We start from the raw sequence: 56696 nt of genomic DNA, 5'->3' as shown, positions 1-56696 counted from the left end.
AGCGGGTCACCGGCCCGGACACCTATCTGGTCGACGGCAAGGAGGCCAAGTTCAAGTCCCGCAAGGAGACCATCAAGGTCGCCGGCGGCGAGGACCGCACGATCACCGTCCGCACCACCCAGGACGGCCTGCCGCTGATCTCCGACCAGAGCACCGAGCAGCAGCACGTCGGCCAGAACGCCCCGGTCGGCAACGCCGCCCCGGACCGCGCGGCCGGCTACGGCGTCGCCCTGCAGTGGACTGCCCTGACCCCCGCCAACACCATGGACGCGGTCTTCAAGCTCGACCGGGCCACCGGCTGGACGGACTTCCGCAGCGCCGCCGAGGACTTCGCCGTCCCCGCGCAGAACCTGATCTACGCCGACACCAAGGGCAACATCGGCTACCAGGCGCCCGGCATGGTCCCGCAGCGCACCAAGGGCGACGGCACCTACCCCGTCCCCGGCTGGGACTCCTCCTACGGCTGGAAGAAGGAGTACGTCCCCTTCAAGTCGCTGCCCTACAGCTTCAACCCCACCGCCGGCTACATCGTCACCGCCAACCAGGCCGTGGTCGACCCCGGCTACCGGTACCTGCTCACCAAGGACTGGGAGTACGGCACCCGGGCCAAGGAGATCACCGACCAGATCGACTCCCGCCTGAAGAACGGCGGCAAGATCTCCCCGGACGACATGCAGTCCATCCAGCTGGACAACACCAGCGTGATGGCGCAGACGCTGGTCCCGCTGCTGCTCAAGGTGCAGATCGACGACCCGTACGTCCGCGAGGCCCAGGACCTGCTCAAGGACTGGAACTTCCACCAGGACGCCGACTCGGCCGCCGCCGCCTACTACAACGGCGTCTGGCGCCAGCTGCTCACCCTCGCCTTCGGCCAGAAGTTCCCGGCCGGCCTGCGGGCCGAGGGCGACTGCCTGCTGGTCCGGCAGAAGCGCGACGCCACGCTGCCCGAGGGCGCCGTCGGCAACACCACCCAGGCCGTCACCGAGTGCGGCACCCGCGAGGCCCACAACGCCCAGCCGGACGGCGGCGACCGGTGGACCGAGGTGGTCCGCCAGCTGCTCACCCAGCCCGACAACGGCTGGTGGGACTACATCGACTCCAACCACCGTTCCCAGCACGGCCTGGAGAGCCTGCTCGCCGAGGCCATGAAGGACGCCCGCCAGGACCTCACCGCCCAGCTGGGCAAGGACATCAAGACCTGGAGCTGGGGCCGGCTGCACACGCTGACCCTCAAGGAGCAGACGCTCGGCAGCGACGACTCCTCGATCGCCTCGGGCGTGGTCCACCGGCTGCTCAACCGCGGTCCGTACCGGATCTCCGGCGGCACCGCCGCGGTCGACGCGGCCGGCTGGAACGCGGCCGCCGGGTACCAGGTGGACTGGATCCCGTCGATGCGGATGGTGGTCGACCTGAGCGACTTCGACGCCTCGCGCTGGATCACCGTCGGCGGCGCCTCCGGCCACGCCTTCCACGACAACTACAACGACCAGACCCAGCTCTGGGTGGACGGCAAGCTGCTGCCCTGGGCCTTCTCCGCGGACGCGGTCGGCAAGTCCACCAAGCACACCATGACGCTGATCGCGGGCTGAGCCGCCGGCCGCCCCCCGCTGAGCCGCCCCTCTGCCGGGGCCGGCTCAGCGGTCGAAGCGGGTCACCCCGGACGGGGTGACCGCCGCGTCCACCGGCAGGTCGTGCGGCTCGGCCGGGACCTCGTCCAGCAGCTCCGGGTCGTACAGCAGGGTGGCCAGGTACGGGCGCGCCCCGGCGGCCGCCAGCCGGGCCAGCACCCGGTCGTACGACCCGCCGCCGCGCCCGAGCCGGATGCCCCGGCGGTCGACGGCCAGCCCCGGCAGCAGCACCAGCCCGGCCGTGCACACCGCGGCCGGGCCGAGCCGTTCCCCGGTCGGTTCCAGCAGGCCGCGCGAGGCCGGGGCCAGGCCCCCGACGCCCCGGTACTCGGCCCAGTCCAGGTCGTTGTCCGGCAGCAGGACCGGCAGCAGCACCCGCACCCGGCGCGCCCGCAGCGCCTCCAGCAGCGGCCCGGTGCCCGGCTCCGCGCCCACCGACACGTACGCCGCCACCGTCGAGTCCGGGGCCGCCAACCCGCCGGCGCGCTCCCCCAGCGCCGCGGCCGCGGCGGCCCGTTCGGCGGGGGTCAGCGCCCGCCTGCGCTCCAGCAGCCGTGACCTCAGTGGGGCCTTGTCGTTGGACAAAGGATTGGCAGTCATGGGATCTCCACAGCTCGGCACCGGCTCGGTGTGCAGAGCCTGACACGCGGAAGGCCGCCGATGTCCACCCCGCTCCTGGTGCAGGCCCTGGCTCCGATCGGCGCGGCCGCGCTGGCCACCGCCGGCTGGTGCGCGGTGAAGCTGCGCCGGACCACCACCGAGACCGCCGCCCGGGAGGACGGGCTGCGGCAGCGGGTCGCCGAACTGGAACAGGAGTGCGCCGAGCTCCAGCGCACCGCGGCCTGCGACCCCCTCACCGGGGTGTGGAACTACCGCCACCTCCAGCTCACCCTGGACAAGGAGATCGAGCGCTCCCGCCGGGCCGAGCAGACCGAGGGCCACCGCCGCCCGCTGGCGCTGCTGATGCTGGAGATCGCCGGATTCGAGACGGTCGTGGCCGAGCACGGCCGGGGCCGGGGCAACGCCATCCTGCGGGACCTCGTCCAGCGGCTCAGCATCGAGATCCGCCGCTCCGACACCCTGGGCCGGTACGGCGGCGAGGAGTTCCTGATCCTCCTCCCCGACACCGGGGCCGGGGGCGCCGTCCAGGTGGCCGAGCGGCTCTGCTGGGCCGTCCGCCGCCACCAGCTGCTCGACTGGTCGCCCGCGGGCCCGGCCCCCCGCCGCCCGGCCGGCGGCAACGGCCTCAGCGCCGCGATCGGCATCGCCGTCCTGCCCCGGGACGGCGGCCACGCCGCCCTGCTGCTGCGTGCCGCGGACCGGGCCCTGGGCGAGGCCCGCCATGCCGGCGGCGACTGCTGGCGCGACGGCGTGCCGCGCCCGGCCGTCGAGTGCGCGCGGCCCGCCGAGCCGGCCCCGACCGCCGGCGGCCGCCCCGACCGGACCGACAGCCCCGCCCGGACCGGCAGCCCCGACAGAACCGGCAGAAGCGACGGCTCCGACGGCCCGGACGGGGAGGTCGCGCACGAAGCTCCCGGTGCCGAACAGGCCGCGGGCGGGCCCCCGGCGCCCGCCGACGACGGGGGGACACCGGCCGTCGACACCGCGGTCGCACAACCGCCGCGCAGCCATCACCTGACCGTTCCGGAGGCGGCCGTCGCGCCCGGTAGTGTGTCCACCTGCGCAGGCAGGGCCCCGCGCACCTCTGCCGGCACATCCCTCGCCACCGCCGAGGGGCCGGCCCGGGATACGGTTTCATAGTCGGTTCACGTCACTCTCAGTTGGGCGCACGCACGCCTTAGTAAGGTCAACGCATGACGAAGACGAACGCCCGCACCCCCGTCACCAAGGCCGTCGTGCCCGCGGCCGGGCTGGGAACCCGGTTCCTGCCGGCGACCAAGGCGACTCCCAAGGAGATGCTGCCGGTCGTTGACAAGCCCGCGATCCAGTACGTCGTCGAGGAGGCCTCCGCCGCGGGCCTGTCCGACATACTGATGGTCACCGGCCGCAACAAGCGTGCGCTGGAGGACCACTTCGACCGCGCGTACGAGCTGGAGGAGCTCCTCACCCGCAAGGGCGACCACGACCGGCTGCGCCGCGTCCAGGAGTCCGTGCAGCTCGCCAACATGCACTACGTCCGCCAGGGCGACCCCAAGGGCCTCGGCCACGCCGTCCTGGTCGCCGAACAGCACGTGGCGGGCCAGCCGTTCGCCGTCCTGCTGGGCGACGACCTGATCGACCCGCGCGACCCGCTGCTCTCCCGCATGATCGAGGTCCAGCAGGAACTCGGCGGATCCGTGGTCGCGTTGATGGAGGTCGACCCCTCCCAGATCCACCTCTACGGCTGCGCCGCCGTCAAGCCGAACGGCTTCGGCGAGGACGTCTTCCGGATCACCGACCTGGTCGAGAAGCCCGACACCGACGACGCGCCGTCCAACTACGCCGTGATCGGCCGCTACGTCCTGGACCCGGCCGTGTTCGACGTGCTGCGCAACACGCCGCCCGGCCGCGGCGGCGAGATCCAGCTCACCGACGCGCTGCGCGAGCTCGCCGCCCGCGACGACTCCACCGGCGGCCCCGTCCACGGCGTGCTCTTCAAGGGCCGCCGCTACGACACCGGCGACCGCGCCGACTACCTGCGCGCTATCGTCCGACTGGCGTCCGAGCGGGAGGACCTCGGCCCGGAGTTCCGCTCCTGGCTCAAGGAGTTCGTCGCCACCGAGATGCAGGGCTGAACCGTACGAGAGAGAGCGTGAGGCGATGACCGGGACCGAGCACGACCCCTGTTGCGGGGAGCCCCCGGCCCCGGCGGCGCCCCGCACCTGGAGCGTCGACGAGCACCTGGCCGACGTGCTCTCCGGCATCGCCCCGCTGCCCGCCATCGAGCTCCAGCTGCTCGACGCCCAGGGCTGCCGGCTGGCCGAGGACGTCGTCTCCGGCGTCGACCTGCCGCCCTTCGACAACAGCTCGATGGACGGGTACGCCGTCCGCACCGCCGACACCGTCCGTGCCACCGGCGAGTACCCCTCGGTGCTCGCCGTGGTCGGCGACATCGCCGCCGGTGCGGGCGAGCTGCCCGCGGTCGGCCCCGGCCAGGCCGCCCGGATCATGACCGGCGCCCCGCTGCCGCCCGGCGCGGAGGCCGTCGCGCCCGTCGAATGGACCGACGGCGGCACCGGCACCGGGCGGGCCGCCGACGCGATGACCGCCGCCGTCACGGACGAGGCGGTCCGGGTGCTGCGCCCGGTCGGCGAGGGGGCCCACGTCCGCCGCCGCGGCAGCGACCTGGCCACCGGCGACCGGGTCCTCGACGCCGGCACCGTGCTCGGCCCGACCCAGCTCGGCCTGCTCGCCGCGATCGGCCGCGGCACCGTCCGGGTCCGCCCCCGGCCGCGCGTGGTGGTGCTCTCCACCGGCAGCGAGCTCGTCCAGCCCGGCGAACCGGTCGGCCCCGGCCGGATCTCCGACTCCAACAGTTTCACCCTCACCGCGGCCGCCCGGGACGCCGGCGCCATCGCGTACCGGGTCGGCGGGGTCCCCGACGACGCGGCCGTGCTGCGCTCCGTCCTGGAGGACCAGCTCGGCCGGGCCGACCTGATCGTCACCAGCGGCGGCGTCAGCGTCGGCGCGTACGACGTGGTCAAGGAGGTCTTCGAGAGCTACGGCGGGATGGACTTCCGCCGGCTGCGGATGCAGCCCGGCAAGCCGCAGGGCTTCGGCCGGATCGGCCCCGGCGGCGGCGTCCCCCTGCTCGCCCTACCCGGCAACCCGGTCAGCGCGTACATCTCGTTCGAGCTCTTCGTCCGCCCGGTGATCCGCACCATGCTCGGCGCCCCCGACGTCCACCGCCCGGTCGTGCCCGCGCCCTGCAGCGCCGACCTGCGCTCCCCGGCCGGCCGCCGGCAGTTCCTGCGCGGGTGGTACGCCGACGGCCGGGTGAGCCCGGTCGGCGGCGAGGGATCGCACCTGGTCGGCGCCCTGGCCCGGGCGAACTGCCTGATCACCGTCCCGGAGGACACCACCGCCGTCCCGGCCGGCACCACCCTCGACGTCGTCCTCCTGACCGACTGACACCCGCCGCCCCCGCCGCCCCGCGCCCCCGGGGCGGACGGCGGACCGGGCCGACGCGCCCGGAGGCGGGCCGAGCCCGGATGTGGTTGTACGGTAGCGCGGTATTCGACCCGCGCTCCTGGAGTGACCCGTGACCGACAACCCAAGCGGCGACCGCCTCACCCACGTCGACGACACCGGCGCAGCCCGGATGGTCGACGTCTCGGAGAAGGCCACCACCGTCCGCACCGCGGTGGCCGCCGGACGGGTCCGGGTCTCCGCCCGGGTGATCGAACTGCTGCGAGGCGAGGGCGTCCCCAAGGGCGACGCCCTGGCCGTGGCGCGGATCGCCGGGATCATGGGCGCCAAGCGGACCCCCGACCTGATCCCGCTCTGCCACCCGATCGCCATCTCCGGTGTCACCGTCGACCTGACCGTCACCGACGAGGCCGTCGAGATCACCGCCACCGTGCGCACCGCCGACCGCACCGGCGTCGAGATGGAGGCCCTCACCGCCGTCGCGGTCGCCGGCCTGACCGTGATCGACATGGTCAAGGCCGTCGACAAGGCCGCCGCCGTCGAGGACGTCCGCGTCCTCACCAAGACCGGCGGCAAGAGCGGCGACTGGGCCCGTCAGGACGCCCGGTGAGGGCCCTCGCCGTCACCGTCTCCAACCGCGCCTCGGCCGGCGTCTACGAGGACCGCGGCGGCCCGCTGCTGGTGGCCGGCCTGGAACGGATGGGCTTCGCCACCGACGGTCCGCAGGTCGTGCCGGACGGCGAACCGGTCGAGGCCGCACTGCGCGCCGCCGTCGCCGCAGGCTACGACGTGGTGCTCACCACCGGCGGCACCGGCATCTCGCCGATGGACCTCACCCCCGAGATGACCGCCCGGGTGATCGACCGCCCGATTCCCGGCATCCCCGAGGCCGTCCGGGCGTACGGGCGCGAGAAGGTGCCGACCTCCGCCCTGTCCCGCGGGCTGGCCGGCCTGGCCGGACGTACCCTGATCGTCAACCTGCCGGGCTCCACCGGCGGGGTCAAGGACGGCCTGGCCGTGCTCGCACCGCTGCTCCCGCACGCCGTGGACCAGCTGGCCGGCGGGGACCACCCCCGACCCGACACCGCCCCCGCCGCGGGGCCCACCGGGACCGCCCCCACCGCCGGGCCCCGGCCGTCCGAGGGGAGTACGAGCTGAACGCGGGCTGGCCGGTCGAACTGCGGGAGGGCGACATCACGCTGCGCCCCATCCGGGTCCGGGACCAGCGCGCCTGGCAGGAGGTCAGCCGCCGCAACCGGGACTGGCTGCGGCGCTGGGAGGCCACCGTCCCGCCCGCGCCGGCGGGCACCCCGGCCGGGACGCGGCCGACCTACCGGCAGATGGTCCGCTACCTGCGCAACGAGGCGGCCGCCGGCCGGATGCTCCCGTTCGTGGTGCTGTACCGGGACCAGCTGGTGGGGCAGCTCACGGTCGGCGGGATCACCTGGGGCTCGATGTGCTCGGCCAACGTCGGCTACTGGATCGACGAGACGGCCGCCGGGCGGGGCATCATGCCGACCGCCGTGGCGCTCGCCGTCGACCACTGCTTCCGGACCCTCGGTCTGCACCGCATCGAGGTCTGCATCCGGCCCGAGAACCGGCCGAGCCGGCGCGTGGTCGAGAAGCTCGGTTTCCGGGAGGAGGGCACCCGGCCGCGCTACCTCCACATCGACGGCGACTGGCGTGACCACCTCGTGTACGCACTGACGGTGGAGGAGGTCCCGGAAGGGATGCTGACCCGCTGGCGGTCACTCAGAAGTGGCCACCGTCCCGGTAATTGAATGTATGTTCGAAATAGATATCGATATGGCATCGCGCCCGGCCCGAGCCGGCACAAATACCAGCAAAATAGTCGGAGAATCAGCTTGGCGGCACGACACGCCGCGCCAAATTGCTGCCAGGCCTTCCCCAACGCCCGTACCGTGTGAAACGTGAGCAGTAGCGGCCTTATCTACGCGGTCATCGTAGGGGCCTGGGCTGCCTATCTGGTGCCGATGTGGCTCCGCAGGCAGGACGAGCTCAACGAGTCGCGTCCGACGGAACGCTTCAGCACCGCGATCCGCCTGCTGGCCGGACGATCGGCCCTGGAGCGGCGAGCGGCCAGGACCCTGGGTGACCAGACCGGGACCGGGGACGACGGGGCGAGCGAGCCCCCGTCCGCCGAGTCCGAGACCGACCCCGAAACCGGGCGGGTGCGCGAGTCGGATCCCGAGCCCGCGCCCGGCCCGGCGCGCGGCGAATCCGCGTCCGACGAATCGGTGCGCGGCGATTCGGCGCGCACCGAATCGGGGCGTGGCGAGTCCGGGCACGGCGAGTCCGCGCCCCCGGAGTCCGGGCCCCCGGAGTCCGGCGAGGCGCGCCGCGAGGTGCCGCCGGGGCACGGGCAGGGACACGGACCCGGCTCCCACGGGACGGCCTCTACCGAACGCCGGGCACGGCTGCTCGCACGGCGGCGCCGCATGGTCACCGCGCTCTTCCTCGCCTTCGCGCTGGGCGCCGTCGTGGCGGCCGTGGCGGGCGTGGCGTTCATCTGGGTGCCGATGGTGCCCGCCCTCCTGCTCACCCTGTACATCGGCCATCTCCGCCGGCTGGAGCGCCAGCGCTTCGAGGTGAAGCTGGACCGGGCGCGGGCCGCCCAGGCCGCCGAACGCCTGCGGGCCCGCGAGCGCGAGCGCACGGCGCAGGAGCCGGAGCGGGCCGACCGGCACGACGCCGCGCACGCCGCCGACCCCGGACGCCCGCACCTGCGGCTGGCCACCGAGCCCGGCGGGCACGAACCCCACCCCGAGCGGAGCCCGCACGGTGCCCGGCCGGAGTCCGCGACCACCGCCGTCGCCGAGGCCACCGAGCACGAGGAGTGGGTGGACGGCATGCGGGAGCGCGGCGCGGCCGGCCCCGACTCCTGGGAGCCCGTCCCCGTCCCGCTGCCGACCTACGTGACCGCCCCGGTCGCGCCCCGGGTCACCCGCAGCCTCGACCTGGGCTCGCCCGGCACCTGGGACTCCGGCCGCACGGCGGCGGAATCCCGCGACACACCGCTCTTCGACCAGTACGCCGAGCACGCCCCGCCACCGGCCGAGGCCGAGAGCCGGCCCCGCCTCCGGGCAGCCAACGAATGACCGCCACCGCCCCGCCGCAGGCCACCGCCATCGCGACGGGGCGGTCGCCGTTCGGGGGCGGTCATGAGTGCCCCCGCAGAGGTGATAGAGTTCTTTCTCGTTGGGGCTGTGGCGCAGTCCGGTAGCGCACCTCGTTCGCATCGAGGGGGTCAGGGGTTCGAATCCCCTCAGCTCCACCCAATGTCAAAGGCCCTTCCGGGATCATCCGGGAGGGCCTTTGAGCGTCTGTACAGCAGTGAAGTACAGCAACTACGCGGGGCGCTCCGGGGCTTCGGGCGTGGTGATGTGCTTCCCGAGCTTCTTGAGCGCGCGACGGGTCGCCTCTGACGGTACGTGGGTGTAGATCTCCATGGTGACCGCGATCTTGCTGTGCCGGAGGATCTGCATAGCGATCCGCGGGTGCACGTCCAGCGCGGCGAGGAGCGACCCGCAGGTGTGCCGAGTGTCGTGCAGCCGGATCACGCGGACGCCGGCCAGCTCGCACCGCCGCTTGAACGACCGGTTGAAGTTGCGCGGTTCGATCGGCGAGCCGGTACGGGTGGTGAGGACGAAGCTCAGCCCCGACCACAGGTCGCCGGCGGCGCGCTTGGCGGAAGCCTGCACCTGACGGCGGTAGCGCAGCGCCGCGGTGCAGATGTCCGGCAGGGGGAGGACCGCGGTCGAGGCGTCGGTCTTGGTCTCGTCGTGGACGAGCTGACGCCGGATCCGCTGCAGCTGGGCCTCCACCGTCAGCAGCTCGGCATCCAGGTCCACCGAACCCCACGTCAGGCCCAGCACCTCACCGCGCCGCAGGCCGAGCACCAGGATCAGCACGTACGCGGCGTAGAACGGGTCTCCGTCGCGTCGCGCGGACTCAAGGAAGGTCTTGGCCTCCTCGACGGACCAGGGCTTGCGAGGGGCCCTCCTGGGCGTTCGGAGCTTGACCAGGGCGGCGAGGTTCTTCGTGATCAGTTCCTCGGAGATGGCCGTGGTCAGCGCCGAGCGGAGCGTGTTGCGAGCATCCCGGACGGTGCGGTGCGAGAGCCGCTGATCGCAGCACCGGCCGACCGCACAGCACCTCTGACGCCGCTTCGGGTCGTGGTGAGCCGCCGGCCGGGCGGCGTCCTTGCCCTGGGCGCAGCACTGGCAGGCGTCGAGCATCCTGTTCGTCCACTCGCGCACGTCGCGGACGGTCAGCTTGTCCAGCCGCTTCGAGCCGAGGCCCGGGGCGATGTACAGGCGAACGTGCATCTCGTACGTCTCGGCGGTCTTGGGCTTGAGGTGCGGGTCGACCACCTGCCGGAGCCAGTAGTCGAGGTAGCCGCCGAGCGTGGGCGCGCTGGTGGCCACCGGGCCGGCCTTGGCTGCGGCGTGCAGCTTCAGCCACTTCTCGTGGGTCTCGGTCCGGGTCTTGCCGTAGACGTACTTCCGGTCGCGGGTGCCGTCGGGCTTGGTCACCCAGACGTACGCCGCGAAGCCGCCCTGCTTCCGGGGGTAGATCGACCCCTCGCCGTTGCCGCGCTTGCCGCTCATGCCGCCCACTCCTCAGTGCCGGTGGTGCAGCGGGTGACGTACTCGTCCACCCAGGCCGGGAGGATGCGCCGGTCCCGGCCGATCTTCACGGAGCGGATCTGGCCGGTGAGGACCAGCATCTTGGTCTTCGAGAGGCCGAAGCCGAGCATGGCCGCAACCTCGGCCGTCGTGTGCCACTTGCGCTGGATGATGGTGCTGCTCGTGGTCATGCTGCCTTCCTTTCGGGCGCTGTTGGGGGAGCCGGGGGAGTGCCTTTGGCGTTGGCGAGGGCCTGGTCGAGGGCTTGGCGCCAGCGGACGCGTTCGGCGACGGCGCGTAGGAGGCGGGTGGCGAGGGGTGTGGCGTCGGGGTCGCCGGGGCGGACGAGGGCCCAGAGGTAGCGGGTGGGGTCGGGGCGGGTGGTGGTGTCGCCGAGGACGTCGAGGACCCAGGCTCGGCGTTCGGCGCGGTGGTCGGTGAGGGTCTTGCCGGACCACTTGCGGGAGACGAGGACGCGGCGGCCGCCGTAGCCGAGGTGTTCGCGCTTGTGGGCGCGGGCGCGGCAGTTGCCGGCGTGCAGGCCGGGGTGGGCGCCGCGTGGCTGGATGCCGTAGAGGAGCCAGTTGGCGCAGGTCGGCGAGCAGGGTTCCCAGCGGAGTTCGGCGGTGAGGCGGTCGATGTGGTCGGCCTCGGTGGCGGTGGTGGCGCTGTGGCACTCGGCGACGGATTTGGTCAGGTATTTGGTGAGGTAGCGGATGCAGCGGCCGGCCTGGTCGGAGCCGACGAGGACGCCTTGCGCGTCGAGTTGGGGGCCGAAGCGGACGACGTGCAGCGGTTCGGCGTCCGGGTCCTGGTCGAGGTCGTCGAGGGCTTCCTCCCAGGTCGGGAGCGGTGTGCCGGTGGCCGGGTCGGTGAAGGCGCCGAGTTCCGGTGCCCACATGGGAGCCCGGTCGGGGGTGTAGCGGGGCCGGTCCGCAGGCGGCCACCAGACCTGGTGGTAGGTGGCGGCGACGACTTGGCGCAGTTCGGCGCGGGAGATGGTGCCGCGCAGGGCGAGGTGCAGGTGCGGGGCGAGGCGGCGTTGCGGTTCGACGACGGCGAAGTACTGGACGTCGAAGCCGACGAAGCGGCGGAGGTTCTGGACGAACCGGTCGATCAGCTTGGGGAAGTGGAGCGCGTCCCGGGCGGCGCGGCGGTAGTCGTAGCTCGCCGGGTCGACCGGGGTGCCGTCGGCGCGGACCTTGCCGTACGAGGGCAGGGTGAGGGTGAGGAAGAGGGAGGGCCGGAAGGTCTTGCCGTCCGGGGCGGCGTAAGCCTTGCCGAGGGTTCGGGCCTCGACCGGGCGGCGCGGGAGGTCGGGGGTGTCCTGGCGGCGGCGGGTGGAGCGGACGCGCCGGGCGGTGGTGGCCGGTTCGAGGGTGCCGCGGACGCCGGAGTCGGCGAGCTGTTCATCGACCTCGACGAGGACGGCGGCCAGGTCCTCGGCATCCGGGTCGCCGGCCTCGGTGTGGGCCTTGGTCAGGTCGGCGCGGAGCTCGGTGAGGAAGAGCTGTTCGTCGGTGGCCGGGTCGGCGTCGAGGGCCGGTTCCTCGGTGAGGTGCCAGCCCTCGCGGCACTGGACGGCGCGCAGGCGGCGCTTGCGTTCGGCGCAGGTCGGGCACTGGCTGGCGCGGGTGGAGCCGCAGGGGATGTCGACGATCTCGGTCTGGCCGGTGAGGACGTCAGTGCGGCGGACGGCCACCGGGCGGACGCAGACGCCGTGTTCCTCGGCGACGGTGCGGAGCACGTCCCGGGCCAGTGGCATCCTGGCCCGTTCGGCGCGGGTGGTGCCGGTCATCGGCTCTCGCCGGTGTAGCAGAAGGCGTACAGGGTCTCCATGAGGCGGACGAGGTCGCGGCCGGCGCTGATGGGCGGGTATCCGGCGTCCTCGATCCGGCGGGCGATGTCGAAGATCAGGCCGCGGGTGAAGCGCGGGTCGTCGCCGGTCTCCGGCTCGGGGACGGGGTAGTTGGCCGCGCTGGGGAGGCGGTCGTCGGGCATGGCGGGTACCTCCGGTCGTGGGTGTCGCGCGTTGGGTCAGGGGTGGACGGCGGCGAAGGACTTGGCCAGCCAGCCGAGCAGGGCGCGGATCAGGGCGGCGGCGCCGGTGTCGGCGAGGAGGAATCCGAAGGCGCCGCAGAGGAGCAGGTCGGTTGCCTTGAGGGCCTTGTGCCGGAGCAGGACGACGATCAGGGCGCCGAGGAGCAGGACGAGGGAGCCGGAGAGGATCACGGCCGGTCACCACCTTCCGGGTTGCTGTCGAGGGGGCTAGACACCACGTAGATGGAGCGGTCGGGGTCGTACTGCGCGGCGAGCGCGCTGATCTCGGAGTCGGGGACGTAGGCGGCGCGGACGCGGACCGGTTCGGGCTGACCTTCGTTGCGGACGTAGCCGACACCGGCCCCGGTGTGCGGGTCGGGCGAGATCAGATCGGCGTACGCGCCGCGGTCGCGGGCGCCGGAGCCGAGGACCATGTCGACCTGCGCTGCTTCGTCCATCCGCAGGGCGATGCGGTCGGGGAACAGGTTGCGCAGGTTCATCACCTCCTTGCGCGGGTCCTGGAGGGCGCCGACGAGGCAGAATCCGACCGAGCGGCCCTGGCTGGTGAGGGTGGCGATGGCCGCCTCGGCGCGGCGCCGCAGGTCGCGGTCGGACTGGTAGGCGGTGAGGAAGGCGAGTTCGTCGACCAGGAGCACGACGAACGGTGAGTCCGGGGTCGGGATGTGTGAGCGGACGAGGCCGGCGAAGGACCGGGCCCGTTCCTGCATCCGCTCGACGGCGTCCTCCAGGAGGTCGACCATGCGCTCCGGGTCGCAGGCGTACTTGGCGAAGAGGCCGACCCCGAAGGACAGTTCCATCCGCTTGGGGTCCAGCGCCCAGATCTGCACCAGCCCGCCGGCGACGGCGGGCAGCAGGCCCCGGACGATGCCCCAGAGGATCGAGCCCTTGCCAGCCCCGGTGACCCCGGCCACCAGGACGTGCGTGCCGTGCAGCCGCAGCCGCCACGGGGAGCCGTCCTCGCGGGTGCCGATCTCTACCGACGCCCACCCGGCCGACGGGCCCACCGGTTCGGACGGAGCGCCATCTCCTCGGCCAACTCGGCCGCCAGGAGCGCTACTCGACGCGAGAGCCGAAAGGCGGCGACCAGAGCCCGGAAGCTCCAGTGCCGAAGCCGCCCAGGCCGACGCGGCTGCGGTGCGAGTGCGGCGAGCAAGCGTCCGGAGGTGAAATCGGGCCCGGCGGGCGAGCGTCGCGAGCTGGTCCCACCAGGTGCGGAGCCGCTTCGCGAAGGGTGGACGGGTGGTGGTCGGTGTCGTGCGGCCGGTGGTGAAGGGTTCGGCGAGCGGGTCGACCGTCCAGGCCCGGAGCACCACGACGCCGCGGCGCGGACTGGTGATCTCGACCCTGTGGACGCGCCAGGCGTGGGCGATGCCCTGCGCGTGCTGCGCGACCTGGTCCGGCACCTGGCCGGGCAGCAGGCCGATCAGGACGTCCAGCCCGCCCGGGTGGCGGCGGATGCGCGCTATCCGCGGCCAGACGTACTCGTACGGGGCGTCGAAGCGCGGCAGGGGTGCCTGCTGCCACAGCCCGAGGGCGTAGGTCAGGTCCGGCCAGCCGCGCCGGATCCGCGAGCGCAGCGACTTCGCCCGGTACACCAGCGCGACGACCGGGCCGGCCGCGCAGAGGGTCAGGACCAAGGCGCCGCCGAGGGGGCCCAGGTGGGCGACGGCGGTGGAGTAGGCGAGCCAGGCAGCGGCCAGCAGGAGGACTGCTGCCTTGAAGCGAGGGTGGATCGGCTTGGACATGGGGGTGGTTCACCTCTTTCTCGTTGCGGAGGGAGTGGGCACCGGCCCGGCGCACGGCCGTGGTGGCGGTCGGACGCCGGGCCCGGACGGGGTGGGTCAGGCCGCCGACTTCGCCGCCGAGCGGGCAGCTGCGGGTGCGCGGAGGCCGGAGGCCCGGAACGAGTAGGCGACCCGGCCGCCGTTGTTCACGTAGGCCGTGACGGTCAGGCCGTCGAACTCGACCGGGCGGAAGGGCAGTCCGGGAGCCGCATCCGGCAGGACCGGCAGCACCGGGGCGGCGACCTTCACCCGGGCCGAGGTGTCCCGCGCCTCGGGGTCGGGGTCTACGACGGAGACCACCCAGAGCGGGTGACCGGTCGTCTTGTCGCGCGCCTGCACCTTGGCGCCGCTCTTGCTCGCCTCGAAGTCGGCGACCGGTTCGACGGAGACGGCGAAGGCGCCAGCGGGAAAGACGTCCTCGAAGCGGACGGGGATCGCGCCACGGATGGCCATGTGAGCACTCCTTGTACACCCCCCTAGACAGTCGAGGATCGACCGCCTCGAGACAGCTGTCGAGGGGGGTAGACAAGACGGTAGGCCGCAGAGGTGGCGAGTGTCTAGGGGTATATACAAAGATCTTGACGGTGCGTCAGGCCGGCCCGCGTCGATATCCGGCGGCGCCCCAGCCATCGATGTGCCAGGGTGCCTCCATGCACGACGAGACGGCGCGGCCCCAGCAGACGGAACAGCCCTGGTCGAAGGTGGATCCGCTCATCTTCGAGGGTCGGCGGCTCCAAGCCGTGATGCAGATCCGGGAGGCGTTCGGCGTGGGCCTCCACGACGGGGTCGACCTTCTCAGGGGGCGCTACGAGGCCCTCCGCAGCGAGCGCCCGGAGGGCTTCAAGGTCGAGCACGACGACTACTGGGACGGCTTCGGCACTCTGTAAGGCCGCCGCGTCAGGGCAGTTCGATCTCGTAAGCCAGTCGGGAACTGTCGGCTGCGAGCACGATGTCGGCCGTTTCGACCGCGAGTTCACCGGCCCAGTGGGTGCGTTCGATCGCGAGCACGGTTGCCCCGAGCGGGATTCCGAGCGGGCCGGACTCGGCTTCCAGGACCGGCCGGGCCGTCACGTCCTCGGTCACGCGGGTGACCGTGATGCCGATGTGCGCCATCCGCTCGACCACGCCGCGGCCGGCGAGCGGCCCGAGTTCCGGCAGGACGACGACGCTGCCCTCGGTCATCGCCAGCGGCTCCCAGCTGGTGGACAGCTGGACGGGTGCGCCGTCCGCCAGGAACACGTACTGCGACTGGATCACGGGTGCGCCCTCGGCGATGCCCAGTCGGACGGCCAGCGTGGTCGTCGCGTAGGTCTTCTGCGAGTCGTTGGTCCAGGACGGCTCGACGCCCCGTTCCCGGCTCTCGGCTGCGAACGGGCTCCCGGCGGCCTGGTAGCGGCCTCGCGCGATCCGGGCCGGCACCGGCCGAGGGCGGACGTAGGTACCGGAGCCCGGTCGCCCCTCGGCCAGACCTTCCGCGGCCAGGACGCGGAGTGCCTGGCGGACCGGCTGTTCGGACAGGCCGTGGTCACGGCACAGGTCCGCGATGCTCGGCATCCGCGATCCGGGCTCACGCGCACCCGAGAGGATCTCGGCGCGCAGTGCATCAGCAAGCCGCAGGTAAGCCGGCCGACCCAACTCCCCCATCGCGGACCTCTTCTCACGTTTCGTCACAACAGCTTGACAACCTCAGGCCCGAGCTTTCAAGCTCGGATTCGAGCTTGACTCAATGTAGTTGACCGAACGCGTCGCGAGGTGAAGGGGATACAGCCATGACTTGGATCGCCCAGTTCCCAGGAGTACCGGAGTCGGTCGGGGGTGCGCGAAAGCTGATCCGCGACGCGCTCGACTTCCTCCCGCAGGTCGACGACGCCGAGCTGATCGTCTCCGAGCTGGTCACCAACGCCATCCTGCACAGCAGGTCCGGGGCCGGCGGTGTGTTCTGGGTGGAGATCCGGCGGCGTCGCGGGTTCGTCCGGATCGCCGTCACGGACGAGGGCTCGGCCGGATCGAAGCTGGCCTACCGCAACGCCGAGGAGGTCGACGACTTCGGGCGCGGGCTGAAGATCGTGACCGAGCTCGCCGACAACTGGGGAGCCAGCAGCGAGGTCGATGACTCCCGAACGGTTTGGGCCGAGCTAGCATCCCCGACAGAGGCGACGCCTCACATCCGCACGAAGAAGTCCTCTTCACGGGGTGTATAGCCCCCTAGACAGTGACGGCTGCCGACCAGCCGCCAGGAGAACCGCGATGACCGACCACCCCCAGCACGCCGGGCTGCACCTGCGTTTGCTGATCTTGTCTATCCCCCTAGACTCTGCGCTGACAGGGCCGGACACAGGAGGAGACGTGGCGGGAGAGACGCAGCGGATCGCCGCCATCAGGGATCCGTTCGCGCTGTTGCGGGCGGCCACGGTGCGGCTGGCCGAGGCTCAGCAGGAGGTCACCGAGCTGTCGCGGCTCCGGCAGCGGGTGATCTCCGAGCTGCACGACCAGGGCATGTCGTACGCGCAGATCGCCGCCGAGGCCGGACTGACCCGCGGCCGGATCCACCAGCTCAAGCAGTCCGCACCGGCACCCGAGGGCGCGTTCCTCGGGAACGCCCGGCTCATCATCGCCACTCCGCTCAAGCAGGAGGCCGGCAACTCCCGTCCGGTCCTGGCCGCCGAGGACTTCTCCGCGGCCCAGCGCCTCGGCGACCTCGCCCGCTCCTACAAGCTGGACCCGAGCTTCGAGCACGTGCCCATCGGCGGGGAGATCGACCTCAACCGCGAGGACATGATCGTCATCTGCGGCCCCCGGCTCTCCAGCCACGTCGCCGACGTCCTCGCCCAGGACCCGTCGATCAGCTTCGAGCGCGCCGAGGACGGCCCGTGGACGCTCCGCGACCACGAGTCCGGTATCTCCTACCGCGCTGGCATGGACTCGACCCCGAAGACCAACTCGGACGTCGCCTATTTCGGCCGGCTCCCTCGCCCGGACGGCCAGGGCCTGATCATGGTCCTTACCGGGATCCACCCGCAGGGCAGCCTTGGCGTCGTCCACCTGATCGTCAATGATCTCGCGGACCTCTACCGCCAGGTCGGGACCGAGAGGTTCTCCGTCCTGGTGAACGTGGACTACGACCCGGCGAACAACGAGCCCGTCAACGTTCGTCTGCTGTCGCCGTTCTACCGTCACCAGGCAGACTGAGACCGTGCATCTGGAGATCGCCACCGAGCCCGCCCACCCGCAGCGTCCCAACGAGGACTTCACCGCCGCCAGCCCGAGCGCCGTCGTCCTGCTCGACGGTGCCGGCACCCCGGCCGGATCCGACTGCGGCTGCACCCACGGCGTCGCCTGGTACGTCTCCCGACTGGGCGTCAGCCTGCTGGCAGCCGTGACCAACCAGCCGGACCGGGCGCTGACCGACTGCCTCGCCGACGCGATCGCGCAGACCGCCGAGCTGCACGTCGACACCTGCGACCTCAGCCACCCGGGCACGCCCTCGGCCACGGTCGTCGCGGTGCGGCTGGCGGACGAGGTCGTCGAGTACCTGGTCCTGGCCGACTCCACCCTCGTCCTGGAACACACCGACGAGCGGGGCCCGGTGGCCGTCACCGATGACCGCGAGGCACTGGTCGGTGCGGCCCTGCGCGGAGCCATGGACGCCGAGACCGCCGGCACTGCCGAACACGCCACCGCCCTGCGCGCCTACGTCGAAGCCATGCGGGCCCACCGCAACCAGCCCGAGGGCTTCTGGGTCGCAGCCGCCGACCCCGCAGCCGCGTACGCCTCACTCACCGGCAGCGTGCCCCGGGCCGACCTCACCGGGGTGACCCTGCTGAGCGACGGCGCGTCCCGCCTGGTCGACCGCTTCGAACTCGCCGACTGGGCCGAGGCCCTGCGGCTGATCCGCGAGCAGGGCCCCGCTGCGCTGATCCGCGAGGTCCGGACCGCCGAGCTGAGCGACACCGAAGGCCGGCGCTGGCCCCGCGGCAAAACCCACGACGACACCGCAGTCGTCCGCGTCACGCTGTAACCGCAAACCCCCGAAACCTCTCCGGGGTCACTGCCGAATTCAGCTGTACCAGGTCAAGGGCGCGCAAGCGCGCCGCTGCCCCGTCCGCGGCGGCCGACGCCGGGCGTGCGGGCTGGCGCCCGGTCCCGGCGCGACCGTCAGAACGGGGCAGCAGGGTGGCTGGGGCCGGCGGCTCCGCGGTTTTACCCACCTGCCAGGCCCGGGACCCGCGCCGGGCAAGACCGGGGGGCCACTCGGCCACATTGCGGCCAGGTCCAAGACCTGCCCGAGATCGCGGGCCAGCTTACGGCCCCCCGATCATGCCCGGCCCCAGACCAGACAGGACACCGGCCAAAACCGCTCCGCCGCCCGTTGCAGCCCCTTACTCGCTGACGCGCTCGTTCTTCGCCGTCGTGTGGCGAGCGGTACGCCTGAGCTCCCAAACGCGGACCAGGTCCCGCATGAGACCGAGCGTCACGGTCGCAAGCTCCAGAAGATGATCAATAGTCAACTGCTCCACTGTCGCTCCACTTAGTGGTTGCTAGATGCCCTAGGGCCGGACCCTCAGTAGATGCAACCGCCAGACAGAGATGCCAGCTCTGTGGACAATGGTGGAAGACTATGGAAAGACGTGCAAGCCTTGCGCGCTAGGGAGCACATGTGCAAGCAGACGGAACGTCTCCGGAAGCGAAATTCGGGGAATGGATGCGCCGAATCAGGGCGCGCGCCGGACAACCAACGTTTGCTGAAATTTCCGCATGCAGCGCACAAGTCTCGGACGGCAGGGCCATCCCCGTCTCAACCATCCACAAAGCCTTCGATGGGCGCCGGCTCCCTAGCCTGGACAATTCAGTTCTGATTGCACGGGCACTTGTACACCATGAGGGTGGCCGCCTCATGAGCATGACAGCCATTCGGGATGAATGCCGCAGTAGATGGCAGGATGCCCGCTACCAGATTTCGCTGCAAAGAATGCCAGGGTACGACCTCGATGATAATCGCGAGCAGGTACCCAAGGATCCCAAGGAATTCCTCACCGGTGAGGAATTCTCGTTCCTAGAGGACTATAAGAGAATTATTGCCAGGTCACTAAACCGGCTTGAGATATTCGGCGTAACCCTAAGCCGGCCTGATTTCCATTACCCGTTGAGCACGGCCTACATTAGCCTTTCCGTTTCGAGCTCCAATCTAGAGATTTTGGCAGACTCGAAGATGGGCTCCGAGCTTCGCGTCGAGGAGGCCATGGGCCCCTTGAGGAAAATCCTCATTCGGGGAGACGCCGGATCGGGGAAGACTACGCTTCTAAAAAGAGTGGCAGTTGGCTCGTCCGCATCTGATTTCTCCGACAAAATGGCAGGATGGAATGGCCTAATTCCGTTCTATATCCCCCTCCGCCATTATGCCGACCGGAGCCTCCCGAGCCCAAATGAATTCTTTGAGTATGCGGCACCGATTCTGAAGGATTCGACTCCACCCGGCTTGTCGACGAAGCTCCTGAAGTCTGGAAAGGCCGTAGTCCTTATCGACGGGATCGATGAAGTATCAAACCATCGCCGTGATGAGGTCCGCAACTGGCTAGAGCAACTCAACGTCGTTTACGAAGGCGCCAGATTCATTGTCACATCAAGGCAGGCGGCAATTCAGCACGACTGGCTGAAAGAATCAAACTTCGTCCCGCTAGAGCTTCTTCCCATGGGACTCGCCGATCAAGCGTCCTTCATTCATCATTGGCACAGTGCCATGATCTCTGGATCTTCAGATGCAGAAACTAGACTTAGTCTGGCGAACCATAAACAAGCGCTAATGGAAAAGATCTCTCAGCGCCGAGAGCTTCGTAGGATTGGCAACAACCCCTTGCTCTGCGCCCTCATCTGTGCCCTTCACTGGGATCGGGATATGCACCTTCCCGACGATCGCATGAAGCTCCTGGAAGCTGCGCTTGACATGTTGCTAGCTCGGCGGGATGTTCACCGAAATATTGTAGGCGTGGAAGGCGTCGAGATAGCCGTCCGGGTACAGGAGAGCCTACTCCAGCGCATTGCCTACTGGATGATCAGAAATGATCTTGCCGAAGTCGACCACGCCCAGGCCATTGAACGAATCACTAAGTACCTACCTGGAATGACCGATTCCCTGCAAGATCCCAAGCGCGTCTTCAGCCACCTCCTGATACGCACTGGCCTACTCCGGGTGCCCGCGCCAGGCCGCGTCGATTTCGTTCATCGATCATTCCAAGAGTACCTTGCAGCCCGCCAATTGCTCGATGAGGACGACCTGCCGTTTCTCATTAAGCATGCACATGAAGACAACTGGCAGGATGTTACGGTTATGGCCGCTGGGCACGCGCGCGAGAGCGAGCGAAACAAGCTAATTCGCGGACTGCTAAAACGAGCCTCTCGCGACAAGAAGAATAGAGCTCGCCTACTCGTGCTCGCGGTTGATAGTGTTGGAAATTCTCCAGCACTCGATCCCGACATTAGACAAGAGGCGCGTCTGAGGGCGGCTGAACTGGTTCCACCAAGCAACCTTGTGCAAGCATCGGCCTTGGCGACTCTTGGTGAGGTAGTGTTGGACCAGCTGCCGGGGCCTAGCGGCCTCACCCCTGAAGAGGCGACAGCCACACTGAGGACATGCATTCTTGTGGGGACTCCTTCATCAATGCCAATAATGGCACGATTCGCAACTAGTGCGACCCCCCAGATCGAGCGAGATCTGATTAAGGCATGGGCTGACTTCGATCGGGAGGCATATGGGCGCCTAGTTCTTTCGGAGCTTCCCTGGCATAGTCGCCTAGAGGCGACTTCGCAAGACTTTCGGCATGTAGGATTTTTTCGGAATCTAGAGTCACTTGTCGTTTTAGAGGCTCAGGCGTCATATCGAAACTTGATGGCACTGAAGAAGCTACGCCAACTGGCCGTGAAAGGCCCGCTCTCTGACTTGACTGGAATGTCCGGCCATGCATCGATTGAGCGGTTGTTTATATCCGGCTCCGGCTTCGAGGCGGCCATTTCTCAACTGGATCTTCCAAGGCTAGAATCTCTTTTCGTTGGCCGAAGTCTTAACATTGGCCGGGAAGCTCCTCTGGAAGAATACCCCTGTATCTCTCTCGTTCATTCCACGCAGGGGGGTGTGTCCAAAAGCCTGGATGATGGCGCATGGAAGCGTCTGTCTATGGAGATTTCGAAATGGCCAAAGGAAAGCCGCTCCAGGCTGAAGTCTTTGGGTTTTGATGCATGGCTCGGATCAAGCTCCGCCGTCGAGATACTTACCCTCCTTCCGGGATTGAAATGTCTATCGATTACGTCAGTAGGGATGCCTGATGCTGGCGATTTGAACAGACTTCTCGCCGTAGTCCGAAATAAATCGTCTATTGATCGAGTCATGATTCATATCGCCAACATCGGCATAGGGGGTGCCATGTCACTTAAATTTGATCTGGCGCTTATACCCACCCATCCGCATTGGGATATATCGCCACAGCATCCATTTATCCTGCCCGATCGCGGGAATGTCGGAGATGGATCGATCATGTCCTGCGTCCGAGTCTCCTGAATACTTCCTGCTGGCATGACGCCCTGGGGCGACTAGCCAGCTAGTCCTCCGCTGGCCGCCGGGAGGACGTCCTCCCCGATAGCGCGGTCCTCCCCCTGCGGGCTGGGGGCTGCGCGCCAGATGCGTGCCAGTTGGGCGGTCAGTGGCGGCTATCAAGGGCAACCGGCAAGCAGGGGTGGACGACTGGGCTGCACGCACGCGGGATCAGGACTACGCAAGTCCGGCCGCACCGCCCTCCAGAGGCGGATGTCCGGTGGCCGGCAGGTGCAAAGCTCCGCCGAGCCAGTGCGTCCGTGTGGCCCAGTGGGCGAAATCTCGCCAACTCGTTGTGATTTGGCAGCGCTTATCTGCATCGTTCTGCGCTTACTTGCTACGTCAGAGCGGATGGCCCTGAATCGGAGTTCTCCTGTCAGGGGAACGAGCGAGCGCCAGCTTGTGTCATCCGTGCTGATCAGCGTGAGCCACTTGGCCCAGTTGTTCCCGTGTCAGTGGAAGAACCGGAGACGCCGGGGCCGCGAACAACATGCGTCCTGTTCAAGGTGGTTGCCGTGCTCGGATGGCAGATGGACCTGTAGCTTCGTGGCGACCGAGGCCGACTGGCCCGAAATGAACATGCCCGCCGGCCGCATCGGCTGGACACCATGCGCGGCACAGGCGGGCACTGGATGTTCTGGATGGAGACACCCAAGATGAGTCTGACTCCTGTCCCATGCTCTCTGTCAATCCGGGAGCCTCGCCCCTGGACCGTGGCAGTGATCGTTGTCGTGGTGGTCCTCAAGGCACCTGCCTCTGAGTTGCCGCCACTGCTTCCGGGGTTGGCAGCGCTTGTGGCGCTGTTGCTGGGCAGTGGCGGTACAGCAGCGAAGTACAGCAACCGTGGCGGTCGTGGCTGACTGTCGGCGGACGCCATAGGCTGGGCGATCAGGACGTGAGACCTCAGCGACCGCCCCGCCGGTAGTTCGCATCGAGGGGGTCAGGGGTTCGAATCCCCTCAGCTCCACCCAACGGAAGTCCCGCCCGATCGTTCTGATCGGGCGGGACTTCTGCGTTGTGCGGTCGACGTGGGCGAGGGATCGGGTCGGACGGCGGGTCAGAGGGGGCGTGGGGGCGGCCCGGTGGGGGCGGGAGCGGGGAGCTTCACCCGATCGGGCGAGTTTTCGGTGGCCGTCCGGGAGGGGGCGGTGTGGCCGCCTAACCTCGTGACGGATCATCAGGCGCGCGGCCGGAGCCGTTGCCCGCCATCGTCGACGAAGGGCCGACGCACGTGTCGCAGCCGTTTGAACTGCCGGACTTCTACCTGCCGTACCCGGCCCGGCTCAACCCGCATCTGGAGGAGGCCCGGGAGCACACCAAGGGGTGGGCCCGCGGGATGGGGATGCTGGAGGGCTCGGGCGTCTGGGACGAGCACGATCTCGACTCGCACGACTACGCCCTGCTCTGTGCCTACACCCACCCCGACTGCGACGGGCCGACGCTCTCGCTGGTGACGGACTGGTACGTGTGGGTCTTCTTCTTCGACGACCACTTCCTGGAGGTCTTCAAGCGCCCGCAGGACCGCAAGGCCGGCAGGGAGTACCTCGACCGGCTGCCGGCCTTCATGCCGATGGACCTGGCGGACGGCTTCCCCGAGCCGACCAACCCGGTCGAGGCGGGCCTCGCCGACCTGTGGGCCCGCACGGTGCCGGCCATGTCGCTGGCCTGGCGCGAGCGCTTCGCCGAGAGCACCAGGAACCTGCTGGACGAGTCTGACTGGGAGCTCGCCAACATCGACATCCACCGGATCGCCAACCCGGTCGAGTACATCGAGATGCGCCGCAAAGTCGGCGGCGCGCCCTGGTCCGCCGGTCTGATCGAGTACGCGGCGCAGGCCGAGGTGCCGGCCTCGGTGGCCCACTCCCGTCCGCTGCGGGTGCTCAGGGACGCCTTCTCCGACGGCGTCCACCTGCGCAACGACCTGTTCTCCTACGAGCGGGAGATCCTGGACGAGGGCGAGCTGAGCAACGGCGTCCTGGTCCTGGAGACCTTCCTGGACTGCACCACCCAGGAGGCCGCGGACGCCGTCAACGAGCTGCTCACCTCGCGCCTCCAGCAGTTCGAGAACACCGCGCTCACCGAGCTCGGCCCGCTGTTCGCCGAGAAGGCGCTCGATCCGCCGGGCGCCGCCCGGGTGCTGGCGTACGTCAAGGGCATGCAGGACTGGCAGGCCGGCGGTCACGAGTGGCACATGCGCTCCAGCCGGTACATGAACGGCAGCGCGCAGGGCGCGGCGGCGGCCACCCGGTGGGAGCCGTACCGGATCGGCGGCATCGGCACCACGGCCGCGGACCTCGCCCGGGCCACCGGGCTGCTGGACGCGGGCAGCCGCCGGCGCAGCCACGGCCACGTGCCGTTCCAGAGGACCGGGCCCTCGCAACTGCCGGACTTCTCCATGCCGTTCCCGCTCACCCTCAGCCCGCACCTGGACCGGGCCCGGCGGAACCTGGTCGACTGGTGCCACCGGATGCGCCTGCTGGAGATCCAGCCGGGGGACCCGGGCTCGCACGTGTGGACCGAGGCGAAGCTGCTCGACTACGACCTCCCGCTGTGCGCCGCGGGCATCCACCCGGACGCCTCGCCGGAGGAGCTGGACCTCACCTCGGGCTGGCTGGCCTGGGGCACCTACGCGGACGACTACTACCCGGTGGTCTTCGGCCGCACCCGGGACCTGGCCGGCGCGAGGGCCGCCACCGAGCGGCTGGCGGCCTTCATGCCGGTCGGGGGCGAGCCCGTCCCGGTGCCGCTGACCGCGATGGAGCGGGGCCTGGCCGACCTCTGGGAGCGGACGGCGGCCCCGATGCCGGTCGGGCACCGCCGCAGGTTCCGCCGGACCGTCGAGGACATGACCGCCAGCTGGCTGTGGGAGCTGGCCAACCAGGCGCAGAACCGTATCCCCGATCCGGTGGACTACCTGGAGATGCGCCGGGCGACCTTCGGCTCCGACCTCACCATGAGCCTGTGCCGCCTCGCGCACGGGGACGAGGTCCCGCCGGAGATCTACCGGAGCGGGCCGATGCGTTCGCTGGAGAACGCGGCCGCCGACTACGCCTGCCTGGTCAACGACGTCTTCTCGTACCAGAAGGAGGTCGAGTACGAGGGCGAGTTCCACAACGCCGTCCTGGTGGTGCAGAACTTCTTCGACTGCGACTACCCGACCGGGCTGGGCATGGTCCACGCGCTGATGACCTCGCGGATGGAGCAGTTCCAGCACGTCGCCGGGACGGAGCTGCCCCTGCTGTACGAGGGGTACGAACTGGGCCCGCGGGCGCGGGAGATCCTCGACGGCTACGTGAAGGAGCTGGAGAACTGGCTCTCCGGCATCCTCAAGTGGCACCAGGACTGCCGCCGGTACGGCGAGGCGGACCTGGTCCGGCACTTCGCCCCCGAGTTCCCCGGCCGGGTCAGGCCGGCGGCGGCCCCGGGCGGGGCGGACCGGTTCGCCCCGAGCGGGCTCGGCACCTCGGCCGTCCGCATCCTCGAACTGCTCGGCACCGGCCGCTGAGCCCCGGGCCCCTGCCGCCCCCGCCCCCGCCCCAGCCGCCGCGGTGCGGGCGGCAGGCCGGCCTCAGCCGACCGGTGCGGGCTCTGGACGGCCGGCGGTCGGTGCCGCGGCCCGGGTCCGGCGCTCCAGGAGGACCGAGACGACGGCGAGGACCAGGGCGGACGCCGCCAGCAGGGCGCCGACCCAGTTGGGGGCGGTGGCGCCGAGCCCGGCCGTGAGGACCAGACCGCCGAGCCAGGCGGCGAGGGCGTTGCCCAGGTTGAAGGCGCCGATGTTGACGGCCGAGGCGAGGGTGGGGGCGTCGGCCGTCTGGTCCAGGACGCGCTTCTGCAGCGGCGGGACGGTGGCGAAGCCGAAGGCGCCGATCAGCGGGATGGTGATCGCGGCGAGCGGCTTGCTGTGCGCGGTGACGGTGAACAGGGCGAGGACCACCGCGAGCGAGCCGAGGGCCACGAAGAGCATCGGCATCAGCCGGCGGTCGGCGTAGCGGCCGCCGACCAGGTTCCCGGCCACCATGCCGAGCCCGAAGAGCACCAGCAGCCAGGTCACCGAGCCGTCCGCGTACCCGGCGGCCCCGGTCATCATCGGCGCGATGTAGGTGATGGCGGCGAACACGCCGCCGAAGCCGAGCACGGTCATCGCCATCGCCAGCACCACCTGGACGTTGCGGAACGCGGCCAGTTCGCGCCGGATCCGGGCCTCGCCGCGGCGGGGCGGCTCGTCCTGCGGGATGAGCGCGGCGACGCCGAGCAGCCCGAGCACGCCGAGTCCGGCCACCAGGGCGAAGGTGAAGCGCCAGCCGAGCTGCTGGCCGATCAGGGTGCCGAGCGGGACGCCGACCACGTTGGCCACGGTCAGGCCGGTGAACATCAGGGCGATGGCGCCGGCCTGCTTGTGCGGCGCGACGAGCCGGGCGGCGACGATCGAGCCGATGCCGAAGAACGTGCCGTGGGCGAGCGAGGCGATCACCCGGCCGGTGAGCATCACCCCGATGGTGGGGGCGACGGCGGAGACCAGGTTGCCGGCGATGAACAGGCCCATCAGGGCCGTCAGCATCCGCTTGCGGCTGATCCGGGTGCCGATCACGGCGAGCAGGGGGGCGCCGACCACCACGCCGAGGGCGTAGCCGGTGGTGAGCAGTCCGGCGGTGGGGATGGAGACGCCGTAGGACGCGGCGACGTCCGGCAGCAGTCCCATGATCACGAATTCGGTGGTGCCGATGCCGAAGGCGCCGATGGTGAGCGCCAGGAGGGCGAGTGGCATGGCGAGGCCTCTCGGTGTTGTCGCGGGCGGGGTTGACGGGCTCCGACAGTAATTGCAGACGCCGATACTTGCAAGCGCTGTCTATTGCTTACGCCGTATGTGCGCGTCCGCCGTCTCTTGCGGACGTCGACTACCCTGGCGGTACGACCCCGAAGGGAGCTGGTGGTCCCGATGACACGACCGCAGCCCGGTCTGGCCCAGGGCTGGTGCGCCCTGTCCGCCCTGCACGGCCGGATCGAGACGCACGTGGAGCGGGCGCTGCAGGCCTCGCACGAGCTGAGCGTCCGCGAGTTCTCGCTGCTGGAGGTGCTCAGCGCGCAGCACGAGGGCGAGGGCGGCCACTTCCGGATGCACGAGCTGGCCGACGCCGTGGTGCTGAGCCAGAGCGCGACCACCCGCCTGGTCTCCCGGCTGGAGGAGCGCGGCCTGCTCACCCGTTACCTGTGCGCCACCGACCGCCGGGGCATCTACACCGACGTGACCTCGACCGGGCTCGCCCTGCTGGAGCAGGCCCGCCCGGTCAACGACGCGGCGCTGCGGGAGGCCCTGGCCGCCGCCGAACAGCGGGCCGAGCTGGCGCCGCTGGTCGCCGCCGTCCGCGCCCTGGACGTACCGGGACCGGCACCGCGCCGGCCCGCGCCGGTCGGCTGAACGGCCGACGGGGCACGACTGCGGAGGACGGCCGCGGAGGACGACCGCCGGGGACGGCGACCACGGAGCGCATGCCGAAGGCCCGGCCGGAGTGGATCCGGCCGGGCCTTCGGTGTGCGGTGGACCGCCGGTCGTCAGGGCTGCGACCCCGGGCCCTGCGGTGTCACGACCGGTACGGGTCGTGCTGGGGCGCCTGCGTCTGGCGGGGCACCGGCGCCGGGCCGGCCGGGCGCCGCCCGCGCGGGTGGCGGGTCAGGGTGTAGCCCGCGACCCCGGCCAGGGCGGCCAGGGCGCCGCCCGCCAGCGTCCAGAACCAGCGGGTGTTCCAGCCGGAGAAGATGTCCGAGTACCAGTGGGACTCGGGCTCGACCGGCGCGGCGGCCCGGGTGGTGGAGGCGGACGGGGCGGCGGTGGCCCCGGCGGCGGCGGTGGCGCCGGCGTTGACCGGCGGCACCAGCGGAGCCTTCAGCGAGCCGCCCTCCGGCTGGGCGTCGTCCGCCCCGCCCTTGGCGGTGACGTGCAGCTGCACCTGGGCGGCCAGGCCCAGGTCCTGCTGCGGGACGTCGGCGACCGACAGCCGGACGTAGTACGTGCCCGGCAGCGGGTCACCGGACCACGGCTCGGCCCAGGACCGGATCTGCCGCAGCGTGCAGCTCAGCGCCACCGTGGCGGCGCTCTGCTGGGCGGTGGCGTCCTGTGGCCCGGCGGTGCAGGACTGGCGGCGGCGCAGGCCGTCGAACAGCTCCACCGACCAGGTCTGCGGCCCGGTGCGGTCGGCCGAGGGCGGCAGGGTGACGGTGACCTGCACGGTGTCGGTCTGGCCCTCGGAGGCGGCGAACGCCCAGTACAGGTAGTCGCCGGTGGAGGCGGCCACCTTGGCGTCCTGCCCGGGGGCCAGGGTGGCCGCGGTCAGGAAGGTGGTGCCCGCGGTGGTCACCGGACCGGCCGACGTCGACGCGGACGGCGAGGGGGAGGCGGAGGGCGAGGCGGCCGAGGCCGCCGGTGCGGCCAGGGCGGTCAGGCCCAGGGCGAGCGCGGAGGCCGCGAGGGCCGGGGCGCGCAGGGCGGTGGGTGTCGTACGCATCGTCAGTTCTCCCGCCAGACGGCGATTCGCCAGCGTGCCACCCAGCCGAAGACCAGCCCGGTGAGCAGCCCGGCCAGGGTCAGCGTGAGCAGCAGGATCCAGCCGCGGCCGAGGCCCATGGCCGGACCGTCGGGGGCGGGCGAGGCGGCTGCCACGTCCACGGTCAGCTCCAGCGGCAGTCCGGGTTCGGCCTGCACGCCCGCCTGGGCGGCGAAGGAGTTGCTGACGATCAGGCAGACCGTGCCGTCGGCGCCGGGCTTGCCGGTCGCGGACGGGGAGGCGCTCCGGGAGCCGTCCGTGGTGCCGGGGGCGGACCAGCGCACGCCGGTGGAGGCGACGTCGGTGCGTCCGCTGCCGGCGTCGGTGCCGCGGACGAGCTCCTGGCCGGCCGCGTCGGTGGCCTGGAGCAGCACCCCGTAGTCCCGGGCGACCGCCCGGTCGGGGGTGACGCTGACCGAGGCGCGCAGCTCCTGGCCGGGCTTGACGGGCACCCGGTACACGCGGTGCTCGGAGAACTTCTCACGGTCCGCGTAGACGCCCGGGGTGAGCACCGGCGCGGTCTCGCACTTGTCGGTGCCGGTGGTCTTGGCCGGCGTCACGTTGTGGGTCTCGGCGGCCCGGCCGACCAGCTGCGTCACCTTCTGGGTCAGCTGCTCCTGGGTGCGGACGTCGGTGTAGGTGCCGCCGGTCGCGTTGGCGATGCACAGCAGCTGCTGGCGGGTCTTGTCGTCGTGCGCCAGGCCGAGGGTGTCGACCACCAACGGGATGCCCCGGGCGGCGAGTTCGCGCGCCACGTCGCACGGGTCCGGCGGGGCGCAGGAGTCCTCGCCGTCGGTGATCAGCACCACCCGGCGGGTGGTCGGGCCGTCACCGAGGTCCTGGGCGGCGCCGCGCAGGGCGAGCCCGATCGGGGTCCAGCCGGTGGGGCGCAGGGTGGCCACCGCGGTCTTCGCCTCGACCTTGTTGGTCTTCCCGACCGGGAAGAGCTGCTTGGTGTCCTTGCAGCCCTCGGCCTTGTCGCCGCCGGGGTAGGTGGCGCCCAGGGTGCGGATGCCGAAGTCGGTCTCGGCCGGGAGCGCGTCGATGACCTCGCTCAGGGACTTCTGGGCGACCGAGATCCGGCTCTTGCCCTGGATGTCCTCGGCCCGCATGGAGCCGCTGACGTCGAGGACGAGGTCGACCTTGGGTGCCTCGCGGGTGGCGGCAGCGCCGCCGCTGGGTTCGTCGGCGTGTGCCGGCAGACCGCTGAGTACCGCACCGGCGGCTATCGCCAGTGCGGCCAGCAGGCCTGCCGGCCGGGCCGGCCGTCGGGATCGGGTGTTGGTCACGGCTCGAATCCTATGGATCATCAGTTGGGAACGCCCAATGCGGACCGTTCCGCGAACCACCGTGCGGGGAACGCGGGCGAGGGGGAGCCGGTGAGGCCGGGCGGGGTCGGCGAGCGGTACGGCCGGCGCGGCGCCGGTGGCGGGCCGGCGCGCCGCGTGGTGGCCCGGCGGGGCCGTGCGGGCAATCGCGGACACACCGGTAGGAACCCCTATAAATATGGCTAATCCTCGTTAGGGTGCTCGCAGAGCCGAGCCCCTCGTGCACCAGTGGGAAGGACCACCCGTGAGCAACCTCTTCGCGATCGCCTATCCGGACCTCGCCACCGCCCAGCAGGTCCGCGAGGAGGCGATCGGCCTGCAGAAGCAGCGGTTGATCGAGCTGGAGGACATCGTCGTGGTGGAACGCCGCGAGGACGGCCGGATCAAGCTGCACCAGGCGGTCTCCACCACCGGCGCGGGCGCCGCCTCCGGCGCGCTGTGGGGCGGGGTGATCGGACTGCTGTTCTTCATGCCGTTCCTGGGGGCGGCGATCGGCGGCGCCACCGGGGCGGCGGTCGGCGCCGCGACGGACGTCGGCGTCGACGACACCTTCATGCGGCAGGTCGGCGAGAACCTGGCGCCGGGCAGCGCCGCGGTGTTCCTGCTGGTCCGCAGGGCCACCGCGGACAAGGTCGTCCCGGCGCTGGCCCGTTTCGGCGGCCGGATCCTGCAGACCTCGCTGACCGGTGAGGAGGAGGAGCACCTGCGCGAGGCCGTCAGGGCGGCGCAGGGCTCCACGGTCTGACCCGAGGTCATCGTCCGGGGCGGACGGTCCGGTGCCCGATCGCCCGCACCGCATCCCCGCCGCAGGATCCCCGCCGCAGGACAGGACGCCCGTGGCCACACCCTCAGCGACCGCCCGGGCCGGCGCCCCCTCGGGGCGGCCGGTCCGGACCCGCCGCAACACCGAACTCGCGCTGCTGGTCGCGGCGGTGCTGATCTCCGTCTTCGGCTACGTCGAGGTCGGGGTGAACATCGACGGCAGCGCGCCCGCGGACGTGGCCGGCTACGGGATCGCGCTGGGGGTGCTCGCGCTGCTGGCGCACGCCGTGGTGCGTTGGCGGACGCCGTACGCGGACCCGCTGCTGCTGCCGATCGCGATCCTGCTCAACGGCATCGGACTGGTCGTCATCTACCGGCTCGACCGGGCCACCCCGCGGAGCTCGGCGGCCCCCACCCAGCTGCTCTGGTCCGCCCTCGGGGTGGCCCTGTTCATCGCGGTGGTGCTGTTCCTGCGCGACCACCGGATCCTGCAGCGCTACGCCTACGTCGGCGCCCTGGTCGCGCTGGTGCTGCTGGTGCTGCCGATCGCCTTCCCGCCGGTGTACGGCTCGCGGATCTGGATCACCATCGGGCCGCTGTCCTTCCAGCCGGGGGAGTTCGCGAAGATCCTGCTGGCGGTCTTCTTCGCCGCCTACCTCGCCGTGCACCGGGACGCGCTCGCCCTGACCGGCCGCAGGGTGCTGTGGTTCCAGCTGCCGCGCGGGCGGGTGCTGGGCCCGGTGCTGCTGATCTGGGCGGCGTTCGTCGGAGTCCTGGTGCTGGAGACCGACCTCGGCACCTCGCTGCTGTTCTTCGGCCTGTTCGTGGTGATGCTGTACGTGGCCACCGCCCGTACCGGCTGGATCGCCATCGGGCTCTTCCTGGCGGCGGTCGGCGCGGTCGGGGTGGGCTGGCTCTCCCCGCACGTGCACGGCCGGGTGACCGACTGGCTGGACCCGCTCGGCTCGATCGCGGCCGGCCGGGGGGCCAACCAGATCGCCCAGTCGCTGTTCGCCTTCGCCTGGGGCGGACTGCTCGGCACCGGCCTCGGCCTCGGCCGGTCGATCCTGATCGGCTTCGCGGCCAAGTCGGACTTCATCCTGGCCACCGTCGGGGAGGAGCTGGGGCTGGCCGGCCTGATGGCGCTGCTGCTGCTCTACGCGCTGCTGATCTCGCGGGGTTTCAGGACCGGCATCGCGCTGCGGGATCCGTTCGGCCGGCTGCTGGCGATCGGCCTGGCCGCCATCGTCGGCCTGCAGGTCTTCGTGGTGGCCGGCGGGGTGCTCGACCTGATCCCGCTGACCGGGATGACCCTGCCCTTCATCGCGCAGGGCGGCTCGTCCGTGGTGACCAACTGGATCATCGTCGCGCTGCTGGTGCGGATGAGCGACGTGGCCCGCCGCCCGCCGCCGGCCGAGGAGGTCTGATGCGCCGTCGGGAGCGGGCGACGGGCGACTCCGCGGGCGGGCCGCAGGGCCTGCCGGGGATCTCCACCACCGGCCGGCGGGCCGGCACCTTCTGCGTGCTGCTCATCGTGGCCCTGGCCGCGCAGGCGACCCGGGTGCAGGTCTTCCAGAAGCACGAGCTGGACCACAACGCGGCCAACCAGCGGCTCACCATCCAGCGTTACGACCAGCCCCGCGGCAACATCCTGGTGGCGGGCGAGCCGGTGACCGGCTCCGAGCCGACCGGCGGCCGCTACGACTACCGGCGCACCTACCCCCACGGCTCCCGGTACGCCGCCGTCACCGGCTTCTCCTCCCAGACCTACGGCAACACCCAGCTCGAAGGGGTCTACGACGACCTGCTCTCCGGCACCGACAGCCGGCTCGCGAGCTGGGCGCTCTGGGACGCGGTCGCCCGCCGGCAGAACCCGGGCGGCGACGTCCACACCACGATCGACCCGGCGGCCCAGCAGGCGGCGCTCACCGGGCTCGGCCGCCAGCAGGGCGCGGTCGTCGCGCTCGAACCGGCCACCGGCCGGATCCTGGCGCTGGCCAGCACGCCCTCGTACGACCCGGGCAGCTTCGCCGGGTCGGGCGCCGCCGACCAGCAGGCCTGGGACCGGCTGCAGGCCGACACCGACCAGCCCATGCTGAACCGGGCGTTGCGGCAGATCTACCCGCCCGGCTCCACCTTCAAGGTGGTCACCGCGGCGGCCGCGCTGGCGAACGGGGTGGTCGAGGACATCGACGCGCCGACCGGCGCGCCCTCCCCGTACGTGCTGCCGGGCACCACCACCACGCTGGTCAACGACACCTCGGCGTGCGACCGGCCGAACCTGTCGCTGAACACCGCGATGGTGCTCTCCTGCAACAGCGTGCTGGGCTACCTGGGGGTGCAGGTGGGGTTGGAGGGGATGGTGTCGATGGCCGAGAAGTTCGGCTTCAACGACGCCGAGCTGGACGTCCCGGTGCGGGCCGCGCGCAGCAACTTCGACACCGCGATGAACGAGTCCCAGCTCGCGCTCTCCTCGATCGGCCAGTACGACACCGCGGCGACCCCGCTGGTGATGGCGATGGTCGCGGCGGGGGTCGCCAACGGCGGGCGGGTGATGCATCCACAGCTTGTGGACAAGCTGACGAAGAGCGACGGCAGCTCCGTCCAGGTCATGGAGCCGGTCGTCTACCGGGAGGCGATGAGCGCCGCGGTGGCCGGACAGGTGCAGCGGCTGATGATCGACGTGGTGGAGGACGGCACGGGCCGCAACGCCCGGATCCCCGGGGCCACCGTCGGCGGCAAGACCGGCACCGCCCAGCACGGGGTCGGCAACGCCGGGACGCCGTTCGCCTGGTTCATCTCCTGGGCCCGGCCGAGCGGCTCTGACGCGGTGCCGCCGGTCGCGGTGGCCGTGGTGGTCGCCGACAGCGACGCCACCGACGTGACCGGCGGCAGACTGGCGGCACCGATCGCCAAGTCGGTCATGCAGGCCGTGCTGAACGGCCACTGACCGGGACTCGCTGCGCGAGATGTCCGAATTGTCGGGTCGGATGTGACGATCCGTACAAGGCGGACCCCGCCGCGTACCGTTTGCGCCACTGGTGCATTCGCGGGGTACTGTCCCATCTTTGTTCGGTTGGTCCCGAATGGCACCCACGGGCGGCCGGTGACCAGTCGAACGACCACCCTCGACCCCCGCCCAGAAAGGCCGCGCTTTGGCCAGCACCACCGACCTCGGCCGGCAAGTCCTCAGACGCAAGCCCGTCGCCGCCCTGCTCGCCGAGAGCGAGGGCCGCGAACCGCTCCCCACCGGGGCGCCGGAGGGCGGCGGCCGCTCCGGCATACACCTGCGCCGCTCGATCGGCCTCTGGCAACTGTCCGCGATCGGCATCGGCGCGACCGTCGGCACCGGCATCTTCTTCGTGCTCAGCGACGCGGTGCCGCAGGCCGGTCCGGCCGTCATCGTCTCGTTCCTGCTGGCCGCCGTCACGGCCGGGCTGACCGCCCTGTGCTACGCCGAGATGGCCTCCGCCATCCCGGTCTCGGGCTCCTCGTACTCCTACGCGTACGCGACCATGGGCGAGGTGGTCGCGTTCGGCGTCGGCGTCTGCCTGCTGCTGGAGTACGGCGTGTCCGCCTCGGCGATCGCGGTCAGCTGGGGCGAGTACCTCAACAAGTTCGCCGACCTGGTCCTCGGCGTCCGGATCCCGGCCGCGCTGGCGGACCCGCCCGGCGGCGGCGGGTACTTCAACCTGCCGGCCGTGATCCTGGTCGCCATGGTGGTGACCCTGCTGATCCGCGGGGTCAGCGAGTCGGTCAAGGTCAACACCGTCATGGTGGCGATCAAGATCGCGATCCTGGTGCTCTTCGTGGCGATCGGCCTGACCGGCTTCCAGGCCGACAACCTCAGCAACTTCGCCCCGCACGGGTGGGGCGGCGTCAGTGCGGCGGCCTCCAGCATCTTCTTCTCGTTCATCGGCCTGGACGCCGTCTCCACCGCCGGCGAGGAGGTCAAGAACCCGCGCCGGACCCTCCCGATGGCGATCATCATCGCCCTGCTGGTGGTCACCCTGCTGTACGTCGCGGTCGCGATCACCGCGGTCGGCGCCCAGCCCTGGCAGGACTTCGAGGGGCAGAAGGCCGGTCTGGCGCAGATCCTCCAGGACGTCACCGGGCAGACCTGGCCCGCCACCGTGTTCGCGCTCGGTGCGATCGTCTCGATCTTCAGCATCACCCTGGTGGTGATCTACGGCCAGACCCGGATCCTCTACTCGATGGGCCGCGACGGCATGCTGCCCCAGCGCTTCGCCTCGGTCTCGCCGCGCACCGGAACCCCGGTCTGGAACACCCTGGTGGTCGGCGCGGGCGTCGCCCTGCTGGCCGCCTTCGTCCCGCTGGACGTGCTGACCGACCTCACCAGCCTGGGCACCCTGGTGGCCTTCTCGGTGGTCTCGATCGGCGTCATGGTCCTGCGCCGCACCCAGCCCGACCTGCCGCGCGGCTTCAAGGTCCCGCTGTTCCCGGTCGTCCCGCTGGCCAGCCTGGGCTTCTGCATCTACCTGATCAAGGGCCTGCACGGCACCACCTTCGCCGCCTTCGGCGTCGCGCTGGCGCTCGCCGCGGTCGTCTACTTCGGCTACAGCGTCAAGCACTCGCGGCTCGCCGGGGCCGCCTTTGACCAGGCCCCGACCGGGGACAACTGACCAGGTCCGGGGCGGCCGGTGCGAGCCGGCCGCCCCGGTTCCGGCGGAAGATCCACAGAACAACCGCGCCGAGTGCGGGGACACCGCACACTCGACGCCCTAATCTTCCTGACATGGTGAGCACACGTCCGCCGTTCTCGGCAGAGAAGGCCAGCTGCGCCGTGCACGGCCCGCCCGGGCGGGGCGGCGACGGCCGGGTGCCCCGGCAGCGCGGCCGCGACGGCCGCGGGCCCGGCGGATGGGCCCGGCGCCAAGGCGTCCAGGCCCTGGGCTGCGCGGTCGCCGCGGGCTGGGCCGGAGCCTTCCCGCTCGTCTCCGACCTGCCGAACCAGGTGTTCTGGGGCACCGTCGCCGCCCCGACCTACGCCCTCGCCGCGGTGCTGTGCCTCACCCTCCCACCCCGGTACGGCCCCCGGGCCGCCGCCCTGGTCGCGCTGGTCGGCGCCGTGCTCACGCCGCTGATCCTGCTCGCGCTCAAGGGCCGGCACCAGTCCGAGGTGATGGTGGTCGAGCGCTCCGCCCGGCTGCTGCTGCACACCGGCAGCCCGTACCTGGCCGACCCCGTCGTGGTCTCCGACTACAACCCCTACCTGCCGGCGATGGCCCTGTTCGGACTGCCCCGGGCGGCCCTGGGCAACGCCAACGCCTTCACCCAGGTGCTCGGCGACGCCCGGATCTGGTTCGCGCTCACCCTGCTGGTCTGCCTGCTGGCCTGCTGGCGGCTGCTGCGCCCGGCGACACCGGGCCGCGCCGCCCTGCTGCCGCTCGCCGCGCTGACCGCCTCACCGCTGATCGCCCTGGCCCTCGCCGTCGGCGGGGTCGACCTGCCGCTGATCGGCGTCTGCTGCCTGGCGATGGCCCTGGCGGCCCGCGGGCGCCCCGTCCCCGCGGGGCTGGTGCTCGCGCTGGCCTGCACCCTCAAGTGGACCGCCTGGCCCGCCCTGCCGGTGGCCCTGCTGCTGATCTGGCGGCTGCACGGCCGCCGGCCCGCGGCCCGGGCCGCCGCGGTCTCCCTCTCGGTCAGCGTCGCCGTGATCCTCCCGGTCGCGCTGACCTCGGCGACGGCGCTGCGCGAACAGGTGGTCCGCTTCCCGCTCGGGCTGACGGCCGTGCACACCCCGGCCGGCAGCCCGCTGCCCGGCAAGATCCTCGCCGGGCTCGGCCCGACCGGGCACACCATCTCGCTCACCCTGCTCTGCCTGGCCGGCCTGGCCGTCGCGCTCTGGCTGCTGGCCTACCCGCCGACCTCGGCGGTGGCCGCCTGCGACCTGCTGGCGGCGGGTCTCGCGGTGGCGTTCATGCTGGCCCCGGCCGGCCGCTTCGGGTACCTGGCGCTGCCGGCCGTCCTGGTGCTGTGGCCCCGGCTCGCCGCCGGCAGCTGGAGCCGGCGGATCCAGGACGGCCGGGAGCCGGCCCCGGCGGTCCTCGCCGCGGCCTGAGGCGCGCGCCCCGGCCGCGGCGGGGCGGTCAGCCGTTCCCGAGCTGGAGCAGCTTGACGGCGGCCGGTCCGGCGGCGTCCGCACCGTGCCCGCCGCTCTCGACCTCGGCGGCGACCGCGAGGTTGCCCCGGAAGGCGGTGAACCAGCTGTTGCTGGCGGCCTGGTTGCCGACCTCCGCGGTGCCGGTCTTGGCGCCGGCGCCCGAGGCCATGCCGGACATCAGCTTCGCGGCGGTGCCGGTGCGCACGGTCTCGTTCATCACCGTCCGCAGCCCGGACAGCACCTCGCCGGAGAGCTGGCGCTTGGCCGGGGCCTGGGGGAGACCGGCGACCAGGATCGGCTGGCGGAACGTCCCGTTCTGCACGGTGGCCGCGACCGAGGCCATCGCCAGCGAGTTGGTCTGGATCCGGCCCTGGCCGATGAACTCCGACACCTTGTCGGTCGCGCCGTTCGGCGCCGGGACGACGGTGTCGAAGTTGGACAGGCCGGTCTGCCAGACCAGCCCGAGGCCGAAGACGTCCTTGGCCATGCTCGGCAGGGTGTCGTCCTTCAGTCGGGTGTTGCCCTCGTTGATGAAGGCCGTGTTGCAGGACTGCGCGAAGTCCTGGCGGAACTTGAAGTCGAGGTGCGGTTCCTTGAAGTCGTTGGCGAACGCGCGGCCGCCCACGGTGGTGCCGTCCGGGCAGGCCACCGGGGTGTCCGGGGTGACCCCGGCCTCCATCAGCGCCGCCGAGGTGAGGATCTTCATGGTGGAGCCGGGGGCGATCGCCCCCAGGAAGGCCCGGTTCTGACCGGTGGCCGGAGCGTTGGCGACGGCCAGGATGTTGCCGGTGCTGGGCTCCACGGCCACGAGCGAGGCCTTCAGGGTGCCGCCCTTCGAGGCCTCCTGCACGGCGGCCTCGGCGGCCTTCTGGAGGTCGGCGTCGATGGTCAGCCGCAGCGGGGGAGCGGGCTTGGGTTCGACGAGGGTGAAGACCGTCTCCGGCTTCGCCTTGCCCGCGTCGTCACTGATCACCACGGCGGTGCCGGACTCGGCCGAGCCCTCGGGAGCGGGCGCCTTGATCTGGGCCAGCAGCGGGGTGATCGAGGCGGAGATCAGCGGCCGGCCCTTGCGGTCGGCCACCGAGCTGGTGGTGGCGGTGACCGGCTTGACCGCGATCGACTCGCCCGGGCCGAGCTTGGGGTGGATCACCGACGGGGTCCAGTGCACGGCGGCCTTGCCGTCGCTCATCTTCACCATGCCGAGCACGCCGTCGTACGTCCAGGGGGTACCGGTCTGGGTGAACTCCACCTTGGCCTTGAAGGTCAGCGGCACCTGGTTGGCGGGCGGCGGGGTCGCCGCGGCGCTCGGGCTCGCGCCGGCGGCGGGCGCGCCGGAGGCGGCGGGGGCGGCCGCCGCCGGGCCGCCGGGGGTGAGGGTGACCGCGCTGGGGTTCACCTTCTGCCGGAACGCCGTCAGGGTGGCGACCGCCGTCTCCGGGGTGTCGGTCAGCGCGCCGGCCGCCTCCAGGTCGCCCTTGGCCCAGGCCTCCAGGAAGGCCTTGGCGCCGGCGGCGGCCTGGTCGGCCGCGGGCGCCTCGGCGACCACCGTGCGCGGCTTCTTCGACGTACCGGAGTCGCCGCCGGTCACCGCGGTCGCGATGTTGTAGGCCCCGTAGCTCGCCCCCGCTAGCATGACGGCGGCGACCGCACTGATCCCGATCTTGGCGCCCTTGTTCATGGTGTGCGTCCCCCGTGTGGTCAGGCCGATGGCTCGGCCCTGACACGGTACGCGGCGGCCGTGCGTGCACTCGCGACACAATCGTCACTTGTGACACACCTGCTACGTACCCGGCGTCAGATCCAACTGGTGAACCACATGCGGCCGCGCCAGTCGTCCATCGGAATCGTCTCTCCCGTATACAGCGGGTAGAAGTACAGAAAGTTCCACATCACCGCGAGAATCAGCAGACCGGCCGCAGCGGCGCCGACCAGCCGCCGGTCGCGCGAGGCCGTCGCCGGCCCGAGCATCGCGCCGATCATCATCGTGACGGCCAGCACCACGAACGGCGCGAAGGCCACCGCGTAGAAGAGGAAGATCGTCCGCTGCTGGTAGCCCATCCACGGCAGGTAGCTCGCGGCCAGCCCGCAGAGCACCGCCCCGGCCCGCCAGTCGCGCCGCGCCAGCCAGCGGTACAGGCAGTACGCCAGGGCCACCACACCGGTCCACCACAGCAGCGGGGTCCCGATGGCCAGGACCTCGCGGGCGCACTCGTTGGCCGTGCAGCCGGACTCGCCGAACTTGGGCGACTCGTAGAAGAACGACACCGGGCGGCCGACCAGCAGCCAGCTCCACGGGTTCGACTGGTAGGTGTGCGGGCTGGTCAGGCCGACGTGGAAGTCGTACATGGTGGCGTGGTAGTGCCACAGGCTGCGCAGCGCCTCGAACTGCGGCATCGGCAGGCCGAGCAGGTGGTCCGGCAGGACGTGCCGCTGGTGGGCCGCCCAGTCCCGGCCGTACCCGCCCTTGCCGGGCTCGGTGCTGCTCAGGAACCAGCCGGTCCACGAGGCCAGGTACACCCCGACCGTGATCACCAGCATCAGCGGGCCCGCGACCACGGCGTCCCACAGGCCGTACGCCGCCCAGTTGCGGTGGCCGGCGAGCCGGCGGGCGCCCATGTCCCAGGCCACGCTCAGCAGGCAGAAGGCGACCAGGACGTACAGGCCGCTCCACTTGGTCGCGGTCATCAGGCCCAGGCTGACCGCGGCGGCCAGCCGGTAGGGGCGCCAGCCGGTGACGAGCCAGGTGCCGTTCGGCCGCTCGGCGAGCCGGCGGGCGATCAGGGTGCGGGTGCGGTCCCGGTCCAGCAGCAGGAAGCCGAAGGCCGCCAGGCCCCAGAACATCACCACCAGGTCCAGCAGGGCGGAGCGGCTGAGCACGAAGTGCAGGCCGTCCACCGACAGCAGCAGCCCGGCGACGCAGCCCAGCAGGGTCGAGCGGAACAGCCGCCGGCCGATCCGGGCGATCATCAGGATCGACAGCGTGCCGAGCACGGCCATCATGAACCGCCAGCCGAACGGGTTCATGCCGAACAGCTGCTCGCCCAGGCCGATGATCCACTTCCCGACCGGCGGGTGCACGATGTACGCCGGGTCGGTCCGGTACGGGATGGTCTGGTGCGGCGCCATGATCTGGGAGTTGGCGTCGTCGGCCCAGCTGGTCTCGTAGCCGCCCTGCCAGAGCGCGTACGCGTCCTTGGCGTAGTACGTCTCGTCGAAGATCAACGCGTGCGGCGTGCCCAGCCCGGCGAACCGCAGCACCCCCGCGAACAGCGCCACCGCCAGCGGCCCGAGCCACCCCGCCCAGCGGCACAGCCAGGACCACAGGGCGTCCGGCAGCCGGATCCCCAGCCGCAGCAGGACCGGTGAGGGCGCCACCGGGCGCGGGGTCACCCCCGGGCCGTCCGGCATCGGCGGGACCAGCCGCTCGGCCGGATCCGGGAGCTCCGGGGCGCGGTAGCCGTACCCGGCCAGTCGCCGCGCCCAGCCGGAGCCGGCCGCCGCCCGCGGGGCCGGGACCGTGGCCGCGTCGAGCAGGGCCACGCCGGTCTGCTCGGGGTGGTCTACGCCCATGGGCGTCCGGGGTGCGATGTCGCCGCTCACGCGCCACATCGTAGGGGCGGCGGGTGAGAGCGGTACCCCTCCCTCCGCAGTTGCCCGGTTCGTCAGGAATTGGCCTCCCGCCGCGCCGGGAGCCGCGCCGGGAGCCCGGGCCGCGGCCCGCCGGGAGCCCCGCCGCGGTCCGCCGGCCGGCCGCGGCCTGGGAGGATGGCGGGGTGACAGGCGTACTGGTACTTGCGGGCACTCCCATCGGCGACGTCGCGGACGCGCCGCCCCGGCTGCTCACCGAGCTCGCCTCGGCCGACGTGATCGCGGCCGAGGACACCCGGCGGCTGCGCCGGCTGACCCAGGCGCTCGGGGTGACGCCCACCGGGCGGGTGGTCTCCTACTTCGAGGGCAACGAGGTGGCGCGCACCCCGGAGCTGGTCGAGGCGCTGCTCGGCGGTGCCCGGGTGCTGCTGGTGACGGACGCCGGGATGCCCTCGGTCTCCGACCCCGGCTACCGCCTGGTGGACGCGGCGGTCGCCGCCGGCATCAAGGTCACCGCCGTCCCCGGGCCGTCCGCGGTGCTCACCGCGCTGGCGCTGTCCGGCCTGCCGGTGGACCGCTTCACCTTCGAGGGCTTCCTGCCGCGCAAGGCCGGGGACCGCTCCCGCCAGCTGGCCGAGGTCGCGGCCGAGCCCCGCACCATGGTGTTCTTCGAGGCCCCGCACCGGATCGCCGAGACGCTCGACGCGATGGCGCTGGCCTTCGGCCCCGAGCGCCCCGCGGCCGTGTGCCGCGAGCTCACCAAGACCTACGAGGAGGTCAAGCGCGGCCCGATCGCCGAGCTGGCCGCCTGGGCCGCGGACGGCGTCCGCGGCGAGATCACCGTCGTGGTGGCGGGGGCCCCGCCGGCCGCCCCGGAACAGTTCGGCCCCGAAGAACTGGCCCGCCGGGTGGCCGTTCGGGAAGAGGCCGGGGAACGCCGCAAGGAGGCGATCGCGGCCGTCGCAGTGGAACTCGGACTGCCCAAGCGGGAGGTCTTCGACGCCGTGGTCGCGGCGAAGAACAGCGGCTGATCCGGCCCGCCCGGACGGGGTTCGCGCGGGCGGTCGAGGGACCTCGCACCGGCGCTGCGCGGGCGCTGAAGGGGCGCGGCACCGGCGCGGTCCGTGCCGGAAAACACCAGCTCGATGCAGGTGACCGGCCCGGGATCGGCGCGTACGTTGGAGGGAAGCACCTCGTAAACGCCCGACACGCGAAGCTTTGGCCGCGACTTGGTACAACGCTCGCCAATTTGGACCCAAGACTTGGCAAGCCGGGTAGCGAGCGGGGCCGTCCGGGCATTTCCTGAGATGGAAAGACCCGAGCCGGGCGCCTCGCCCGGCGGGCACTGGGAGACGGCTATGAGCGACACGATCGGTAGCCCTCTGAGTGGGAACGCACCGAGCGGCCTCGGACTGACCACCCGGCCGCACACCCCGGTCGAGACGGTCCGGGAGGCCTACTCCTTCGCGTGCCTGAGCTGCGGCTACGGCTGGGAGCAGGCGTACGACATCGAGCACCACCTGGCCCAGGACGGGCACATCGTCTTCGAGTACCGCGCCAACGGGGTGCGGGTCCCGTCGCCGCTGCGGCAGCCCAGCTGCCCGGGCTGCGGCGGGCACACCGTCCGGATCATGCGCGAGGGCCGGGTGGCCAGCGCCGACCACCAGGTGCACACCGCGCCCGGCTACTCCACGCACGCCGGACCGGCCACCGTGCCGGCCGCCCCCGCGCCGGCCGCCCGCCCGGTCGACGCCGCGCCGCGCCGCCGCTGGTTCGGGCTCTTCCCCCGCCGCACCGACCACGGGTCCTGACCCACGCCGTCAGCGGGGGAACCGCCCACCGGGCGACCGGTCGAGGGTGGTTCCTTCGCGCGGCTAAGATTTCTGACCATGGCGGCCACTGCAGACGACACCACCACCGAGGCCCGGCGCTCGGCGTACTACGTCACGACCCCGATCTACTACGTGAACGACCGCCCGCACCTGGGCCACGCGTACACCACGGTGGCGGGCGACGTCCTCACCCGCTGGCACCGCCAGCGCGGCGAGCGGACGTGGTACCTGACCGGAACCGACGAGCACGGGCAGAAGATCCTGCGCACCGCGGAGGCCAACGGCGTCTCCCCGCAGGAGTGGTGCGACCGGCTGGTCGAGGAGGCCTGGAAGCCGCTCTGGCAGCACCTCGACATCGCCAACGACGACTTCCTGCGCACCACGCAGCAGCGGCACACCGACCGCGTGCAGGAGTTCGTCCAGGACCTGCACGACAAGGGCGAGATCTACAAGGGCGGTTACTCCGGCCCGTACTGCGTCGGCTGCGAGGAGTACAAGCTCCCCGGCGAGCTGCTGCCCGGTGCCACCGAGGACGAGAAGCTCTGCCCGATCCACAAGAAGCCGGTCGAGTGGCTGGAGGAGGAGAACTACTTCTTCCGCCTCTCCGCGTACGGCCCGCGGCTGCTGGAGTTCTACGCCCAGAACCCCGACTTCATCGCACCGGCCTCGGCCCGCAACGAGGTGCTGCGCTTCGTCGAGCAGGGTCTGCAGGACCTCTCGATCTCCCGCTCCACCTTCAACTGGGGCGTCCCGCTGCCCTGGGACGAGAAGCACGTCCTGTACGTGTGGGTGGACGCCCTGCAGAACTACATCACCGCCGCCGGCTACGGCAGCGACCCGGAGCGCTTCGCCGAGCTGTGGCCGGCCTCGGTGCACCTGGTCGGCAAGGACATCCTGCGCTTCCACGCGGTGATCTGGCCCGCCATGCTGATGGCCGCCGGGCTGCCGCTGCCCAAGCGCGTGGTCGCCAACGGCTGGCTGATGGTCGGCGGCGAGAAGATGAGCAAGTCCAACCTCACCGGCATCGCGCCGCAGGACCTCACCTCGCACTTCGGCGTGGACGCCTACCGGTACTACTTCCTGCGGGCCATCCCGTTCGGCACCGACGGCTCGTTCTCCTGGGAGGACTTCACCGCCCGGTACACGTCCGAGCTGGCCAACGACTACGGCAACCTGGCCTCCCGGGTCGCCGCGATGGTCGGCAAGTACTTCGACGGGGAACTGCCCGCGGCCACCGCCGCCGGCGCCGCCGAGCAGGCCGTCGTCGAGGGCCTGGCCGCCGCCGTGAAGACCGCCGACCAGAAGATCGGCGAGGACCTGGACTTCGCCGGCGGCATCGCGGCGATCTTCGAGTTCGTCAAGCAGGTCAACGGCTACCTGACCGAGCAGGAGCCCTGGAAGGTCGCCAAGGACACCTCCGCCGAGGGACAGGCCCGGCTGGCCACCATCCTCTACACGGCGGCCGAGGCGCTGCGGGCGACCGCGGTGCTGCTCAACCCGCTGATGCCGCGGACCTCCGAGAAGCTCTGGGAGTCGCTCGGCGCCGAGGCCTCGCTGGGCACCCTCGCCGAGCAGCGCATCGGCACCGTCGCGGACTGGGGCCGGCTGCCCGCCGGGTCGCGGGTCGTCAAGGGCGACATCCTGTTCCCGCGCCTCGAAGAGAAGCCCGCGGCCTGACATGGCGAAGAAGGACGCAGACCGGTCCACCCCGCCGCCGCTGCCCGAGCCGCTGGCGGTGGCGGTGGCCGACTCGCACACCCACCTGGACATGCAGTCCGGCACGCCGGCCGAGGGCCTGGCGAAGGCCGCCTCGGTCGGGGTGACCGCCGTCGTCCAGGTCGGCTGCGACGTGGCCGGTTCGCGATGGGCCGCCGACCTCGCCGGGGAGTTCGAGCAGGTGCACGCCGCCGTGGCGCTGCACCCCAACGAGGCTCCCCGGCTGGTCCTCGGCGACGGGGACGGCTGGTCCCGGCAGCACCGCGGCGCGGGCGGCGACGCGGCGCTGCAGGAGGCGCTCGCCGAGATCGACCGGCTGGCGGCCCTGCCGCAGGTCAAGGCCGTCGGCGAGACCGGGCTGGACTACTTCCGGACCGGGCCGGAGGGGGTGGACATCCAGAAGGAGTCCTTCCGCCGGCACATCGAGATCGCCAAGCGGCACGGCAAGGCGCTGGTCATCCACGACCGGGACGCGCACGAGGACGTCATCGAGCTGCTGCTGGCCGAGGGCGCGCCCGAGCGGACCGTCTTCCACTGCTACTCCGGCGACGCCGCGATGGCCAAGGTCTGCGCCGAGCAGGGCTGGTACCTGTCCTTCGCCGGGCCGGTCACCTTCAAGGCCAACCAGGAACTGCGCGACGCCCTGGCCGTCACCCCGCTCGACCGGGTGCTGATCGAGACCGACGCGCCGTATCTGACCCCGCACCCGTACCGGGGCCGCCCCAACGCGCCGTACCTGATCCCGGTCACCCTGCGCTCGATGGCCGACACGCTGGCGCTGCACGAGGACGAGCTCGCCACCGCGATCGCGGCCAACACCGCGCGGGCCTTCGGGTACTGAGCCGATCGAACGGAAGTCCCCCTCCGCAGGATCGATTCGGCACTCCTGCGGAACTGCCACGCTGGTTAGCATGAGTGCAGTGAGGGAGGTGGCGATGACCGCCGAGCCGATCGACTGGATGCATCCGCCGTCCCAGGGCTGGACGTACGAGCAGGTCAAGGACCTCGACCTGCCGTTCGAATGGGATCTGGTGGACGGAGTCATCGTGGTCCGGGGACAGACGAATCTCTGGCACGACCTTGTGCGTGCCAGGCTGGAGCGGGCGCTGCTCGCCGCTCTCGCGGTGCCGTACGAGGTGCTCGTCGAGCGGTGTGTACTCGTCGACGACTACAACCCGGTGAAGCCGGACGTCTCGGTCTTCGACAAGACCGGGCTCGATGTCTTCGAACTCGAATGCCTGCCGATCGAGAGCGTGGCGCTCGCCGTCGAGGTCGTCTCGCACGGTTCGCGGGGCGACGACCGGTTCCGCAAGCCCGGGATCTACGCCGAGGGCGGCATCCCCTGCTACTGGCGGGTGGAGCGCAGTGACGCCGGCCTCCCGGTCGTCCACGAGTTCCACCGCGACGAGGAGAAGGGGGTCTACCTCCCGGTCGCCCAGCACGAGGGCGTGCTCCGGACCGAGCTGCCCTTCCCCGTCGAGATCGACCTGAAGCAGGTCGTCGAACTGTGAGGGGCTCACCCGCCCGTATCCTTGGCGGGTGAGCACCACCGACCCCACCCCCGACAGCCACCTCCTGGGCGCCTCCGACATCCGGGAGCTGGCCGCCACGCTGGGCGTGAAGCCGACCAAGCAGCGCGGGCAGAACTTCGTCATCGACGGCAACACCGTCCGGCGCATCGTCCGGGCCGCCGAGGTGACGGCCGAGGACGCGGTGGTGGAGGTCGGGCCCGGGCTCGGTTCGCTCACCCTGGCCCTGCTGGAGGTCGCGGCGCACGTCACGGCGGTGGAGATCGACCCGCTGCTGGCCCGGCACCTGCCGACCACCATCGAGTCCCGGATGCCCGCCCGCGCCGAGCACTTCGACCTCGTCCTCAGCGACGCGATGGAGGTCACCGAGCTGCCGGGCCCCGCGCCGACCGCGCTGGTCGCCAACCTGCCGTACAACGTGGCCGTCCCGGTGCTGCTGCACATGCTGGCCACCTTCCCCACCATCGAACGCACGCTGGTGATGGTGCAGAGCGAGGTCGCCGACCGGCTCGCCGCCAAGCCCGGCAACAAGGTGTACGGGGTGCCGTCGGTCAAGGCCAACTGGTACGCCGACGTGAAGCGCTCCGGCGCGATCGGCCGCAACGTCTTCTGGCCCGCGCCGAACGTCGACTCCGGCCTGGTCTCGCTGGTCCGCCGGCAGCCGCCGCGGACCACGGCCACCCGCCAGGAGGTCTTCGCGGTGGTCGACGCGGCCTTCGCCCAGCGCCGCAAGACGCTGCGCGCCGCACTGGCCGGCTGGGCCGGCTCGCCCGCCGCCGCCGAGCAGGCGCTCGCCGGGGCCGGGATCGACCACAAGCTGCGCGGCGAGATGCTGACGGTCGAGCAGTTCGCCGCCATCGCCGAACACAAGCCGAAGGCCGACGCACAGTGATCAACGTCAGGGTCCCCGCCAAGGTCAACGTCCAGCTGGGCGTCGGCGGCCTGCGCGCCGACGGGTTCCACGACCTGGCCAACGTCTTCTTCGCGGTCGCCCTCGGCGACGAGGTGACGGCCGCCCCCGGCGAGGGGGTCACCCTGACCTGCTCCGGGCCCGACGCCGCCCAGGTGCCGCTGGACGACAGCAACCTGGCCGCCCGCGCGGCCCGGCTGCTGGCCGCCCACCACGGCATCGAGGCCAACGTCGGCCTGCACATCGCCAAGGCCATCCCGGTGGCCGGCGGCATGGCCGGCGGCAGCGCGGACGGCGCGGCCGCCCTGGTCGCCTGCGACGCGCTCTGGGCCCTGGACACCCCGTTCGACACGCTGCTCGACCTGGCCGCGGAGCTGGGCTCCGACGTGCCGTTCGCGCTGGTCGGCGGGGTCGCGCTGGGGCGCGGCCGGGGCGAGCTGCTGGAGCGCCTGCCGGTCAGCGGCACCTTCCACTGGGTGTTCGCGGTCGCCGACGGCGGCCTGTCCACCCCGGCCGTCTTCCGCGAGTGCGACCGCCTGCGGGACGAGGCCGGCACCGGCTCCACCGAGGCGGAGGTGCCCACCCCGGACGCCGACCCGGCGCTGCTCGCGGCCCTCGCCGACGGTGACCCGGTCGCCCTCGCCGAGGCGCTGAGCAACGACCTCCAGGCCGCCGCCCTCTCCCTGCGGCCCTCGCTCGCGGACACCCTGCGCGCCGGCACCGAGGCCGGCGCCCTGGCCGCCCTGGTCTCCGGATCCGGCCCGACCTGCGCCTTCCTCGCCAAGGACGCCGAGGCGGCCGCCGCCGTCGCCGCCGCCCTGCTGGCCTCCGGCACCTGTCGCGCCGCCCACCCGACGTACGGCCCGGTCCCGGGGGCCGAGGTCAGCGCACCCAGGCCTTGAACGGCTCGGTGTCCAGGGTGATCCCGACCGGGTCCGGCAGCGCGACGGCCCTGCCGAACGGGCGGCGCACCAGGCTGACGTACGTGCCGTCCTCGGGTTCGCCGAACACCAGGACCTCGCAGCCGTCCCGGTCGGCCAGCAGGTGGACCGGGATGCCGGTCTCCGCGTAGGCGCGGGGCTCCTCGTCCCGGTCGCGGCGGTCGGTGTCGGTGTCGGTGTCGTACGAGGTCACCTCGACCACCATCAGGGCGCGCTCGGCGGAGGCCCACTCGCCCTGGCCGGCGAAGCTGCCCTCCGGCGCCAGGACCCCGTCCGGCCTGGCGTGGCCCTTGCGGTGGGTCTCCACCCGCAGCCCGCGCTCCGGGTACAGCCACAGGTCCGGGCGCTGCTGCAGGCACCGCTTCATCACCCAGCGGATGATCTCGTCGTGGTCGCCGTCGGGCGCCGCCTTGACTCCGATCCGCCCGTGGATGAACTCCATCCGGATGCCCTCGCGCTCGGCCGCCAGGGCGATCCGCTCGAACTCCTCGGCCAGCATCCGGGGTCGGTCCTCGATCGCGGTCACCGCACACCTCCGCCGGCGGGTTCGCCGTGTGACCCTCGCACGGTACCGCGCCGGCGCACCGGGCCGGGCCAGGTTGGGCGCCCACTAGGCTGGGGAGGTCGGGGCACTCCCCGCGTGCAGTCGATCCCAGGAGCGCAGCAGCAGTGGCCGTCAACCTCGCCACCATCGAGTCCGTCACCAAGGTCTACGGCACCCGTGCCCTGCTGGACGGGGTCAGCCTGGGCGTCAGCGAGGGCGACCGGATCGGCGTCGTGGGGCGCAACGGCGACGGGAAGACCACGCTGATCCGGATGCTGGCGAAGCTGGAGGAGCCCGACACCGGGCGGATCACGCACTCCGGCGGGCTGCAGATGGCCGTGCTCACCCAGCACGACTCGCTGGACCCGAAGGCGACCATCCGGCAGGAGGTGATCGCCGGCCGGGCCGACCACGAGTGGCTGGGCGACGCCCGGATCCGGGACATCGTCCAGGGCCTGTTCGGCGGCCTGGACCTGCCCGGCTTCGAGCTCGGCCTGGACACCGTGATCGCGCCGCTGTCCGGTGGCGAGCGCCGCCGGATCGCGCTGGCCAAGCTGCTGCTCGGCGAGCACGACCTGATCGTGCTGGACGAGCCCACCAACCACCTGGACGTCGAGGGCATCGCCTGGCTCGCCCAGCACCTGCGCAACCGCCGCTCCGGGCTGGTCTGCGTGACCCACGACCGGTGGTTCCTGGACCAGGTCTGCACCCGGATGTGGGACGTCCAGCGCGGCGAGGTGCGCGAGTACGAGGGCGGCTACTCCGACTACGTCTTCGCCCGCGCCGAGCGCTCCCGGATCGAGGCCACCGAGGAGCAGAAGCGGCAGAACCTCGCCCGCAAGGAGCTGGCCTGGCTGCGCCGCGGCGCCCCGGCCCGGACCTCCAAGCCGCGCTACCGGATCGAGGCGGCCAACGCGCTGATCGCGGACGTCCCGGAGCCGCGCGACAAGAGCGAGCTGATGAAGTTCGCCAACGCGCGCCTGGGCCGCACGGTCTTCGAGCTGGAGGGCGTCACCGTCAAGGCCGGCCCCAAGCTGCTGCTGGAGAACCTCACCTTCAACCTCGGCCCGGGGGACCGGATCGGTCTGCTCGGCGTCAACGGCGCGGGCAAGACCTCGCTGCTGCGGGCCATGCAGGCCGCGTACGCGACCGACGGCGACGTGCAGCCGGCCTCCGGTGTGATCAAGGTCGGCAAGACCGTCCGGCTGGCGTACCTCTCGCAGGAGATCGCCGAGCTGGACCCGGCGACCCGGGTGCTGCAGGCGGTGGAGCAGATCCGCGGCCGGGTGGACCTCGGCAAGGGCCGGGAGATGAGCGCCGGGCAGCTCTGCGAGCAGTTCGGCTTCGGCAAGGACAAGCAGTGGACGCCGGTGGGCGACCTGTCCGGCGGCGAGCGCCGCCGGCTCCAGCTGCTGCGGCTGCTGATGGACGAGCCGAACGTGCTCTTCCTCGACGAGCCCACCAACGACCTCGACATCGAGACCCTCAACCAGCTGGAGGACCTGCTCGACGGCTGGCCGGGCTCGATGGTGGTGATCAGCCACGACCGCTTCTTCATCGAGCGCACCACCGACACCGTGCACGCGCTGCTCGGTGACAGGCGGCTGCGGATGCTCCCGAACGGCGTCGACGAGTACCTGGAGCGGCGGGCCCGGATGGCGGAGCAGGCGGCGCCGGCCGTTCCCGCGGCGGCGGCGGCCAAGCCGGTCGGCGACACCCGGGCGCAGAAGAAGGAGATGCAGAAGCTGGAGCGGCAGATCGCCAAGCTGGACCAGCAGGAGTCCAAGCTGCACGCCCAACTCGCCGAGAACGCCGCCGACTTCTCCAAGGTCGCGGAGCTGGACGCCCAGCTGCGCAAGGTCAAGGAGGAGAAGGAGGAGCTGGAGCTGGCCTGGCTGGAGCTGGCCGAGGAGGTCTGACGGCCCGCTCGCCACGTATGGCCCCGGCCGGCCCGGCCGGGGCCGCCGCGGCCGCCGGGGCGAGCCGGCGGCTCAGCGGCGCGAGCGGAACCGGCGGGCCGTCTCGCAGCAGGAGGCCAGCACCATCACGGCGGCTATCACCACCCAGGCGATCGAACCGCCGTGGCGGTGCTGGGTGATCCCGAGGTCGAGCAGCAGCAGGCTCACCCCGAGACCCACGACCGCGAGCAGCCGCTCGACCACACCCTGGTCCTCGAACAGATCTCCCATGGCCGTACCCTTCCGCACCGGGAGCGCACACCATACCGCCGTGTGCGGCCCTTCGCACCACCCCCGGCGGGCGACGGTCCGTACGCTCCCGAATCACCCTTGTGCCTGCTGTCCTCGCAGGTCATGACGCCCTCAGGGTGGGCGCTATGACATCTGACACCGCCTCGGGCAGCGCCCCCGCGGGCCTTCGCCGGGTCGCCTGCGCCGCACTGGTCGGCACGGCGATCGAGTTCTACGACTTCTTCATCTACGGCACCGCGGCGGCCCTGGTGTTCGGCCGGGTGTTCTTCCCCGGGCTCGGCGCCACCGGCGCGCTGCTGGCGGCCTTCTCGGTGTACGCGGCGGCCTTCCTGGCCCGGCCGCTGGGCGCGGTGCTGTTCGGCCACTTCGGGGACCGCCTGGGCCGCAAGACCACCCTGGTGGTGTCGCTGCTGCTGATGGGCGTCTCGACGGCGGCCGTCGGCCTGCTCCCCGGGTACGGGCGGTGGGGCGTCTGGGCGCCGGTGCTGCTCACCCTCCTGAGGCTGTGCCAGGGCATCGGGCTGGGCGGCGAGTGGGGCGGGGCGGCGCTGCTGCTGGCCGAGTACGCGCCGCCGGGCCGGCGCGGCCGGTACGGCGGGTACCTCCAACTCGGGCCGTGCGCGGGCTTCTTCCTGGCCACCGCGGCGTTCCTGGCGCTGGCCGAGTGGCTGCCGGAGCGGGCGTTCCTGGCCTGGGGCTGGCGGCTGCCGTTCCTGGCGTCGGTCCTGCTGGTGGGGGTCGGGCTGTTCGTCCGGCTGCGGATCGCCGAGACGCCGGTCTTCCGTGCGCAGCACGACCGGGCGCGGGTGCCGGTGCTGGAGGTCCTGCGGGAGCACGGCCGGGCGGTCCTGCTCGGCGGCGGCGCCCTGGTGGTCGGGTACGGGCTGTTCTACCTGACCACCACGTACGCCCTGGCGTACGCCACCGGGGAGTTGGGGCTGGCCCGGACGCTGGTGCTGGCGCTGCTGCTGGCCGGCACGGTGGTCAAGGCCGCCTCGGTGTGGTGGAGCGCGAACGCCGGGGACCGCTGGGGACGGCGCCGGGTGCTGCTGGCGGCCACCCTGCTCGGCTCGCTGTGGTCGGTGGCGCTCTTCCCGCTGCTGGAGACCGGCCGGACGGTGCTGGTGGCGCTCGCGCTGGTCACCGCGATGGGCCTGCTCGGGGCGATGCTCGGCCCGACGGCCGCGTACCTGCCGGAGCTCTTCCCCACCCGGGTCCGGTACACCGGGGCGGCGCTGACCTACAACCTGGGCGGGGTGGTCGGCGGTGCCACGGCGCCGCTGGTGGCGACCCGGCTCACCGCCGCGTACGGGACCGCGCAGCCGGTCGGCTGGTACCTCGCCGGGCTCGGCGCGCTCTCGCTGCTCTGCCTGCTCGCCCTGCCCGAGACCCGCGGCCGGGTGCTGACCGGGCGGCCGGCCGCGATCCCGGCGCCGGCCGGCCCGGGGGCGGTCCAGCGGAGCTGACCCGGGGCCGGTGCGGGGCCGCCGGCGGCGGGGAGGGGCGGTCACGGGATCGATTTCACGTTCCGGCCGACGACCATGTAATGTCTTCCTCGTTGCACCGGCCCCTATAGCTCAGTCGGTAGAGCGTCTCCATGGTAAGGAGAAGGTCTGCGGTTCGATTCCGCATGGGGGCTCCGCAAGGAGTACGAAGGCCCTCGCCGAAAGGCGGGGGCCTTCGCCGTTTCCGGGTGCGCTCTCCGCCGCCGGTGCGGGCTCCGCTCCCCGCGCCGGGCGCCCACCCGTCGGGGTGACACCGGTGTACGCGCCCTAGCGGTGGTGGTGCCGGATGCGCTGTGATGGGGCGTCAACGGTGGCCTGCGACGCGGTCCGCGGTGCCGGTACGGGAGACGTGGGCCGGTCGTGGACCGCCGGACGGGGACTGGGAGGGCGCCCATGGGCGTTCGGCTCGTGGTGGCTGACGACCACCGGCTGCTGGCCGAGGCGCTCGCGGCGGCCCTGCACCAGCGCGGCCACCGGGTGCTCGCGGTCGGCGCGCCGGCCGCCTCCGCCGCCGACCTGGTGGCGGGCTGCCGTCCCGAGGTGTGCCTGCTGGGGATGACCGCGGCCATCGCGCCGGGCACCCGTTCCGGGGCGCCCTCGCGGGACGCGTTCGAGCCGCTGCGGCGGTTGCGGCGGGAGCGTCCGGAGATCTGCGTGGTGGTGCTCGGTCCGGTCGGCGAGCCGGCGAGGGTCGCGGCGGCCTTCGCCGCCGGCGCGGCGGGCTACGTCCGGGGGGACGAGCGGATCGAGGTGGTGGAGCGGGCGATCACCCGGGTCCGGGCCGGCGAGGCGGCGGTCGCGGTCGAGGTGCTGCGCGGGGCCTTCGAACAGCTGCTGTGGCCGGCGGCCGAGCCGGACGACGAGGCGCTGCGGCTGCTGCGGGAGCTGACCCGCCGGGAGACCCAGGTGCTGGCGCGGATCGCGGAGGGCCAGGACACGGCCGCGATCGCGGCCGGGATGGGGATCGCCTCCAGCACCGCGCGGACCCACGTGCAGCGGGTGCTGATGAAGCTCGGCGCCAGGACCCGGCTGGAGGCGGCGGCGGTCGCGGCCCGTTCCGGCCTGCTCGAACGGCTCCGCCGCCTGCCGTAGCCGTACCGCCGACCCGCTCCCCGCCTGCGCCCGGGCCGCCCCCGGCGGGCCGTGGCGGGCCGTGACGTCCTCCGGCCCGTCTCCTTCTCCGTGTCCCCGCTCCGGGGTTTCGCCGTCGTGTCGCCGTGGTGTCGCCCGGTGTTCCCCCGCTCTTCGGGGCATTCTCCGTTGATGAGTTGCGGGTAACTGTTGACTGATGGTTGTTTGTGTTTGAAAATGTTTGAGCAGGATCCCGGAAGGCGGAGGCCGTGAAGAAGACCACGACAAAACTCGCGGACGGCCGCGAACTCATCTACTACGACAGGGACCCGAACGTCCTGCGGGACACCGCGGACCAGCGCCCGCTGGAAGCCCCGACCAGCCTCTCCGAGGTGCGCCGGGACCCGGCCACCGGTGACTGGGTGACCGTCGCCGCCCACCGCCAGGCCCGCACCTACCACCCGCCGGCCGACCAGTGCCCGCTGTGCCCCTCCCGGCCGGGTCGCCCGAGCGAGATCCCCGGGGCCGACTACGACGTCGTGGTCTTCGAGAACCGCTTCCCCTCCCTCGCGGCCGACGCCGCCGCCCACGTCCCGGTGCGCACCGACCCGGTCCGCACCGGCGGCCCGGGCGTGGGCCGCTGCGAGGTGGTCTGCTTCACCGCCGACCACGACGCCTCCTTCGCCGACCTGTCGCCCGCCAAGGCCCGCCTGGTGCTGGACGTGTGGACCGACCGGACCGCCGAACTGTCCGCCGCCCCCGGCGTCCAGCAGGTCTACTGCTTCGAGAACCGCGGCGCCGAGATCGGGGTGACGCTGGCCCACCCGCACGGCCAGGTCTACGGCTTCCCGTTCACCACCGCCCGCACCGAGCGCATGATCGCCTCCGCCGCGCTGCACCGCGCCGAGACCGGCGGCAACCTCTTCGAGGACCTGCTCGCGGCCGAGCGCGCCGACCCCGTCCGGGTGGTTCTGGCGGGGGAGCACTGGACGGCGTTCGTCCCGTTCGCCGCCCGCTGGCCGTACGAGGTGCACCTGTACCCGAACCGCCGGGTGCCCGACCTGACCGCCCTAGACGAGGCCGAGCGCGCCGAGTTCCCCGCGCTCTACCTGGAGCTGCTGCGCCGCTTCGACCGGCTGTTCGCCGGGCCGGGGGAGAACGGTGCGGCCGTACCGGCGCCGTACGTCGCGGCCTGGCACCAGGCGCCCGCGCTCCGGGGGGAGGAGCTCGCCCTGCACCTGGAGCTGTTCACGATCCGGCGTACGGTGGGCAAGCTCAAGTTCCTCGCCGGCACCGAGTCCGGCATGGACGCGTTCATCAACGATGTGTCGCCCGAGGCGGCGGCACAGCGCCTGCGGGAGGTCTCGTCATGAGTAAGTACCTGGTCACCGGTGGAGCCGGTTACGTCGGCGGGGTCGTCGCCGCGCACCTGCTGGAGGCCGGGCACCAGGTCACGGTGCTCGACGACCTCTCCACCGGTTTCGCCGCCGGCGTGCCCGAGGGCGCGGAGTTCGTCCGGGGCCGGATCCAGGACGCCGCGGACGTGCTGGACCCCGGCTTCGACGCGGTGCTGCACTTCGCCGCCTCCTCCCAGGTCGGCGAGTCGGTCGCGGACCCGGAGAAGTACTGGCGCAACAACGTGGCCGGCTCGCTCGAACTGGTCAGCGCCATGCGCAAGGCGGGCGTGCGCAAGCTGGTCTTCTCCTCCACCGCCGCCGTCTACGGCGAGCCGGAGTCGGTGCCGATCTCCGAGACCGCCCGCACCGCGCCGACCAACACCTACGGCGCCACCAAGCTGGCCGTCGACCACCTGATCACCAGCGAGTGCGCCGCGCACGGCCTGGCCGCCGTCTCGCTGCGCTACTTCAACGTGGCCGGGGCGTACGGCGCGTACGGCGAGCGGCACGAGCCGGAGTCGCACCTGATCCCGCTGGTCTTCCAGGCCGCGCTCGGCCAGCGTCCGCACATCGCCGTCTACGGCGAGGACTACCCGACCCCGGACGGCACCTGCATCCGCGACTACATCCACGTCGCCGACCTCGCGGACGCGCACCTGCTGGCGCTGGACGCGGCCAGGGCCGGCGAGCACCTGATCTGCAACCTCGGCAACGGAGCGGGCTTCTCGGTCCGCGAGGTGATCGAGTCGGTGCGCCGGGTGACGGGCCGTGAGATCCCGGTGGTCGTCAGCGAGCGCCGCCCCGGCGATCCGGCCGTCCTGGTCGCCTCCGCCACCCGCGCCCACCAGGCGCTCGGCTGGCAGCCCCGCCGTCCCGAGCTCGACGACATCGTCGCCGACGCCTGGAACTTCACCTTGGAGAACCGCGCATGACCGACTTCCGGTCCGTCTTCGGTGCCGACCCCGACGGGGTCTGGGCGGCACCGGGCCGGGTGAACCTGATCGGTGAGCACACCGACTACAACGACGGTTTCGTGCTGCCGATCGCCCTCCCGCACACGGCGAAGGCCACCGTCCGGCGCCGCGACGACGACCTGCTGCGGCTGTACAGCGAGCAGGGCGACGGCAGGGTGACCGAGGTCGGGCCCGGCGGGCCGACGCCCGGCGCGGTCGCCGGCTGGGCCGCCTACCCGGCGGCCGTGGTCTGGGCACTGCGGGAGGCCGGTCACCCGGTCGGCGGACTGGACGTCCACATCGACAGCGACGTGCCCACCGGGGCCGGGCTGTCCTCCTCGGCGGCGCTGGAGTGCGTGCTCGCCGCGGCCGCCGACGGGCTGTACGGGCTCGGGCTCGCCCCGGCCGAGCTGGCGCTGATCGCCCAGCGGGCGGAGAACGCGTTCGTCGGGGTGCCGTGCGGGGTGATGGACCAGATGGCCTCGCTCTGCTGCGCGGAGGGCGGCGCGCTGTTCCTGGACACCCGCGACCTGTCGCAGCGCCAGGTGCCGCTGGACCTGGCGGCGCGGGGCCTGCGGCTGCTGGTGGTCGACACCCGGGTCAAGCACGACCTCGGCGACGGCGCCTACGCCGGGCTGCGGGCCGGCTGCGAGCGGGCCGCCGCGCTGCTGGGTCTGCCCGCGCTGCGCGACCTGCCGCTCGCCGCCCTGGACGGTGAGTCGGCCCGGCTGCCCGCCGAACTGCGGCCGCTGGTCCGGCACGTGGTCACCGAGAACGCCCGGGTGGAGCAGGCCGTGGCGCTGCTCGACGCGGGCGACCCGGCCGGGCTCGGGCCGATCCTGACCGCCGGGCACGCCTCGCTGCGGGACGACTTCCGGGTCTCCTGCCCGGAGACCGACCTGGCGGTGTCCGCCGCGGTCGCGGCCGGGGCGCTCGGTGCCCGGATGACCGGCGGCGGCTTCGGCGGCTCGGTCGTCGCGCTGGTCGCCGAGGAGGCGCGGCAGCCGGTGGCCGAGGCCGTCACCGCGGCCTTCGCGGCGGCGGGGTACGGCGAGCCGGAGCTGTTCACCGCGCTCCCCTCCGCGGGGGCCCGCCGGCTGGCCTGAGCCCGGCCCGTCACCCGTACCGGTCACCCACCGGCCGCCCTCGTCGGCCGCCCTCGTCGGCGGCCCGCACCGGCGGACCGCGCCGCCGTACTCGCTGCCCGAGTGCGGCGGCGCGGTCGTCCAACTCCCCCTTGCCTGCGGTTGGTTCGCCGGCGCACCGGCCCCGCCCCGGGCCGCCGGGAGGCCGCCCGGCCCGGTCGCGCCCGGTGGCCCGCCCGGCGGCGCCCGATCCGCGATGGAGGGCGAACCCGCTGGTCAGCGGTGGTCCGCCGGGCGACGGCGGTGCGGAGCCCCATCCGCCGCTTGAGCGGACCAAATCCCCACAGCGTGGCGAAACTTCACCAAACCCCCACCCGTCCGTCCCCGTCCCCCGTACGCTGAGTCCGGTGCCGGTGGGGGCCGGGCCGGAGCAGGGGGGAAGGGACGATGGGGCGGATTCGCGTCCTGGTGGTCGACAGCCACCGGATCTTCGCCGAGGCACTGGCCGCGGCGCTCGCCGGCGAGCCCGACGTGGACGTCGGTGCCGCCGGCACCGCGGCGGCGGCCGAACGCGCGCTGGACCGGGCGGTCACCGAGCACCGCGCCTACGACGTGGTGCTGATCGACGCCGATCTCGGACCGGCCCCGCAGTCCACCGCACCGCCGGTGGCGCACCGTCAGACCTCGTCCGAGACCGAGCAGTCGGAGCCGCGGCGGGGGCCGTACACCGTGCCGGTGCCGCGGCGGCCGAGCCTGCTGCCGGCCGCCAGGTCGCAGCCGGGGGCCGGTCCGCAGCAGCCCGCCGGGCACGTGGGGCCGGCGGCGGTCCGCCCGGTGCCGCAGTTCCAGCGGGAGCCCACACCGGC

50 protein-coding genes and 2 tRNA genes (2 of these 52 only partly in view) are annotated in these 56696 nt (G+C 72.1%); 36 read left to right on the top strand and 16 right to left on the bottom strand.

Annotated elements, in window-relative coordinates; all coding sequences use genetic code 11:
• Window positions 1–1589 carry the 3' portion of a penicillin acylase family protein gene (locus tag ACIOFR_RS08305; protein ID WP_400993519.1) on the top strand. 1150 nt of this gene lie to the left of the window's left edge, so 1589 of the gene's 2739 nt are visible here — the last part of the coding sequence; its start codon lies beyond the left edge, outside the window; it ends in the stop codon at window positions 1587–1589.
• Window positions 1590–1634: 45 nt separating this feature from the next.
• Here ACIOFR_RS08305 and ACIOFR_RS08300 read toward each other — a convergent pair whose 3' ends face one another.
• On the bottom strand, window positions 1635–2228 hold the full coding sequence (locus ACIOFR_RS08300) for a 5-formyltetrahydrofolate cyclo-ligase (protein WP_400993517.1): 594 nt from the start codon (window positions 2226–2228) through the stop codon (window positions 1635–1637).
• A 60-nt stretch (window positions 2229–2288) separates the two neighbouring features.
• Here ACIOFR_RS08300 and ACIOFR_RS08295 point away from each other — a divergent pair, with 60 nt between their 5' ends.
• The 8 genes from ACIOFR_RS08295 to ACIOFR_RS08260 all read left to right on the top strand — a co-directional run bounded on the left by ACIOFR_RS08295 (window position 2289) and on the right by ACIOFR_RS08260 (window position 9012).
• Window positions 2289–3389, top strand: coding sequence for a diguanylate cyclase domain-containing protein (locus ACIOFR_RS08295; protein ID WP_400993515.1), 1101 nt, complete (start codon window positions 2289–2291; stop codon window positions 3387–3389).
• A 53-nt stretch (window positions 3390–3442) separates the two neighbouring features.
• Complete coding sequence (galU, locus tag ACIOFR_RS08290; RefSeq protein ID WP_400993513.1) at window positions 3443–4363, top strand: UTP--glucose-1-phosphate uridylyltransferase GalU; 921 nt, start codon at window positions 3443–3445, stop codon at window positions 4361–4363.
• Between the two features lie 25 nt (window positions 4364–4388).
• Entirely contained in the window at window positions 4389–5699 is a 1311-nt protein-coding gene (glp, locus tag ACIOFR_RS08285) for a gephyrin-like molybdotransferase Glp (protein WP_400993511.1), read from the top strand.
• Between the two features lie 190 nt (window positions 5700–5889).
• Window positions 5890–6327, top strand: a complete 438-nt coding sequence (gene moaC, locus ACIOFR_RS08280) for a cyclic pyranopterin monophosphate synthase MoaC (protein ID WP_400993990.1) — start codon at window positions 5890–5892, stop codon at window positions 6325–6327.
• Window positions 6324–6875, top strand: a complete 552-nt coding sequence (locus ACIOFR_RS08275) for a molybdenum cofactor biosynthesis protein B (protein WP_400993508.1) — start codon at window positions 6324–6326, stop codon at window positions 6873–6875. The genes moaC and ACIOFR_RS08275 overlap by 4 nt, the downstream gene beginning before the upstream one ends.
• Window positions 6872–7498 carry a GNAT family N-acetyltransferase gene (locus tag ACIOFR_RS08270; RefSeq protein ID WP_400993988.1) on the top strand — a complete coding sequence of 209 codons (627 nt, stop codon included), beginning with the start codon at window positions 6872–6874 and terminating at the stop codon, window positions 7496–7498. Before ACIOFR_RS08275 ends, ACIOFR_RS08270 begins: the two co-directional genes overlap by 4 nt.
• Window positions 7499–7648: 150 nt before the next feature.
• A complete protein-coding gene (gene glpR / locus ACIOFR_RS08265; protein WP_400993506.1) occupies window positions 7649–8836 on the top strand; it encodes a gephyrin-like molybdotransferase receptor GlpR in 1188 nt (395 codons plus the stop codon).
• Window positions 8837–8938: 102 nt separating this feature from the next.
• Window positions 8939–9012: transfer RNA gene (locus ACIOFR_RS08260), tRNA-Ala, on the top strand.
• A gap of 73 nt (window positions 9013–9085) precedes the next feature.
• On the opposite strand, the gene ACIOFR_RS08255 is transcribed toward ACIOFR_RS08260, so the two are convergent.
• The 7 genes from ACIOFR_RS08255 to ACIOFR_RS08225 all read right to left on the bottom strand — a co-directional run bounded on the left by ACIOFR_RS08255 (window position 9086) and on the right by ACIOFR_RS08225 (window position 14664).
• Window positions 9086–10348 (bottom strand): tyrosine-type recombinase/integrase, encoded by a 1263-nt coding sequence (locus tag ACIOFR_RS08255; protein WP_400993503.1) that lies wholly within the window; start codon window positions 10346–10348, stop codon window positions 9086–9088.
• Window positions 10345–10557: an excisionase family DNA-binding protein gene (locus tag ACIOFR_RS08250; RefSeq protein ID WP_400993501.1), complete on the bottom strand. Its 213-nt coding sequence runs from the start codon at window positions 10555–10557 to the stop codon at window positions 10345–10347. Before ACIOFR_RS08250 ends, ACIOFR_RS08255 begins: the two co-directional genes overlap by 4 nt.
• Window positions 10554–12164 (bottom strand): replication initiator, encoded by a 1611-nt coding sequence (locus ACIOFR_RS08245; protein ID WP_400993498.1) that lies wholly within the window; start codon window positions 12162–12164, stop codon window positions 10554–10556. The genes ACIOFR_RS08250 and ACIOFR_RS08245 overlap by 4 nt, the downstream gene beginning before the upstream one ends.
• Window positions 12161–12367 carry a hypothetical protein gene (locus tag ACIOFR_RS08240; RefSeq protein WP_400993495.1) on the bottom strand — a complete coding sequence of 69 codons (207 nt, stop codon included), beginning with the start codon at window positions 12365–12367 and terminating at the stop codon, window positions 12161–12163. Before ACIOFR_RS08240 ends, ACIOFR_RS08245 begins: the two co-directional genes overlap by 4 nt.
• A 36-nt stretch (window positions 12368–12403) precedes the next feature.
• On the bottom strand, window positions 12404–12598 hold the full coding sequence (locus tag ACIOFR_RS08235) for a hypothetical protein (RefSeq protein WP_400993492.1): 195 nt from the start codon (window positions 12596–12598) through the stop codon (window positions 12404–12406).
• Window positions 12595–14172 carry an FtsK/SpoIIIE domain-containing protein gene (locus ACIOFR_RS08230; protein WP_400993490.1) on the bottom strand — a complete coding sequence of 526 codons (1578 nt, stop codon included), beginning with the start codon at window positions 14170–14172 and terminating at the stop codon, window positions 12595–12597. Before ACIOFR_RS08230 ends, ACIOFR_RS08235 begins: the two co-directional genes overlap by 4 nt.
• Window positions 14173–14268: 96 nt before the next feature.
• A complete protein-coding gene (locus ACIOFR_RS08225) occupies window positions 14269–14664 on the bottom strand; it encodes a plasmid replication, integration and excision activator (protein ID WP_400993488.1) in 396 nt (131 codons plus the stop codon).
• Between the two features lie 197 nt (window positions 14665–14861).
• Here ACIOFR_RS08225 and ACIOFR_RS08220 point away from each other — a divergent pair, with 197 nt between their 5' ends.
• Complete coding sequence (locus tag ACIOFR_RS08220; RefSeq protein WP_400993485.1) at window positions 14862–15098, top strand: hypothetical protein; 237 nt, start codon at window positions 14862–14864, stop codon at window positions 15096–15098.
• 10 nt (window positions 15099–15108) lie between these two features.
• On the opposite strand, the gene ACIOFR_RS08215 is transcribed toward ACIOFR_RS08220, so the two are convergent.
• The gene (locus ACIOFR_RS08215) at window positions 15109–15855 is read right to left on the bottom strand and encodes a GntR family transcriptional regulator (protein WP_400993483.1); all 747 of its coding nucleotides are present in this window, start codon (window positions 15853–15855) and stop codon (window positions 15109–15111) included.
• A 125-nt stretch (window positions 15856–15980) separates the two neighbouring features.
• On the opposite strand from ACIOFR_RS08215, the gene ACIOFR_RS08210 reads away from it, so the two are divergent.
• The 5 genes from ACIOFR_RS08210 (at window position 15981) to ACIOFR_RS08190 (ending at window position 25298) form a co-directional block, all read left to right on the top strand.
• Entirely contained in the window at window positions 15981–16412 is a 432-nt protein-coding gene (locus ACIOFR_RS08210) for an ATP-binding protein (RefSeq protein ID WP_400993481.1), read from the top strand.
• A gap of 145 nt (window positions 16413–16557) precedes the next feature.
• Window positions 16558–17400 (top strand): sigma-70 family RNA polymerase sigma factor, encoded by an 843-nt coding sequence (locus tag ACIOFR_RS08205; protein ID WP_400993479.1) that lies wholly within the window; start codon window positions 16558–16560, stop codon window positions 17398–17400.
• A 4-nt stretch (window positions 17401–17404) separates the two neighbouring features.
• Complete coding sequence (locus tag ACIOFR_RS08200) at window positions 17405–18229, top strand: protein phosphatase 2C domain-containing protein (protein ID WP_400993477.1); 825 nt, start codon at window positions 17405–17407, stop codon at window positions 18227–18229.
• 876 nt (window positions 18230–19105) lie between these two features.
• Window positions 19106–21760 carry an NACHT domain-containing protein gene (locus tag ACIOFR_RS08195; RefSeq protein ID WP_400993476.1) on the top strand — a complete coding sequence of 885 codons (2655 nt, stop codon included), beginning with the start codon at window positions 19106–19108 and terminating at the stop codon, window positions 21758–21760.
• Window positions 21761–23024: 1264 nt separating this feature from the next.
• Window positions 23025–25298: a germacradienol/geosmin synthase gene (locus ACIOFR_RS08190; RefSeq protein ID WP_400993473.1), complete on the top strand. Its 2274-nt coding sequence runs from the start codon at window positions 23025–23027 to the stop codon at window positions 25296–25298.
• 63 nt (window positions 25299–25361) lie between these two features.
• On the opposite strand, the gene ACIOFR_RS08185 is transcribed toward ACIOFR_RS08190, so the two are convergent.
• Window positions 25362–26561, bottom strand: coding sequence for an MFS transporter (locus tag ACIOFR_RS08185; protein WP_400993470.1), 1200 nt, complete (start codon window positions 26559–26561; stop codon window positions 25362–25364).
• Between the two features lie 171 nt (window positions 26562–26732).
• On the opposite strand from ACIOFR_RS08185, the gene ACIOFR_RS08180 reads away from it, so the two are divergent.
• The gene (locus ACIOFR_RS08180) at window positions 26733–27212 is read left to right on the top strand and encodes a MarR family winged helix-turn-helix transcriptional regulator (RefSeq protein WP_400993468.1); all 480 of its coding nucleotides are present in this window, start codon (window positions 26733–26735) and stop codon (window positions 27210–27212) included.
• A 163-nt stretch (window positions 27213–27375) separates the two neighbouring features.
• Here the strand turns inward: ACIOFR_RS08180 and ACIOFR_RS08175 are convergent, their stop codons facing one another.
• Together ACIOFR_RS08175 and ACIOFR_RS08170 are read right to left on the bottom strand one after the other, a co-directional pair.
• On the bottom strand, window positions 27376–28296 hold the full coding sequence (locus ACIOFR_RS08175) for a peptidase (RefSeq protein ID WP_400993465.1): 921 nt from the start codon (window positions 28294–28296) through the stop codon (window positions 27376–27378).
• Window positions 28297–28298: 2 nt separating this feature from the next.
• A complete protein-coding gene (locus ACIOFR_RS08170; RefSeq protein ID WP_400993463.1) occupies window positions 28299–29645 on the bottom strand; it encodes a VWA domain-containing protein in 1347 nt (448 codons plus the stop codon).
• A 262-nt stretch (window positions 29646–29907) separates the two neighbouring features.
• Here ACIOFR_RS08170 and ACIOFR_RS08165 point away from each other — a divergent pair, with 262 nt between their 5' ends.
• The 5 genes from ACIOFR_RS08165 (at window position 29908) to ACIOFR_RS08145 (ending at window position 36507) form a co-directional block, all read left to right on the top strand.
• Window positions 29908–30408, top strand: a complete 501-nt coding sequence (locus ACIOFR_RS08165; protein WP_400993461.1) for a DUF1269 domain-containing protein — start codon at window positions 29908–29910, stop codon at window positions 30406–30408.
• Window positions 30409–30499: 91 nt separating this feature from the next.
• On the top strand, window positions 30500–31852 hold the full coding sequence (locus ACIOFR_RS08160) for an FtsW/RodA/SpoVE family cell cycle protein (RefSeq protein ID WP_400993459.1): 1353 nt from the start codon (window positions 30500–30502) through the stop codon (window positions 31850–31852).
• Window positions 31852–33375: a penicillin-binding transpeptidase domain-containing protein gene (locus tag ACIOFR_RS08155; RefSeq protein WP_400993457.1), complete on the top strand. Its 1524-nt coding sequence runs from the start codon at window positions 31852–31854 to the stop codon at window positions 33373–33375. The genes ACIOFR_RS08160 and ACIOFR_RS08155 overlap by 1 nt, the downstream gene beginning before the upstream one ends.
• A 205-nt stretch (window positions 33376–33580) precedes the next feature.
• Complete coding sequence (locus ACIOFR_RS08150) at window positions 33581–35068, top strand: APC family permease (protein ID WP_400993455.1); 1488 nt, start codon at window positions 33581–33583, stop codon at window positions 35066–35068.
• Between the two features lie 113 nt (window positions 35069–35181).
• Window positions 35182–36507, top strand: coding sequence for a glycosyltransferase 87 family protein (locus ACIOFR_RS08145; protein WP_400993453.1), 1326 nt, complete (start codon window positions 35182–35184; stop codon window positions 36505–36507).
• 28 nt (window positions 36508–36535) lie between these two features.
• On the opposite strand, the gene ACIOFR_RS08140 is transcribed toward ACIOFR_RS08145, so the two are convergent.
• Together ACIOFR_RS08140 and ACIOFR_RS08135 are read right to left on the bottom strand one after the other, a co-directional pair.
• Window positions 36536–38227 carry a penicillin-binding transpeptidase domain-containing protein gene (locus tag ACIOFR_RS08140; RefSeq protein ID WP_400993451.1) on the bottom strand — a complete coding sequence of 564 codons (1692 nt, stop codon included), beginning with the start codon at window positions 38225–38227 and terminating at the stop codon, window positions 36536–36538.
• A 116-nt stretch (window positions 38228–38343) separates the two neighbouring features.
• Entirely contained in the window at window positions 38344–40158 is a 1815-nt protein-coding gene (locus ACIOFR_RS08135; protein WP_400993448.1) for a dolichyl-phosphate-mannose--protein mannosyltransferase, read from the bottom strand.
• Window positions 40159–40322: 164 nt separating this feature from the next.
• Between ACIOFR_RS08135 and rsmI the strand changes: the two genes are divergently transcribed.
• The 7 genes from rsmI (at window position 40323) to ACIOFR_RS08100 (ending at window position 47026) form a co-directional block, all read left to right on the top strand.
• On the top strand, window positions 40323–41168 hold the full coding sequence (rsmI, locus tag ACIOFR_RS08130; RefSeq protein WP_400993445.1) for a 16S rRNA (cytidine(1402)-2'-O)-methyltransferase: 846 nt from the start codon (window positions 40323–40325) through the stop codon (window positions 41166–41168).
• Window positions 41169–41495: 327 nt separating this feature from the next.
• The gene (locus ACIOFR_RS08125) at window positions 41496–41948 is read left to right on the top strand and encodes a hypothetical protein (protein WP_400993443.1); all 453 of its coding nucleotides are present in this window, start codon (window positions 41496–41498) and stop codon (window positions 41946–41948) included.
• Between the two features lie 78 nt (window positions 41949–42026).
• Complete coding sequence (metG, locus tag ACIOFR_RS08120) at window positions 42027–43646, top strand: methionine--tRNA ligase (RefSeq protein WP_400993440.1); 1620 nt, start codon at window positions 42027–42029, stop codon at window positions 43644–43646.
• A gap of 1 nt (window position 43647) precedes the next feature.
• Window positions 43648–44526, top strand: coding sequence for a TatD family hydrolase (locus tag ACIOFR_RS08115; RefSeq protein WP_400993437.1), 879 nt, complete (start codon window positions 43648–43650; stop codon window positions 44524–44526).
• Window positions 44527–44596: 70 nt separating this feature from the next.
• On the top strand, window positions 44597–45196 hold the full coding sequence (locus ACIOFR_RS08110; RefSeq protein ID WP_400993435.1) for a Uma2 family endonuclease: 600 nt from the start codon (window positions 44597–44599) through the stop codon (window positions 45194–45196).
• Window positions 45197–45224: 28 nt separating this feature from the next.
• The gene (rsmA, locus tag ACIOFR_RS08105; protein ID WP_400993433.1) at window positions 45225–46106 is read left to right on the top strand and encodes a 16S rRNA (adenine(1518)-N(6)/adenine(1519)-N(6))-dimethyltransferase RsmA; all 882 of its coding nucleotides are present in this window, start codon (window positions 45225–45227) and stop codon (window positions 46104–46106) included.
• Complete coding sequence (locus tag ACIOFR_RS08100; protein WP_400993431.1) at window positions 46103–47026, top strand: 4-(cytidine 5'-diphospho)-2-C-methyl-D-erythritol kinase; 924 nt, start codon at window positions 46103–46105, stop codon at window positions 47024–47026. Before rsmA ends, ACIOFR_RS08100 begins: the two co-directional genes overlap by 4 nt.
• Here ACIOFR_RS08100 and ACIOFR_RS08095 read toward each other — a convergent pair.
• Complete coding sequence (locus ACIOFR_RS08095) at window positions 47007–47591, bottom strand: Uma2 family endonuclease (protein ID WP_400993429.1); 585 nt, start codon at window positions 47589–47591, stop codon at window positions 47007–47009. The genes ACIOFR_RS08100 and ACIOFR_RS08095 overlap by 20 nt on opposite strands.
• A 143-nt stretch (window positions 47592–47734) precedes the next feature.
• Here ACIOFR_RS08095 and ACIOFR_RS08090 point away from each other — a divergent pair, with 143 nt between their 5' ends.
• Window positions 47735–49528 carry an ABC-F family ATP-binding cassette domain-containing protein gene (locus ACIOFR_RS08090; RefSeq protein ID WP_400993427.1) on the top strand — a complete coding sequence of 598 codons (1794 nt, stop codon included), beginning with the start codon at window positions 47735–47737 and terminating at the stop codon, window positions 49526–49528.
• 72 nt (window positions 49529–49600) lie between these two features.
• On the opposite strand, the gene ACIOFR_RS08085 is transcribed toward ACIOFR_RS08090, so the two are convergent.
• Entirely contained in the window at window positions 49601–49798 is a 198-nt protein-coding gene (locus ACIOFR_RS08085; protein ID WP_400993425.1) for a hypothetical protein, read from the bottom strand.
• A gap of 146 nt (window positions 49799–49944) precedes the next feature.
• On the opposite strand from ACIOFR_RS08085, the gene ACIOFR_RS08080 reads away from it, so the two are divergent.
• From ACIOFR_RS08080 to ACIOFR_RS08050, 7 genes are all read left to right on the top strand, one after another.
• A complete protein-coding gene (locus ACIOFR_RS08080) occupies window positions 49945–51285 on the top strand; it encodes an MFS transporter (RefSeq protein ID WP_400993423.1) in 1341 nt (446 codons plus the stop codon).
• Between the two features lie 100 nt (window positions 51286–51385).
• Window positions 51386–51458, top strand: a tRNA-Thr gene (locus ACIOFR_RS08075).
• Between the two features lie 259 nt (window positions 51459–51717).
• Window positions 51718–52416 carry a LuxR C-terminal-related transcriptional regulator gene (locus tag ACIOFR_RS08070; protein ID WP_400993420.1) on the top strand — a complete coding sequence of 233 codons (699 nt, stop codon included), beginning with the start codon at window positions 51718–51720 and terminating at the stop codon, window positions 52414–52416.
• A 248-nt stretch (window positions 52417–52664) separates the two neighbouring features.
• A complete protein-coding gene (galT, locus tag ACIOFR_RS08065) occupies window positions 52665–53768 on the top strand; it encodes a galactose-1-phosphate uridylyltransferase (RefSeq protein WP_400993417.1) in 1104 nt (367 codons plus the stop codon).
• Window positions 53765–54724, top strand: coding sequence for a UDP-glucose 4-epimerase GalE (gene galE / locus ACIOFR_RS08060; RefSeq protein ID WP_400993415.1), 960 nt, complete (start codon window positions 53765–53767; stop codon window positions 54722–54724). The genes galT and galE overlap by 4 nt, the downstream gene beginning before the upstream one ends.
• On the top strand, window positions 54721–55851 hold the full coding sequence (gene galK / locus ACIOFR_RS08055) for a galactokinase (protein ID WP_400993412.1): 1131 nt from the start codon (window positions 54721–54723) through the stop codon (window positions 55849–55851). The genes galE and galK overlap by 4 nt, the downstream gene beginning before the upstream one ends.
• Window positions 55852–56277: 426 nt before the next feature.
• A protein-coding gene (locus ACIOFR_RS08050; RefSeq protein ID WP_400993410.1) for a LuxR C-terminal-related transcriptional regulator crosses the window boundary here: on the top strand, window positions 56278–56696 show its 5' portion. Its footprint extends 556 nt past the window's final position; the window shows 419 of its 975 coding nt (coding positions 1–419); its start codon is at window positions 56278–56280; the stop codon falls past the right edge of the window.

Origin of the sequence: Kitasatospora sp. NPDC088346, assembly GCF_044740765.1 — a bacterium.
In the GTDB taxonomy this organism is placed as follows: domain Bacteria; phylum Actinomycetota; class Actinomycetes; order Streptomycetales; family Streptomycetaceae; genus Kitasatospora.
Note: the sequence above shows the minus strand (reverse complement) of the source record. Positions and strands in the feature narration are given on the sequence as shown.

Excerpts from the sequence above, each read along its gene's own strand:
- ACIOFR_RS08220 (WP_400993485.1), top strand. The coding sequence starts at position 14,862 with ATGCACGACGAGACGGCGCGGCCCCAGCAGACGGAACAGCCCTGGTCG.
- glp (WP_400993511.1), top strand. The coding sequence starts at position 4,389 with ATGACCGGGACCGAGCACGACCCCTGTTGCGGGGAGCCCCCGGCCCCG.
- ACIOFR_RS08230 (WP_400993490.1), bottom strand. The coding sequence starts at position 14,172 with ATGTCCAAGCCGATCCACCCTCGCTTCAAGGCAGCAGTCCTCCTGCTG.
- ACIOFR_RS08070 (WP_400993420.1), top strand. The coding sequence starts at position 51,718 with ATGGGCGTTCGGCTCGTGGTGGCTGACGACCACCGGCTGCTGGCCGAG.
- ACIOFR_RS08180 (WP_400993468.1), top strand. The coding sequence starts at position 26,733 with ATGACACGACCGCAGCCCGGTCTGGCCCAGGGCTGGTGCGCCCTGTCC.
- ACIOFR_RS08140 (WP_400993451.1), bottom strand. The coding sequence starts at position 38,227 with ATGAACAAGGGCGCCAAGATCGGGATCAGTGCGGTCGCCGCCGTCATG.
- ACIOFR_RS08145 (WP_400993453.1), top strand. The coding sequence starts at position 35,182 with ATGGTGAGCACACGTCCGCCGTTCTCGGCAGAGAAGGCCAGCTGCGCC.
- ACIOFR_RS08255 (WP_400993503.1), bottom strand. The coding sequence starts at position 10,348 with ATGAGCGGCAAGCGCGGCAACGGCGAGGGGTCGATCTACCCCCGGAAG.
- ACIOFR_RS08295 (WP_400993515.1), top strand. The coding sequence starts at position 2,289 with ATGTCCACCCCGCTCCTGGTGCAGGCCCTGGCTCCGATCGGCGCGGCC.
- ACIOFR_RS08175 (WP_400993465.1), bottom strand. The coding sequence starts at position 28,296 with ATGCGTACGACACCCACCGCCCTGCGCGCCCCGGCCCTCGCGGCCTCC.
- ACIOFR_RS08245 (WP_400993498.1), bottom strand. The coding sequence starts at position 12,164 with ATGACCGGCACCACCCGCGCCGAACGGGCCAGGATGCCACTGGCCCGG.
- ACIOFR_RS08250 (WP_400993501.1), bottom strand. The coding sequence starts at position 10,557 with ATGACCACGAGCAGCACCATCATCCAGCGCAAGTGGCACACGACGGCC.
- galE (WP_400993415.1), top strand. The coding sequence starts at position 53,765 with ATGAGTAAGTACCTGGTCACCGGTGGAGCCGGTTACGTCGGCGGGGTC.
- ACIOFR_RS08215 (WP_400993483.1), bottom strand. The coding sequence starts at position 15,855 with ATGGGGGAGTTGGGTCGGCCGGCTTACCTGCGGCTTGCTGATGCACTG.
- ACIOFR_RS08300 (WP_400993517.1), bottom strand. The coding sequence starts at position 2,228 with ATGACTGCCAATCCTTTGTCCAACGACAAGGCCCCACTGAGGTCACGG.
- metG (WP_400993440.1), top strand. The coding sequence starts at position 42,027 with ATGGCGGCCACTGCAGACGACACCACCACCGAGGCCCGGCGCTCGGCG.
- ACIOFR_RS08085 (WP_400993425.1), bottom strand. The coding sequence starts at position 49,798 with ATGGGAGATCTGTTCGAGGACCAGGGTGTGGTCGAGCGGCTGCTCGCG.
- moaC (WP_400993990.1), top strand. The coding sequence starts at position 5,890 with ATGGTCGACGTCTCGGAGAAGGCCACCACCGTCCGCACCGCGGTGGCC.
- ACIOFR_RS08195 (WP_400993476.1), top strand. The coding sequence starts at position 19,106 with ATGAGCATGACAGCCATTCGGGATGAATGCCGCAGTAGATGGCAGGAT.
- ACIOFR_RS08210 (WP_400993481.1), top strand. The coding sequence starts at position 15,981 with ATGACTTGGATCGCCCAGTTCCCAGGAGTACCGGAGTCGGTCGGGGGT.
- ACIOFR_RS08225 (WP_400993488.1), bottom strand. The coding sequence starts at position 14,664 with ATGGCCATCCGTGGCGCGATCCCCGTCCGCTTCGAGGACGTCTTTCCC.
- galU (WP_400993513.1), top strand. The coding sequence starts at position 3,443 with ATGACGAAGACGAACGCCCGCACCCCCGTCACCAAGGCCGTCGTGCCC.
- ACIOFR_RS08125 (WP_400993443.1), top strand. The coding sequence starts at position 41,496 with ATGAGCGACACGATCGGTAGCCCTCTGAGTGGGAACGCACCGAGCGGC.
- ACIOFR_RS08240 (WP_400993495.1), bottom strand. The coding sequence starts at position 12,367 with ATGCCCGACGACCGCCTCCCCAGCGCGGCCAACTACCCCGTCCCCGAG.
- ACIOFR_RS08080 (WP_400993423.1), top strand. The coding sequence starts at position 49,945 with ATGACATCTGACACCGCCTCGGGCAGCGCCCCCGCGGGCCTTCGCCGG.
- galK (WP_400993412.1), top strand. The coding sequence starts at position 54,721 with ATGACCGACTTCCGGTCCGTCTTCGGTGCCGACCCCGACGGGGTCTGG.
- ACIOFR_RS08115 (WP_400993437.1), top strand. The coding sequence starts at position 43,648 with ATGGCGAAGAAGGACGCAGACCGGTCCACCCCGCCGCCGCTGCCCGAG.
- ACIOFR_RS08155 (WP_400993457.1), top strand. The coding sequence starts at position 31,852 with ATGCGCCGTCGGGAGCGGGCGACGGGCGACTCCGCGGGCGGGCCGCAG.
- ACIOFR_RS08110 (WP_400993435.1), top strand. The coding sequence starts at position 44,597 with ATGAGTGCAGTGAGGGAGGTGGCGATGACCGCCGAGCCGATCGACTGG.
- ACIOFR_RS08185 (WP_400993470.1), bottom strand. The coding sequence starts at position 26,561 with ATGCCACTCGCCCTCCTGGCGCTCACCATCGGCGCCTTCGGCATCGGC.
- ACIOFR_RS08135 (WP_400993448.1), bottom strand. The coding sequence starts at position 40,158 with ATGTGGCGCGTGAGCGGCGACATCGCACCCCGGACGCCCATGGGCGTA.
- ACIOFR_RS08170 (WP_400993463.1), bottom strand. The coding sequence starts at position 29,645 with ATGATCCATAGGATTCGAGCCGTGACCAACACCCGATCCCGACGGCCG.